Raw genomic sequence first — 55,394 nt, forward strand, 5'->3', positions numbered from 1 at the left:
TCGCCCGCCGGCTCAAGACCCTGAACGGTCTCACGCCCTACGAATACATCTGCAAAATCCGGACATCAGAGCCAGATCGATTCATCCTAAATCCGATCCACCAGATGCCGGGACTGAACACCTAGGCATGGGCGGGTTCAAGAAACAGATCGCTGGGTTCAATGTGGAACGGCTGGGCAATTCGGCGCGCGCGGTTGCCGTGGGACGTCATGCGTTCAATCTGGCGCGCGACCATGCCCAGACGCGCAAGCAATTCGGTCGGGCGCTGTGCGAATTCCAGGGCCTGCAATGGAAATTCGCAGAAATGTTGATGCGGCTGGAGGCGGCGCAGTTGTTGTTGATGCGCGCGGCGGTTTCGGCGCAAGACGGCATGCCTTCAGCACAAGATACCGCCATCGCCAAGCTTGCCTGCAACGAGGCGGGGTTCTTTGCGGCCAATGAGGCGTTGCAGATCATGGGCGGCCTGGGCTTTTCCGAAGAAAGCACCGCGCAATACTGCGTGCGCCGCACGCGTGGTTGGATGATCGCGGGCGGTTCGATCGAAATCCTCAAGAACCGCATTGCGGAAGGCATCTTTGATCGCCGCTTCTCGCAGCGATCCGAAAAGGCTATGGCAGCAGAATGATTGATCTCACGTCCAAGGATTTGCTCGCGGCACTGATTGCTCCGCGCAGCGTCGCTCTAATCGGCGCTTCGGCCAGTGAAGACAAGCTGACAGCCCGTCCGCTGACCTTCCTGCGACGTCACGGCTTTGCAGGGCAGATCTTCCCTGTCAACCCGGTGCGTCCGACGGTTATGGGGCTGCCGGCCTTCGCCACAGTGGGGGATATCCCTGCGCCAGTGGATCATGCTTATATCCTGCTTGAGGCCGGCCCGGCCGTCACCGCCTTGGAAGAATGCGCGCGGGCCGGTGTCAAGGTTGTGTCGATCCTTGCCGACGGTTTTGCCGAAGCGGGAGAGGCCGGACGCGCCCTGCAGGACAGGCTCGCCAAAATCGCGCGCGATGCGGGCATCTTGCTGATCGGGCCGAATTCGACCGGCGTGGTCGCCACCGCCTCGGGGTTTAGCTGCACCACCAACGCAGCCTTCCGCGCTGACAGGCTGGAGGTTGGCCGGCTTGCCGTGCTGTCTCAAAGCGGCAGCATGATCGGCACGATCCTGTCACGTGGCCAAGCCCGGGGGACGGCGTTTTCGACCCTGATTTCGGTTGGCAACGAGGCGGCGGCGGGCATCGGCGAACTAGGGCAATTGCTGCTGAATGATCCGGGCACCGACGGCTTCGTGCTGTTTCTGGAAACCATCCGCGATCGGGCAGCATTGACCGCGTTTTCCGAGGGGGCCGCCGCGCTGGGCAAGCCTGTCGTCGCCTATATGATCGGCAAGTCGCACGAGGGGCAGGCGCTGTCCGTCTCGCATACTGGTGCGCTGACCGGCTCGGCGCGGGCGGTTTCGACCTTTTTGCGCGATATCGGCATCCGCGAGGTCGAACAGTTTGAAACGCTGATCGACGCGCCGCGTGTGTTGTCACGTTTGCGGCCCGGCGCGGGGCGGCCTCGCGCTGTCACGGTTGTCTCCACCACTGGGGGCGGGGGGGCGATGGTGGTTGATCAGATCTCGGCCCGCGGCGTGCCGATTGCGGGCTGCAGTGCTGCCGCGCGGGCGGATCTGACGGCGCAAGGGATGGCGCTGGGTCATGGCAAGCTGGTTGATGTGACACTGGCAGGCACCAACTACGCCACGATGAAAAAGGTGGTCTCAACTCTTTTGGCCGATCTCGAAACCGGGGTGCTGCTAGTGGCAATCGGATCGTCGGCGCGCTTCAACCCGGATCTTGCCGTGCGGCCCATCGTTGATGCGCTGGCAGAGGCTGGTCCAGAGGCTGCACCGCTGTTGGCCTTTCCGCTGCCCGACGCTCCCGAAAGTCTGGCCCTGCTTGAAGCAGGTGGCATCCCGACCTTTCGCAACGTCGAAACCTGTGCGGAAACCGTGGCGTTGCTATTGGACCCGCCCCGCGCCCGTGCCTGCACGGCAGCTCCGCTGCCTGACGATATTGCGGCGTTGATCGCGGCTGCTGCACCCGGTGTGATGAACGAGGTGGACTCTGGCGCGGTGTTTGCGGCTCTGGGGGCTGCGCGACCGGCGCAGATTGTGTTGACCCCTGCGCAGGCGCTGCCCGATGATCTGCCATTTGACTTTCCCGTGGTGGCGAAAATCATCTCGGCTGATCTGCCGCACAAGACCGAGGCCGGAGCAATCCGGATCAACATTCCCGACCGCGCAGCGCTGCAAAAGGCCATTGCCCAGATGCAAGTCGCGGCCGAGGCGCATCATCCGGGCTATCGGCAGGATGGGGTGCTGGTGCAGCAGATGCGGCGCGGTTTGGGTGAGGCGCTGATCGGCATCACCCGCGACGCCCTTGTCGGCCCGGTGATCACGGTGGGAATGGGTGGCGTGATGACCGAGATTTACCGGGACACCGCTGTTCGCTGCGCCCCGGTTTCGCTGGAAACCGCCCGCGAGATGTTGACCGAAGTGAAGGGCTTTGCCCTGTTCCGCGGGTTTCGCGGCAAACCCCTTGGTGATCTGGAGGCCTTGGCCCAGACCGTTACCGCGCTGTCGCGTCTTGCGCTGTGCGATCTAGTCGAAGAGGCCGAGACTAACCCCATTCTGATCGAGGAAAACGGAGTTGTGCTGCTGGATGCGCTTATCCTGCGCGGCGCTGACCGGTGAGTCGAACCATGAAAAGGGTTCCAAGCCCGCGCGCTGGCATCAGGGCTTGGAATCGACGGCCCTTTCGGGGGGGGCGGTGATTTCGACGCCAGCAAACCGGGCAGCGCGCTTTTCCAGAAAGGCCAGCACGCCTTCGTCATAATCCGGGTTGCGCCCGCATTGGTCCTGCAACGCAGCCTCCAGAGCGATCTGCGTTGCAAAATCGTTCTGATCGGCGGCGCGAACCGCCTCTTTGATCAAGCCGAGTGCCAGACTTGGCCCTTTGGATAATTCCTCGGTCAACCGCCGCGCCTCGGCCATCAGGTCTGCCTCTGGCAGCGCTTGCCAGATCAAGCCCCAGTCGGCAGCCTGACCTGCCGTCAGTCGGCCGCCTGTCATTGCCAGTGCGCGGGTGCGCGGGGCCCCAAGCGCGCGGGTCAAAGCCCAGCTTGATCCGGCATCCGGCACGAGCCCAAGCCTGGAGAAGGCCAGCAGAAAAACCGCCTGCTCCGCTGCCAGCACAATGTCGCAAGCCAACGCGACGCCCACTCCGGCCCCGGCGGCCATGCCGTTCACGGCACAGACCACCGGCTTTGGCATCTCTCGCAGCAGCGTCACCAGCGGGTTGTACCGCTCACGCACCGACCTGCCCAGATCGGGGGGGGGGCACTGCGCCGACGCGGATCGCGTTCGGTCAAATCCTGACCGGCACAGAACGCCCGCCCGGACCCTGTCAGAAGAACGGCCCGGCACGATGGGTCGGATGCTGCGTGGTTCAGCGCCGCCATAAGCCCGGCGTGCATTTCGTCGCTGAAGGCATTCAAGCGGTCGGGCCGGTTGCACTGAATCTCGGACCAGCCGGAATGATGCGTTACCAGAACCGCCGGGGTCAGGTTTTCGGTCATGCGTCTTTTCCCTCGGAACTGGATTTGGCCGCCAGATACATCGGGCCACCCTTATGGCGCGGAAAGCCATATCCGGTGACCATGACCACGTCGATATCGGCAGCCGACTCGGAGATGCCCTCTTGCAACAGCGCAGCGCCTTCGGCCTGCATCCTGCCCAGAATACGCGCCATGATGTCCTCGGCGCTGAAGGAGCGGAGCTTGCGTCCGGCCCGGGCCTGCTCTGCCTGAATGATCGCCTCGACAGCCGGGTCGCTTTTGGCGGCCCCGCTGGCATAATCATACCAGCCTTGCCCCGTCTTGCGACCCAAACGCCCAGCCTCGCACAATTGGTCGGCGATCCGGGCATATCGTGCCGATGGATCACGCGACGGTGCCTGCGCCTTGCGCTGTGCCCAGGCAATATCAAGCCCGCTCAGATCTTGCACCGCGAAAATCCCCATTGCAAAGCCGTAGTCCTGCATGGCTGCGTCGATCTGTTGTGGCAAAGCGCCTTCCTCCAGCATGAACTCGCAGTCGCGGCGATAGGCGGCCATGATCCGGTTTCCAATGAAGCCGTCACACACACCGGCAACGACCGGCACCTTGCCCAAGAGCCTTGCCAAAGCCGCCCCTGTGGCCAGCGCGCGCGCGCCAGTTTCCCGCCCGCGCACCACTTCCAGCAGCTTCATTACATGGGCGGGCGAAAAGAAATGCAGCCCAAGGATGCGGGCCGGATCCCGCGTCGTTTCAGCAAGGGCATCCACATCGAGATAGGAGGTATTCGTTGCAAGCACGGCCTCGGCAGGCATCACAGCATCCAGACGCGAGAAAACCTGCCGCTTGACGGCCATGTCCTCGAACACCGCCTCGATCACAAGGGCGCAGTCTGCCAACGCCGCGTAATCGCTGCCAGTTGACAGCCGCGCGATCGCGGCCTTCGCTGCACCTTGCGCAAGCACGCCGCGCTTTACACTGTCGGCAATCGTCTGCGCGACCCGCGCTCGCCCTGCCTCGGCGACGGGGGCATCGCGCTCGACCAGCCGGACCTGCGAACCGGCCAGCACCAAAGCCGTCGCAATCCCGGCCCCCATCGTCCCGCCGCCAATGACGCCGACCTGCCGCAGATCGACCGGCGGCGTATCGTGCGACCGCAGGCTTTTTCCCGCCGCCCGCTCGGCAAAGAACACATAGCGTAGGGCTGCGGCCTGTTCGGACGTCGTGAGGCGCAAAAACCGCGCGCGCTCGGCGGACAGGGCTTCCGAGGCAGGTGCCTGGGCTGCCGTATGCAAGGACGACAGCGCCTCAAGCGGGGCTACTGCGCCACGGCTTTTCTGTTTCATTTGCTTTTCAACGGCTTCCCAGTCGATCTTGTCGCTGGAATGGCAGGGGCGCGTGATGGTCGGAACGGGCGGGCCTTTTTGGGCCAGTTCTTGCGCAAGTGCCGTGGCACAGCGGATCAAATCTGCCTGTGCAATGCGGTCAAGCAGCCCGATGTCCAGAGCATGAGTGGCGGCGATAGGCTTGCCGCCGGTGATCATCGAGACCGCATCCGCCATTGGAACGAGCCGGGGCAAACGCACCGTGCCACCGGCACCGGGTATGACCCCCAAGTTCACTTCGGGCAGCCCCAGCCTTGCGCCCCGGTCCGCTACCCGACCATGGCAGGCCATAGCCAGTTCGAGGCCGCCGCCCAAGGCAACACCGCTAATCGCAGCAACCCAGGGCATTGGTGCGTTTTCTATTGCTGACAGCACGTCAGGCAAAAACGGCTCAGACGGCGTTTGGCCAAGTTCACCGATGTCGGCGCCTGCCACGAAATTACGCCCCTTGCCGGACACAACGACGGCCGCAACCTCTTTGTCTGCAGCAAGAGAGGTGCAAGCCAAAAGTAGATTTTTCCGAACCGATCGCCCCAGCGAGTTAACCGGAGGATTGTCGATGGTGACATACGCCAGACCGTTTCGCCGGTCGATCGTGACAAGTGACATCGGGGTCCTTCCTGTTCGCCTGCGGCACGTCAAACGTTAAACAAACGGCGGTTTTCCGTCACCAGACAATAAGTTAGACGTCGGACAGGTGGCGTTTGGCTGCGCAGGGGCGTTGTTGCGTAAGTCACCCTTTAGGCAGGTGAGCTACCCCCCGAAAATCGGACAGTGACGGAAGCTACGATCTAACGTCTGCTGGTCTCCAAGAACGAGGAGATCAGGAAATGAGGAAACGCAGGAACCATGACGCGGGCTTCAAGGCGCGGGTGGCGCTGGAGGCCGTGAAGGGAGAGCGCACGGTGTTGGAACTGGCCGCCGAATATGGCGTGCATCCGACGATGACCCATCAGTGGAAGAAGGCGCTGCTTGAGGGGGCGTCTGACATCTTCGAGCGCGGCGGCAGAACGCAGGCTGCCGAGGTCGATGAGGAGACGGTGCGGTCCTTGCACGCGAAGATCGGGGAACTGGCCGTCGCCAATGATTTTTTGTTCAGAAAGCTCAAACCCGGACCGGGAAATGAGGCGCAGGATGATCGAACGCGACCATCCTGTGCTGTCGGTGGGCGCGCAGTGCCGCCTGCTGTCGATCTCGCGATCTTCGTTCTACTACGCGCCGAAGGGCGAGACCGTGATGAATTTCGACCTGATGCTGCTCGCGGACAAGTAGTTTCTGGACACCCCGTTCTACGGTGTGCGGCAGATGACCTGGCACTTGCAGAACGAAGGCCATGCCGTGAACCAGAAACGCATCCGGCGGCGGATGCGCCTTATGCGGTTGATGCCGATCTACCAGAAGCCCGACACCAGCAGGCCCGCGAAGGGGCACAAGACCTACCCCTATCTTCTGGGCGGGCTGAGGATCGACCGGCCCAACCAGGTCTGGTGCGCCGACATCACCTAAATCCCGATGCGTCGCTGTTGATTTCCACCCAGAACTGAGCCGGGTAGGCGCATAATTTCCACTGAGAACTGAGCCATGTGAACCTTCCCTCAAAGGGGTGAGCGGCGGGGGTAACGGAGTGATCCACATGGGACTTTTGAACATCATCCGACGGATGCATTTGCGTCAGAAGCTGTCGATCCGGGAGATCGCGCGGCGAACGGGGCTGTCGCGCAACACTGTGACCAAGCATCTGACGGAGGGCACGGTCGAGCCGAAGTTCGCCACGCCGGAACGGCCGAGCAAGCTGGACCCCTTTGCCGAGAAGCTGGCCGGCTGGCTGAGGACCGAGGCCGGGAAGTCACGCAAGCAGCGGCGGACGCTGAAGCAGATGCACGCCGATCTTGTCACGCTCGGCTTCACCGGCTCCTATGGCCGGGTGGCAGCCTTCGCGCGTCAATGGCGGGCGGATCGCCAGCGCGAGCAGCAGACGACGGGCCGCGGCAACTTCGTTCCGCTGTCTTTCCGCCCAGGTGAGGCCTTCCAGTTCGACTGGAGCGAGGACTTTGCCGTTCTGGGGGGGGGCGAGCGCACGAAGCTGCAGATGGCCCACATCAAGCTGTCGCACAGCCGGGCCTTCCTGCTGCGCGCCTATCTGCTGCAGACCCACGAGATGCTGTTTGATGCCCACTGGCACGGCTTCCGGGTCTTTGGCGGCGTCCCAGGCCGAGGCATCTACGACAACATGCGCACGGCGGTGGATCGTGTCGGCCGCGGCAAGGAACGGCAGGTCAACATCCGCTTCCTTGCCATGGCGAACCACTATGTCTTCGAGCCCGAGTTCTGCAATCCGGCCGCCGGCTGGGAGAAAGGTCAGGTCGAGAAGAACGTTCGCGACTCTCGCCACCAGATGCTGCACGACATGCCGAACTTCCCTGACCTTGCCGCGCTGAACGCCTGGCTGGAACAGCGCTGCCTGGAGCTGTGGCGCGAGACGGCCCATGGCACGCTGCCCGGAACGATCGCCGATGCCTGGGCCGAGGAACAGGTCGCGCTGATGCCGTTGCCGCCAGCCTTTGACTGCTTCATCGAGCTGAGCAAGCGCGTGTCGCCCACCTGCCTGATCACCTTCGAACGTAATCGCTACTCTGTGCCTGCCAGCTTTGCGAACCGCCCCGTCAGCCTGCACATCTACCCCGACCGACTGGTTGTGGCGGCCGAGGGCAATATCCTGTGTGAACATCTCCGCATCATTGAACGCAGCCATCAACTGCCTCCGCGGACAATCTATGACTGGCGGCATTATCTGGCAGTCGTCCAGCGCAAGCCCGGCGCTCTTCGGAACGGCGCGCCCTTCCTGGAATTGCCGCCTGCCTTCAGGCAGTTGCAGGAGCACATGCTGCGCAAGCCCGGCGGTGACCGCGAGATGGTCGACATCCTCGCCCTGGTGCTGCAGCACGATGAACAGGCCGTGCTCACCGCCGTGGAACTCGCATTGGCCGAGGGCGTCGCGACTAAAACCCACGTGCTGAACCTGCTGCACCGGCTGGTCGACGGCAAGGTGATCGGCGGGCCGCCACTGGACACCCCGCAGGCACTGGCCCTGCATCGCGAGCCCAAGGCCAATGTCGAACGCTATGACGGCCTGCGCAGCCAGACCGAAGGGGGCCGCCATGCGTCATGATCCCGCCAGCGGCGCCATCGTCATCATGCTGCGCAGCCTGAAGATGTATGGCATGGCGCAGGCCGTCACCGACCTGATCGAGCAAGGTGCCCCGGCTTTTGAAGCCGCCATCCCGATCCTGTCGCAACTCCTCAAGGCCGAATTGGCCGAGCGCGAGGTCCGGTCCATCGCCTATCACATGAAGGCGGCACGCTTCCCGGCCTACAAGGACCTCTCCGGTTTCGACTTTGCGGCCAGTGAGATCAACGAGGCCACCGTGCGGGCGCTGCATCGCTGCGAGTTCATGGACGGGGCACAGAATGTCGTGCTGATCGGAGGCCCCGGCACCGGAAAGACCCATGTCGCGACAGCCCTCGGCGTCCAGGCTGTCGAGCATCACCGGCGAAAGGTCCGCTTCTTGTCGACCATCGAGCTGGTCAACACGCTCGAGCAGGAAAAGGCCAAGGGCAAGGCCGGACAGATCGCCGAAAGCCTCACCCGTCTCGACCTGGTGATCCTCGACGAGCTCGGATACCTGCCGTTCAGCGCCTCAGGCGGTGCGCTGCTCTTCCACCTGCTGAGCAAGCCCTACGAGCGCACCAGCGTCGTCATCACCACCAACCTCAGCTTCAGTGAATGGGCCACGGTCTTCGGCGACGCCAAGATGACCACGGCCCTGCTCGACCGCCTGACCCACCGCTGCCACATCCTGGAGACCGGAAACGACAGCTTCCGCTTCAAGGCCAGTTCCGCCGCAGCAGCCAGGAAGAAGAAGGAGACGAGCCATGCCTTGACCCCAGCATGACACGAAATCCATAGTCAGAGGTGGCACACTTCTCGATGGAAAACCCGGCTCAGTTCTGGGTGGAAATCAACACACTTGGTGGATCTTGCGGTAACGTGCTTGTCTCTCTTGCAATGCTGCGGCGTAGCGTCGCACCCGTTTTGGCGCTCGGCGACGACAACACGGGCGATCGTATTGTCGATGAATTCATGCGTGCCGGAGGGATGGTCCGCTACATCACGCAGCGCGCTGACCTTCGGTCTCCAGTCTTGGCGCAGGAGTTGGACACGGCGTCGGGGCGACACGACTTCAGCTTCGTTTGTCCGGTGACCCTTGAGGATCTGCCACGCTATCAGCCGATCAGTGAGACAGAACTCGCTATTGCCCTTCCGCCATGGCGACCGCAGCAGCCTCGTGCCAGGCGGGCAACAGCCGCAGGTCGCCGCGCTGCGCGATGCCTGCCCAAAGCGGCAGCGCCCCGTCGCCGAGCAGGCCGAACCGGTCGCGGCAAGCTTCGGCCCGCAGCGCCCCTGCGATGAATTCATGGACCTTCACTGTCTCCCCCCCCTCCCGGGTCTTTTGCCACAGGTCGATGGCCGATGCGGGAGGCTATGCGTGGGGGCGGAGATGGTAAAATTATTTAGCTACGTTGACCAACTACACTGCCGACCCTAGATTGCGGGTGAGTCTCGCCCGCATCGGAGGCGGACCCGGAGACGAAAGTTTGAAGGGGGATGCTAACCCCCCTCGACACGGAGGAGGATGGAATGAAGCTGCGGACAGTGTTCGCCGCGATGGCGCTGACGGTTCTGCCGTTCGCCGCGCAGGCGCAGGATTACCCCAATCGCCCGATCACGATGATCGTGCCCTTCCCGGCGGGCGGTGCCACCGACATCGCGGCCCGCATGGTGGCCCAGAAGATGACGGACATCGGGGGCCAGCCGGTCATCGTGGAAAACCGCGAGGGTGCGGGGGGCATCGTCGGTGCGGTGCTGGTGCGCGATGCCGATCCGGATGGATACACCATCCTCTTCGCGGCCTCCGGCACCATGATCCTGGCGCCGGTGGTCAATCCCAATGTGGAGCTGGTCCCGACCGAGGACTTCCGCATGGTGGCCCTGGCGGCGCAGATCGTGCAGTATTTCGTCGGCCCCAAGGAAGGCCCCAAGACTCTTGGCGAACTGGTCGCGGCCGGCAAGGCCGATCCGGCGCTGCTGACCTTCGGCTCTGCCGGTATGGGCACGCTGTCGCATGTCGCCCCCGCCGCCTTCGCCACCTTTGCCGGAGTCGAGATCGAGCATATCCCCTACAAGGGCACCGCGCCCGCGCTTGGCGATGTGATGGGCAACCGTTTGTCGCTTCTGTCGGATTCCGCCAGCGTGATCCGCGGCCCCGTCACCGAAGGCATGGTCGTGCCGCTGGCCGTGCTGGCCAATGAGCGCACCACCGCCATGCCGGACGTGCCGACCATTGGCGAGGCCGGGTTCGCCGGGTTCATGGAGCTTTCGGACTGGACCTCGTGGATGGGGGTTCTGGCGCCGAAGGACACCCCGGATGAGGTGGTCGACAAACTGAACGAGATCGTGAACGCAGCACTGGTCGAGCCGGAGGTGCAGGCCTGGATGGACAATGTAACCTATTTGAACAAGTCCGGCATGACCCCGGCCGAGGCGGATGCCTACCTGGCGGAATCCGTCGATCAGTGGCGCAAGGTGTTGACCGACCTGGGTCTGGCCGCGCAGTGATCGCTTTCGGCAACCGGGGCGTCAGACGCTTCGGTTGCCGGCCAGTCTTCCGCCCTGCTGGGCAGGATCGCGGTGGGTGGGGACAGGTGCCCCGACCTAATCCAGGCCAGAGCCTCGGCGACCGCCCAGTCCACCAGCTGCCGCCGTCCCTCGACCGTATAGGCCGCGACATGCGGGGTTAGCAGGACACGCGGGGCGCCTGCCAGCGGGCTTTGCTCGGGGTGGGGTTCCGAGGCCACCGTGTCGATGGCGACCCCGGCCAGATGGCCCGCCCGCAGCGCAATGGCCAGCGCCTCTTCATCCAGCAGCGCCCCGCGCCCCGAGTTGATCAGCAGTGCGTCCGGCTTCATCCGGGCCAAGGCTTCGGCACCGATCAGATGGCGCGTCTCGGGCTCCAGCCGGCAATGCAAGCTGACGATGTCGGCGCATTCTAGAAGATCCTCCAGCCGGTCCAACCGCTCGATGCCCGCAGGCAGGGCGCGGTCCGACCAAGGATGCCAGACCAGCACCTCTGCCCCGAAGGCGCGGCACAGCTGTGCCACCTGCGCGCCGATGGAACCATGGCCGATGATTCCGATCCGGCGCGAGCGCAGGCTGTGGCCCCAGAGCTGCGCCCGTGCCCCCCAGTCGCCCCCAAGCGCCACGCTCTGGGCGCGGGAATAGGTGCGCAAAAGATACAACATCGCGCCCAGCGTCCATTCCGCGACCGAGGGATCACCGCTGACATCGGCCGCTGCCAGCGTCACCCCCGCCGCGCGCAGGGCGCTGGTGTCGACATTGTCATAACCCGCACCCACCCGGATCACCGCCTGCACCTGCGGGTGGCGCAGCAAAAAGCTTGCATCGATGCGTGTCACGGCTCCCGCCATGACCAAGTGCGCAGCACTGCCGGGAAGATGGTCGCCGATGACAGGCCGATGTTGCACCAGGATCTCGGCCACCTCGCTCATGGCCACGGCGTCACTGTCGGTGACAAGGATGGCAGGTTCATCGTTGGTCGCAGTGTTCTCAGACTGTCGCACTGTTAGAAGGCCACTTCGCAGGCGTCGGACAGGATGATTTCCTTCGAGACATGGCTACCCTGACGCGCGCCGCCGCCCCATGGCACCATCACCGTCGAATACAAGCCTGGACCACCGGCGACGAAGACCAGAATCCGCTCGGGCGCGCTTATGGCGTGGTGGAAGCGGTCGGGCTCGGTGACCTCCTGGCGTTTGGGGTGGTTCGGCCCGTAGCGCAGATCGAACAGCGCGCCCGCCGGATGCCCGGCCAGTTCCCACAGGCGCCTCTGGATGTCGGCGCGGGAATGGCCGCTGTCATGCAGCACCTTGGCATGGTCCGGGTTCAGGCAGACCACTACCGTGCCTTTGGCGCTGCGGCTGTTGTTGTTGCCCACATCGGCTATGGAATACGCCTGCGCGCGCAGGATGCGGTCGGCCGAGGTGGGATCGGCATCCGTGACCACGATGACAGAACGCGCCGACCCCACGCAGGCCAAGGTCGCCACGCTCGCCTCCGGATCGAGGCCCAGCGAGACATGCAGCGGATCGAAGGGCGAGGCTTCCTCATCTTCGGCCAGGCAGAAGGCGAGCATCGCCGGCTGGCCCAGCAGCGACATGTCGGAAATGCCCGGCCAGGCGCCGCCCAGATTGATCAGGCAAAGCCGCAGCGCCCGCCCGATGCACAGATTGGCGCGCTGGCCATGGCCCATGGCGCCGAAGCTGGACGTCACTCCGCAATCATTGTGCGCCGGGCCGTTCACCATGATCATCGGGGAGACGTGATGGGTTGTGACCCGAACCTCGGTCATGTCCAGCCGGGGGTCGCAGACCGCCTGGACAGCGGCGATCAGCACTGGCAGATGTTCGGGGCCGCATCCGGCCATGACCGCGTTGATCGCGACCTTCTCGATGGTGGCCTCGCCCATTGAGGGCGCGATGCGGCCCAGGACAATGTCGCGGTCGAAACCGGCGATGGCGGCGGCCATCAGCATGTCCCCGCCCCGTTCGGGGGTGGGCAGGATCACGGGCAGGCCATCGGTGCTATGCTGGCGAAAAAGATCGTCGCGCAGCTTGGCCTCGGCCCCCTGCAGCACGTTTGAGGCCAAGGCATCCATGGTCATCGTGTATCTCCCCGCCAAGCCTTGTCCAAGTCATCGGCGATCGATTCCGCAATCGCCGCGATGTTGTCGGCCCCGGTGCCCGCCACCGGATGCGGCAGATGCACGCGTGGCACGTCCGGCATGCCGACCGAGCGAGCCACCGATTGCCCCGCAGGTCAGAATTTTTCGGACACCAGCGCCGCGGAGGGCAGCCCCGCGCGGGCCAGACTCACTGCATCGCGCACCGCGCTGGAGGTGCAGCTTCCGCAATGGACCATCGCCGTGACCACCACATCGCAGCTGTCTACGATCTGCCGCACCACCTCGGGCGCGGCCAGGACCAGGGGTCCTTGCGCTCGAACAGCGTGATCTGCGCGCCGTTCGGCCGGGTCTCCAGCGCCTTGCCCACCGCGCGCAGAAGGTTGGTCGCATCGGGAAACCCGTTCGACAGCAGCGCGACCCGCAGCCCCGCCCGGCCGGTGTCGGCAGAGCGGGTATAGGCTTCCACCGGCACGCCGGGTTCGGCACGGGGGGCCAGGATGGTCAGCATCTCCGCCTCCCTCACGCGGGCCACAGCATGTCGGCCACCGCGCCGGACTGCGCGGATAGGCCGCCCAGTTCGGCCTGCAGCACCCGCATCCGGTAGCCCCAGTAATGCAGCGGATACTCCATCGTCAGGCCGATGGCACCGTGCAACTGCTGGGTTTCATAGATCAGGCGGCTGCCGATCTCCTGTGCCCAGGTCGCGGCATGGGCGGCATCCAGCGCATCCCGGCTCCAGGCGGCACGGCGGCACAGCACCCGCAGCCCCTCCAGCATCGTGGCACCTTCGGCCAGCCGGTGTTGCAGGGCCTGGAACGATCCGATGGCCCGGCCGAACTGGCGCCGGTCCTTCACATAGCCCACGGTCAGATCGAAGGCCGCCTGCGCCGCGCCCAGCATCTCGACCGCGATTGCCAGCCGGTGCCAGAGCAGCAGATCCTGCGGCGTCACCCCCGTCACCGTCACGGCGCGGGCGCGGGCGGCGGGGGCCAGCAGGGCGAAGGGATAGGCATATTCGCTGGTGATCGGGGTCACATCCTCTGGCTCCGCGACAACGGTCGCCACCGCCCCGTCCCGTTCCAGGATGACCCTTGCGCCCGGTTCGAGGAAGCGGATTGCGGCTTCGGGGTTGCGGGGGGCCAGCACCGTCACCGCAGCTTCCGGTGGCAGGCCCAGTCCCGGCGCGACCATGGCGTTGGCCGCCACCTCCAGCGCCACGGGGAGGCGGCAGGCGCCTTCCACCAGGATCAGCGCGCCCAGAGCGCCGATTTCCTCCTGCGCGGCGACCTCGAGATAGCCGTTTTCCACCAGATCCCGGCGCAGGGCCGTCCCGGGCAGCCAGGGCTGCGCTTCGCCTACCGGAATGGCGCGATGCGGCTCGAACATCCGGTCCAGGGCATCGGCAAGGGTGGTGTGGTCTTCGCTGAATTGCAGGTCCATCCCCGTCACTCCTTCGGCAGGCCAAGCATGTTGCGGGCGATCAGGTTCAGCTGAACCTCGGCGGTGCCCGAGGCCACCCCGGTCGAGCCGGTGCGGCGATAGGCGGCGGACATGGCGGGGCTGACGTTACGGATCAGCTCGTCCCCCAGGTAGTCGCCCAGGAAATCCGCCACCATCTTGTCGGCCATCACCATGGAATAGCGCGTGGTGCTGGTCGCGGCGGTGGGGGGCAGGCCCTTCACGCGTCCGTCGATGATCTGATAGGCCTGAAGCCGCGCCGCCTCGCAGGCGACACGGGCGCGGGCGGCGCGGGTGCGCACCGCGCTGTCGGAAAACCGCCCTTGGGCCTGCAACAGCGCCACCGCCTCTTCCAGCCCGCGGATGGTCAGCGTGTAACGCGGCGCGCCGACGCGTTCGTTGTGCATGACGGCCTGCACCACATCCCAGCCGGTGCCGACCTCGCCCAGAATATCCTCGGGCCCGGCCTCGACCTCATCGAAGAAGACCTCGTGGAAGGCACGAGCGCCCTGGAAGCCCTTGATGACATTGACCTGGATGCCGGGGCGGTCCATCGGCAGGATTAAGACGGTGATCGCCTTGCGCCCTTCGCCGGTTCGGGCCAGCACTATACAGTAATCGGCGAAGCTGGCGGCAGAAGTCCAGATCTTCTGCCCGTTGATCCGGTAGCGGCCATTCTCCAGCTTGGCCGAGGTGCGCAGCGAGGCCAGGTCAGACCCGGCGTTCGGTTCGGAAAAACCCTGGCAGTAGAACAGTTTGCCTTCCGCGATGCGGGGCAGGTGTTCGGCCTTCTGCGCCTCGGTCCCGAACTTGATCAGCGCCGGACCGGCCCAGTTCACGCTCATGTATTGATAGCTGCGCGGTTCGCCCGCCTCGAACATCTCTTCGTTCAGGATCCAGTGGTGCCAGGCATCGGCGCCTTGCCCGCCGTATTCCTTAGGCCAATGCGGCACCAGAAGGCCGGCCGCCGCCAGTTTGGGGCAGAAATCCCGCGCGAAGTCGGTGGTGTAGTAGCCGCCCGCATCGAAATTCCCCGAAGCGCCCGGCCAGTCCTGCGGCAGATGCGCGGCCAGAAAGTCCCGCACCTTTGTGCGGAACGCCTCATGCTCCGCTGTCCAGGCAAAATCCATACAGGTCTCTCCGTTCCTTGATGCGGCCCCGCTGGCCGTTCGGTTGGTTGCAGGGCGATCCGGCGGCCGCAATCATCCGGCTGCCCTGATCCCTTGCGTGATGCCCGCTTCGGCCGACCGTCCAGGCCGGTGTCATCGCTTGGCCCGCCATCGACATGAGCAGTCTGAATAACAAAAGGATATGAGGCGCCTCCCCGCGCTGCATACCTGATCCTCCGCTGCCAACTGTGGAAGTTATAGTTATCCATGTCAACGTAGATAATGATGTCACGGGGCGCGTCCGTGCCCCCGTCCACGCCTTCGCAACGGCGCTTACAAGAGCCACCCCTGTGAGCATTAAGATAACTAAGTTGACTATAATGTCGCGCCGTTGCAATCATGCGGCGGGAGCAAGGGGGGAGCATGATGCTGATTGGCGAGAAGATCCGTCAGTCTCTGGCGCAGGGACCGGCCGTCGAGGCGATGAAATTCGGGGACCGCTGGCTAAGCTGGGGCGATCTGGCCGGGATGGCGGCAGAGATCGACCGGATCCTGACCGCGGCAGGCCTTGGGCCGGGCGCGCGGATCGGCATCGCGGGGCGCAACCGGCCTTCGCATTTCACGGCGATGTTCGGACTTCTGGCCGCCGGTCGGGCGGTCATCTTGCTGAACCCCTTCATCGCGCCCGCCCGCCTGGCCGAGCAGGTCGCGGCGCTGCGCCTGCCCGCACTGATCGCCGATGCCGAAGATTGGGCCGCCGGAGCGCTGGACGGCGTGATGGCCCAGCTTTCGGGGCTGGGGATCGTGCTGGAGGAGGGCGCGGCGCAGCCGGTCACGGCCCGCGCCGGGGCCGAAACCTGGACCCATGGCCCGGCGACCGATGCCTTCGCCCCCGGTCTGGCCATGGAGATGTTCACCAGCGGCACCACCGGAGAGCCCAAGCGCATCGCCTACAGCGTCGAAGCGCTGACGCAGTGCATCGAGGGCAATGCGCTTTGGGCCGAACGGATGGGCGAGGCTCCGGCCTCGAACGCCATGGAAGCCGCGCTGATCATGTATGCGCCATTCGTGCATATCTCGGGCCTCTGCACCTCGTTGCAGATGGCAAGCGAGGGGCGGCGGCTGATTTGTCTAGAGAAATTCACCCCCGAGGGCTGGCTGGCCGCCGCGCGCGAGGCCCGGCTGTGGATGGGGCCGCTGCCCCCGGCCATGTTGCGGATGTTCATGGAGCTGAACGTCCCGCCCGAGGATCTGTCCTTTCTGCGCAGCGTCCGTTCGGGCGGCGCGGCGCTGGACGCCGAAACCCGCGACGGGTTCGTTGCCCGCTATGGCGCGCCGGTGCTGCCGGTCTATGGCGCCACCGAATATGGCGGCCCGATCGCGGGCTGGTGGCTGGAGGATTACCGCAGCCTCTGGGCCAAGAAGAACACCAGCACCGGCCGGATCGACCGCAAGATCGCGGATGCGCGGGTGGTGGATGCGACGACGGGCGAGGAACTGCCGCAGGGCGCGCAGGGCGTGCTGGAGGTGAAGGCCTATCGCATGGGGCCGGACTGGATGCGCACGACCGACATCGCCAGCATCGACGCCGACGATTTCCTTTATATCCATGGCCGGACCGATGACGCGATCAACCGGGGCGGGTTCAAGGTGGTGCCCACCGTGGTCGAGGCAGAGCTGCGCCGCCATCCGCTGGTGGGGGATGCGGTGGTGCTGGGACTGGACGATGCGCGTCTGGGGCAGGTGCCGGTCGCGGTGGTGGAGCCGGGCGCCGGACAGCCGCTGCCGACCGAGGCCGAGGTGATTGAACACGCCCGCGACCGTCTGGTGCGCTATCAGGTGCCCGCGCGCATCATCGTGCTGCCGCAGATCCCGCGCACGACCATCGGCAAGCCGAACCGGGTGGCGATCCGCGCCCTGTTCGCTCCGGTGTCGGCCGGCTGACCAGACAAGGGAGGAGACCCGCATGTATAAGGATTTTACCGCGCTGAACGCTGTTCTGGACGGGCGAGGGGTGCTGACCCTGACCATGGACAACCCGCCGATGAATGCGATGACTCGCGCGATGCATGCCGAACTGGCGCGCATCTTCGAGGAGGTGAACCATGACCCCGAGGTGAAGGTGATCGTCATCACCGGAGCAGGGGACAAGGCGTTTTCAGCCGGGGGCGACATCAAGGCCATGGCGGAACGCCGGGCCACGATGAACCACAACAGCTGGATGCTGGGCATCACCGAGGCGCGCCGGATCATCTATGGCATGCTGCGGCTGGAACGCCCGCTGATCGCGCGGGTCAACGGCCATGCGATGGGGCTGGGCGCCACGTTGGCGGTCTATGCCGACATCACGATCATGCTGGAAAACGCCAAGATCGCCGACACCCATGTGAAGGTCGGGTTGACGGCGGGCGATGGCGGCGCGCTTCTGTGGCCGCTGCTGATGGGCTTTGCCAAGGCGCGGCGCTATCTGCTGACCGGCGACACCATGACCGGGGCGCAGGCGGCGGAATACGGGCTGATCTCGACCGCCGTTCCCGACATCGCGGCGCTGGATGCCGAGGTCGATGCCATCGTGAACGGCATGGCCAGCGGCGCCACCCAGGCGATCAACGGCACCAAGCGGGCGATCAATCTGGTGCTGCGCAAGCTGGTGGAAGGCGTGATCGAGGAACACCTGGGCGGCGAGACGGTCACCTTCCTGAGCGAGGACCATCTGGAGGCCGCCGAGGCGTTCCGCGACAAGCGGACCCCGGAATTCAAGGGCCGCTGACCGCGCCCGCAGCCGGGCGGTGGATCAAGACCGCAGCCCGGCCGTCAGCGTGGCGCCGCCATCGACCACGATCGTCTGCCCGGTGATCTGCCGCCCCGCATCGGAGCACAGGAACAGGATGGTGGCTGCCACATCCTCGGGCGCGCCGATGCGGCGCAGGGCGGTGCGGGCGGCGGCCCGGGCCTGCGCCTCGGGCGTGCCGACCTTGGCGCGGATCATGTCGGTCAGGGTCACCCCCGGCGCCACGCTGTTCACCCGGATGCCTGACGGTCCCCATTCCTCGGCCAGTTGTCGCGCCAGATGGTTCACGCCCGCCTTCGCCACCGCATAGGGGCCGGAGCCGGGCGAGGCGGTCAGGCTGGCGATCGAGGACAGAAGCACCATCGCCCCGCCACCCTGCCTTGCGATCTCTGGCAGGGCCAACTGGCTGAGCTGCCAGGCGGCTTTCAGGTTCACCGCGAAGACCTTGTCCCAGCTTTCCTCGGACAGTTGCGCGAGGGGCGTGGTCGTCGGGTTGATCCCGGCGTTCGTCACCAGGATGTCGATCCGGCCGAAGGCCTCCAGAGTCCCACCGATCAACCGCGCGCGCCCCTCTGCCTCGGCCACATGGCAGGGCAGGGCGAGGGCGGTCAGGCCGGCGGTGGCGAACTCTGCCGCCACCGCATCGCAGGCCTCGGACTTGCGCGAAGAGATCACGGCGCTGGCCCCAAGCCGCGCCATCATCTCGGCCGTGGCCCGCCCGATGCCCCGGGTCGATCCGGTGATGACGGCAACCTTGCCGTCCAGACGGAACAGTGCGGCGGGGTCCATTCTCACCCGTTCCTCCTAGATCGCGCCGCCGTCGCGCAGCGCGTCGATCTCGGGCTGCGACAGCTCCAGCACCTTTTCCAGCACCATCTGCGTGTCGCGGCCCAGCGGGGGCGAGGCGCGATAGCCTGTCAGCGGGGTTTCCGAATAGCGGATCGGATTGGACAACAGGCGGATCTCGCCCAGCTGGTCATGCTGCACGGTCGTGGTCGCGCCACGCTCTTGCACATGGGGGTCCTCGAACACCTGCGCGATGCTGTAGATCGGCGCGCAGATGATCCTTGCGTCGGACAGGATGCGGATCCACTCGGCCGAGGTGCGGCTGCGGATGATCGGGTTCATGATCTCCAGAAGTGCCGCGATGTTCGTCACCCGCGCCCCCTGAGTCGAAAAGCGGGGATCCTCGTTCAGCTCGGGATGGCCGATGGCCTGGCAGAACACCGGAAACTCGTTGTCGGCATCGGCGGAAATCATCATCCATTCATCGGCGCACTCGAACTGCCGCGCCATGGCGGTGTTGGGCGGCACGTTGCCGTTGCGCCGTGGGGCTTTGCCGGTCAGGAAGTAGGCTTGGTTGCGGTGACCCAAGGCGGCGATCTGGCAATCCAGCAGGCCGATGTCGATGAACTGACCGGCCCCATCCTGAACCTCGCGATGGCGCAGCGCGCCCAGGATCGCCATGGTGGCATACATGCCCGCCGTCACATCGGCCACCGGATAGCCGGCCTTCATCGGTTCGCCATCGGCATCGCCGGTCATGCTCATCAGCCCGCTCATCGCCTGAAGCGAGCTGTCCTTGGCCGAACGTTTGGAATAGGGGCCGGTCTGGCCGTAGCCCGAGATCGAACAGAAGATCAGACCCGGATTGATCTGGCGCAGCGCCTCGTAATCCAGCCCGTAGCGCTTAAGCGTGCCGGTGCGCATGTTCTCGACCAGGATGTCGGCTTCGGCGGCCAGCTTCTTCATGACCTCCTGACCGGCAGGGGTCGAGATGTCCAGTTCCAGCGACAGCTTGTTGCGGTTCATCGCCAGCGACAGGGCGCTTTCACCGGTCTTGTTGCCATCCTTGTCCAGCGCGAAGGGCGGGTTGATATGTCGGGCGATGTCGCCCTGGCCCTTGTGCTCGATCTTGATGACCTCGGCCCCCATGTCGCCCAGCATCTGGCCGACGAAGGGACCGGCGATCAGGCGGCCCAGGTCCAGGACGCGGATACCGTCCAGCGGTCTTGTCATTGCAATCTCCTCCAGTTGCGGCGCCCGGCGCCTTCGTCCGATGAAAACGCCTCAGGCCGCCTTGGCCCGCAGCAGGGCCTCGCGCTGTGCCCAGAGGCCGCCGAACAACCATTCGTTCAGATGCGCCCGCTTGAGGAACAGATGTGCGCGGGATTCGGCGGTATAGCCGATGCCGCCGTGGATCTGGATGTTCTCGCGCGTGCTGGCCTGCGCGGCCTCGGTCGCGACCAGCGTGGCGGCGCGGATCAGGAAATCGGCCTCGGGCAGATCGGCGGCACCGGCCAGCGCGGCCAGCAGCAGTTGCGCCCGCGCGGTTTCAGCGGCCACCGCGAGATCGGCGCATTTGTGCTTGATTGCCTGGAAGGCGCCGATGGGCTGGCCGAACTGCTCGCGGATCTTGGCATAGTCCACGGCCATGGCGCAGACCGCCTCGGTCAGACCGACCTGCATCCCCGCGATCAGCAGCAGCGCCTGCCGTAGACGGGCCGGGCTGCCCTGGACGGCGGCCTGCGCGGTATCCAGCGTGGTCTGGTGCAGGCTGATGGTCCAGTCGAGCCCTTCGACCGGCTGAAGGCTGCCCGCAGCGGCGCGCGGATAAAGCGTGATGTGATCGCCTTGCACCAGAACGATCAAGGCCGCATCGCGCGCGTCCACCAAGTAGTGGCGCTTGCCCTTCATGCTGGCAAAGCAGGCCGTGGCGCTGCCGCCGATCAATGCCGCAGCTTCGTCGCCGCGTCCTGCATCGGCCAGCATCGCGGCGGCCAGCGTCGCCGCCGCCGCCGAAGGCGTCACGAGGAACCGGCCCATCTCGATCGCGCAAAGCGTTTCTTCGGCCGGGCCATAGCCCACGCCGCCCGCATCCTCGGGCAGCGCCAAGCCGTAGATGCCCATCCCGGCCAGTTCGCCGAGGACCTCGGCATTGGCGGTATCGGGGAAGCGTTCCGAGGCTTTCAGCCGTTCCAGCGGCGCGCGGTCCTGCAGCAGGCCCGCAAGCGCATCGACGACCTGCTGTTGGTCGGCATCGGGAAGAAGATGGATCATATCAGGCCCCCTTGGCGATGACAGGCTGCCGAGGCAGGCCCAGATGGCGTTCGCCGATGATGTTGCGCTGGATTTCGGAGGTGCCGCCCGCGATGGTCTGGCGCATCTGTTCCAGATACTGCCGCGACCAGCCGCGATGGCCCTCCATCTCCAGCCCGCCCGAACCCGTCAGGTCATAGGCCAGCCGGTGGACGCGCTGCATCAGCTCGGTGTGGAACAGCCGCGTGATCGAGCCTTCTGGCCCGGGCGCATCGCCCCGCCGCGCGCGCGAGATCGACAGCAGTGTGATCGCCTTCAGCGCCGACGTTTCGGCACGTGCCGCCGCAAGACGGCTGCGGATCGTGTCATCCTCGATCGCCATGCGGCGGCCATCGGGGCCGGGATTGTCGCGGGCATAGTCGATCAGGTTCTCGACGAACTGGGTCAGCTCGATCTGATGCGCCATCGAGGCGGTGCCGCGTTCGAACCCCAGGGTGGACATGGCCACGCGCCAGCCGTCATTGACCTTGCCCACCACGCTCGACAGCGGGATACGCACGTCGTTGTAGAACACTTCGCAGAAATGGTCGCCGCCCGCCATGTTGCGGATCGGGCGGATGTCCACCCCCGGCAGGTCCATCTGGCCGATGACCCAGGTGATGCCCTTGTGCTTGGGGGCGTCGGGATCGGTGCGGACCAGCAACTCCTGATAATGCGAGTAATGGCCGTTCGAGGTCCAGATCTTCGACCCGTTCACCACCAGATCGTCGCCATCGATCTCGGCCCTGGTGCGCAGGGCGGCAAGGTCGGAGCCCGCGCCCGGTTCGGAGAAGCCCTGGCACCAGACGTTCTCGGCGCTGAGGATTTTTTCCAGATGGAAGGCTTGCTGTTCCGGGGTGCCGCTGGCGATCAGCGTCGGCGCGGCGTGGTTCAGACCGACGTAAAGCGTGTTCGTGGCCTCGGGCGCCTCGGCGCGGGCATATTCCTCGAACCAGATCAGTTGCAGATCCAGCGGCAGGCCGCGTCCGCCGTATTCCTTGGGCCAGGACAGGCCCGCCCAACCGCCGTCGAACTGCCGCCGCTGCCAAGCGCGGTCATGGTCATTCGCCTCGCGCCCATGCGGGGGGCGGGGCTCCTTGGGCACGTTCTCTTCCAGCCAGGTGCGGGCTTTCTCGCGGAACAGGCGTTCCTCTTGGGTGGTGCGAAGTTCCATATGGTCCTCTCAGCTTGCGCGGCGACCCGCAGGGGTCTGACCGTGTATCGGGGCATATCCGGGCCAGCGCCGGGGATGCACGCGGGCCCGAAGGCCCACCCCCGGCACATCGGACTCCAGCGCGTAGCGCGCATGCCAGCCCCATTTGGGATCGTCGATGAAGCCGCGGCCCACGGCGACCAGATCGGCGCGGCCCTCGGCCAGGATGGCCTCCGCCTGCGGGCCGTCCAGGATCATGCCAACGGCCATGGTCGGGATGCCAGCCTCGTGCCGGACCCGTTCGGCGAAATGCACCATGTAGCCGGGGCCCAGCGGGGGAAGGGTCACGTCCGGCGTGTTGTTCCCGGCCGACAGGGTGACGTAATCCACGCCCTCGGCCTTCAGCGCGGCGGCATAGGCCACGGCATCGTCCAGCGTGACCCCGCGGGGCGACCAGTCCGCCCCGTTGATGCGGAAGCCCAGGGGCAGGCTGTCGGGCAGAGCCGCCCGCAGCGCCCGCGCCACCTCCAGCGGGAAGCGCAGCCGGTTCTCCCGGCTGCCGCCATAGGCGTCGGTCCGGGTGTTGGACCGCGGGGAGACGAAGGCATGCAGCAGATAGCCATGGGCGGCATGGATCTCGATCAGGTCCACCCCGGCGCGCACGGCGCGACAGGCGGCCTGCACGAAGGCATCCCGGATCCGGTCCAGACCGGCCTGATCCAGTTCGGCAGGCGCTGCCCAATGTTCATCATAGGCCATGGGGGAGGGCCCCACCGTGGGCCAGCCGCCCGCATCCAAGGTCAGGGGCGCGTCCGTCTCGCCCCGGGCCATGGTGCCCGCCCAGTCCAGCGCCGGCCGGGTCGAGGCCTTGCGACCGGCATGGCCCAGCTGGATGCCGATTTTGGCCTCTCTGTCGGGGCGGATCTCGGACAGGAGGCGGCGCAGGGCCGCCTCCTGCTCATCGGTATGCAGCGCCAGATCGTCGGCGCCGATCCGCCCCTCAGGCGCAAGCGCGGTGGCCTCGAGGATGACGAGACCGGCCCCGGATTGCGCCATCCCGCCGATCCAGGTCCGGTGCCAAGTTCCGGGCGCGCCGGAATTGGACCGATACTGGCACATCGGCGAGACGGCGATGCGGTTCGGCAGGGTCAGCCCGCGCAGGGTGAAGGGCGAGAAAAGCTGGGACATCAGTTGAAGGTCAGCCCCGCTTCCTCGACGATCCGGACCCAGTTCGCGGAATCGGATGCCAGCCGCGCCTTGTATTCGGCCGGGGTCATCGGGGCGAACTCGGTCCCCTGCGCCTCGATCGCCTCGATCAGGCTGGGAACCTTCATCGCCTCCAGCACGGCGGCGTTCAGACGGTCCACGTTTTCGGGAGGGGTGCCCTTGGGTGCCATGACTCCGGTATAGGAGGTCCAGGCAAAGTCCGGGTAGAATTCCGACACCGCGGGCACGTCGGGTGCGATCGCCGACCGCTCCGGCCCGCCGATTGCGATCAGACGCAGATTCCCGTCATCGACATGCTGTTTCACATTGCCGAGGAAGGTCTGGAGCATGTCCGCCTCGCCCGACAGCATCGCGAGAACCGCCGGTGCGGCGCCGGCATAGCGGATCCGCTCGGTCTGGATGTCGGCCACCTGGTCCAGCCAGGCCGCGCCCAACTCGTCCGCGGCACCCCCCACGGCAAAGTTCACTTCGCCGGGATTCGCCTTGGCATAGGCGATGAACTCTTCGAAGGTCGTGAAGGGCGCATCGGTCCGCGCGACGAACGGCGTGCCGCGTTCATCGAACATGGTGATGGGTTCGAAATCGTTGGCGGCATCCAGCGTGTAGTTGGGGTTCGTCACCGGCAGAACCGTGACCGAGACGCTGTTCATCACCAGCGTGTAGCCATCGGCCGGCGTCTTCGACATATACTCGTAGGCCACCTGACCGCCCGCACCGGTGCGGTTCTCGACGATCACCTGCTGGCCCAGGATGGGCTCCAGCGTGGTGGCCAGCGCGCGCGCCAGAATGTCGGTGGGCCCGCCCGCGGACAGCGGCACGACCAGCGTGATCGGCTTCGTCGGGTAGAGCTCCGCCAGGACCATCGACCCCGGAACCGTGGACAGGATCAGCGCAAGCCCCAGCCCAAGCGTGCTGCGGCGGTGGAATTGTCTCTTCGACGGTGTCATTCAATCCTCCCTGATGTTTGATGGCACGATATTGCGGGGGCTCACTCCCCGACGGCGATGTCCAGATCGGCGATGATCGTCTTGTAGCGGTCGATCTCGGCATTCATGGATTCGGTGAAGGCGGCGGGTCCGAAGAAGCGGACCTCGGTTCCGGTCACCTTCATGGTCTCGAGGAAGGTCGGGTCGGTCACCGCGATTTCGACGGCGGCGGCGAGCTTTTCGACCACTTCGGGCGGGGTGCCATGCGGCGCGAATAGGCCGCCGAAAGCGTGAGCCTCCAGCTCGGTGAAGCCGGTTTCGCCGACGGTGGGAAGATCGGGGAACAGCTCGGCACGCTTCTCACCGGTGGTTGCAAGCCCGACGATGTTGCCCGCGTTCATGTGCTCACGCGCCGACATGCGATCCGCGCCGCTGCCGAAGTCGATCTCGCCGGCCACCAGCGCTTGCATTGCCGGTCCCGCGCCGCGATAGCCGACATGCTCGACCTCGATGCCATTGGCCACGGCGAAGGCCTCCATTGACAGATGGTTGACGCTGCCTACGCCCGAGCTGGCATAGGTCGCGCCGGGGTTGGCCTTCAGCCATTCCATGAACTCCGCCATGCTGGTGACGGGAACGCGTTCCTTGTTGACGGCGATCAGCATGGTCGAGGATTGGAACTGCGCGATGGCGTCAACCTGCTCTCCGGTGCGGAAGCTCTTGTCCTGGAAGTTGATGCCCAGGAAGGTCGCCGAAGAGAGGAATCCGATGGTGTAGCCGTCCGCCTCGGCGGCGGCGAGCTGCTCCGCCCCTAGGGCGCCCCCCGCGCCGGGGCGGTTTTCCACGATGACGGCCTGCCCTAGTTCGCGCGACAGCACCTCCGCGACGGCGCGACCGAACACGTCGGTGGTGCCGCCCGGCGCATAGGGCACGATCAGGGTGATCGGGCGCACGGGGTATTCGGCCAAGGCCATTGCCGTCGATGCGGCGAACAGACCCGCCGCCACTACCAGTTTCTTGATCATTCTATCTCCTCCCAAAGATGCCGATCAGGCAGCAAGCATTTCGTCTTGAAGTCCTTCCTTGCCGCCCACCACCAGTTCCAGCAGGGTGGCGCGCTTGAGGTAAAGCTGCGCGGGGCATTCGGCGGTGAAGCCCATGCCCCCGAAGATCTGGATGGTGGCGGAGGCGTTGTCCCGCGCGGCGGTCGAAGCGGTCATCGCCGCCGCCGCGCAATCGGAGATGTCCGCCCCGTCCAGCGCGGCTTCGCCCAGCAAGGCACCAGCCGCCGCAGTCCTGACTGCCATGTCGGCGCAGAGATGTTTCACGGCCTGGAAGGCGCCGATGGGCTTGCCGAACTGCTGACGCGTCGCGGCATGATCCCGCGACAGGGTCAGCGTCGCCTCCGCGATCCCGTTCTGCATCGCCGCCACAAGGCGCAGCAGGCGCAAGCGCGATTGCGCGCTCGGCGGCAGGCTGGTCAGCGCCGTCGCCGGGTCAAGCCGGATGCGCGCGGCACCCAGCGTGTCGTCGAAGGCCCAGGCCGTGGCAAGCTCTTCCGGGCGGGTGCGGTGAAGCGACAGCCCGCCTTCGCCGGCCAGAAGCAGCAGGTCCCCGGTGCCGATCACGCCGGCCCAGCCATTGGCCAACGGAACCGCGAGCGCGGGCGAGACCTGACCCTTCAGAATGTCGCGGGCCAGATCCGGCAGCCCGCCCTCCTGCGCGACCGAAGCCGCCAGGGTCACGGCCAGAACGCCGGGCGACAGCAGATGCCGGCCAAATTCGCGGAAGATGCCGGTTTCCGTCCAGGCACCGGCCTCGGACCCGCCGATGGCCGCAGGCAGATCGACGCCGGGCCATTCCAGCGCCAGCAGCTCGGGCCAGAACCCTGTTTCCGCGGCCAGACCGCCATCGGGCCGCGACAGCCGGTCCAGCGGCAAGGCTTCCTGCAAGGCGCGGGCCACGGTGTCGACGATCTCGCGCGCGTCCTCGGTGATGAACTTGTCGAACATGGATCAGCCCCTCGGCAGGCCAAGGACCCGCTCTCCAATAAGGTTGCGCTGGATTTGCGAGGTGCCGCCCGCGATCGTGTGCCGGAACGAGTTGAGATAGCCCAGGCCCCAGTGCTCTGCCTCGGCGTCCGGCGCGACGAGGCCCGGCCCCATCAGCTCCTGCGCGAAACGGTAGATGCGCTGGTTCAGCTCTGCCGAGAACAGCCGGATGATCGAGCCTTCGGCCCCCGGCACCCCGTCGCGCGCCGTTTCGGCCATCATCGCATTGGACATGGCGTGCAGGGCCCGGACTTCGGCCCGCATCGTCGCCAGCCCGGCCCGCACGGCCTCGTTCTCGATCAGGCGGCGGCCGCGACGGTCGGTGCCTTCGCGCGCCAGGGCGATTAGCTGCTCGACCTCGCGCTCCAGCTCGATCTGGGCGATGACGAAGCCGGTGCCGCGCTCGAAGCCTAGCGTGGCCATGGCGACCTTCCAGCCATTGTTCAGCCCGCCCACGACATTCTTCAGTGGAATCCGCATGTTGTCGTAGAAGACCTGATTGAAGTGCATCTCGCCTGACATGGTGCGGATCGGCCGCACCTCGATCCCGGGGCTGCGCATGTCGCAGATCACCCAGCTGATGCCGTCATGGCGCTTCTCACCGCCGCCGGTGCGGACCAGCAGCTCCTGATAGTCGGCGACATGGGCATAGCTGGTCCAGATCTTCGAGCCGTTCACCACGATGTGGTCGCCGTCGATCTCGCCCTTGGTGCTAAGCCCCGCCAGATCCGAGCCTGCGCCGGGTTCGGAGAAGCCCTGGCACCACACATGCTCGCCCCTCAGGATGGGTTTCAGGTGGTGATCCCGCTGCTCATCCGTGCCTTTGGCGATCAGGGTCGGGCCTGCATGGGTCAGGCCGATGAAGCCTGCGCCGGGGCGGGGCGCGCCGATGCGGCCATATTCCTCATACCAGATGAACCGCTGGGTCAGCGACAGCGGACGGCCACCCATCTCGGCGGGCCAGCCGATCCCGGCCCAGCCACCGTCCCACTGCCTGCGCTGCCAGGCCATGTCATAGGCGCGCATCGCCTCCGCCTCCGCGGGGCGGCGGTCGCGCGGCACATTGGCGGCAAGCCAGTCGCGGACCTCTTCGCGGAACTGATGGTCTTCCTGTGTTTGACCTTGCATCTGTCGGGCTCTCTCTTCCATGCTGATGGCCCCCGCCGAGGCCTTCGGTTCAGGCCTTGTCGGGCCAGTAGTCCTGAAGGTGGGCGCGGATTTCGCGCCGGGGGGGCAGGTTCGCGGTCTCGTGGGCCAGCGCCTCGGCCAGCGACATGTCGGCGGCCTCGCTCAGGATCTTGCGGTCGGCACAGATGGCCATCGGGACATTGGCCGCAACCTCGCGCGCCATTCCCATCGCAGTGTCCATCAGCGCATCGCGTGGGACCACTCGGTTCACGAGCCCCATCTGGAACGCTTCGGCGGCGGGCACCTTGCGGCAGGTGAACATGATCTCACGCGCGAAGGACTGGCCGATGCGCCGGGGCAGGCGGGCAGTCAGCCCCCAGCCGGGCACGGCGCCCCATGTGGCATGGGTGTCGCGGATCACCGCATCCTCGGCGGCGACGATCATGTCGGCACCCATGATCAGTTCCAGCCCGCCGGTGTAGCAATGGCCGTGGATCGCGGCGATCACCGGCATGGGCAGGGTTTCCATCGCCTCGACCACCTGACGGCCGATGCTGACCTTCGGCCGGTCGCCGGGCTTCTTCACCTCTTCCAGATCGGCCCCGGCGCAGAAGGACCGGCCGGACCCGTGCAGCACCACGCAGCGAAGGTCCGATTCTGCCAGGCTGGTGAGATGCTCCAGCAGCTGGCGCAGCAGATCCGGGCTGAGCGCATTGAGTTTTTCAGGGCGGTTCAGCGTCAGCACCGAGATGCCGTCGCGGTCTTCCCGCAACACTAGTTCCATCAGAAACCCTCCCTCGCCTAATTGTATAAAAAAGTAAACTAAGTGGATCAACAGAAATGTTTCGGCTGCCTGTGTCCGCCGGGAGAGGGTCAGTTGCCGGCCGGCGCCTTGCGGAACCGTGTCCCGGCGGGTGGCGGGGTGCGGGGCGGGCCGGCGAAGCACTGGGCCAGCGCCATCCAGCGGGTGGCGTTGACGCCGTTCACCTGCAAGCCGGTGTCGAGGATATTGCGGGTCTGGGCCACGACCTGACAGAATTCGACAGCGCTTCCGGTGATGGTTTCGCCGCCTGCTTCCCCGAAGTCCCAATGCGCGCCCGAAGGCGCAACCAGACGCAGCGCGGGGCGCGGGGTGGGCACCGGCAGGCCATTGACGCGAAAGCTCCAGTCATAGGTGTTCACCCCCAGCACCATGATCGCGCGGATGCCGTCGGTCTCGTGCCGCGCGACGCCGAATTCGTCGAAGACCTCCTGCCCATGCGCCCAAGTTTCCATCAGCCGCGCCGAGGCGAGCGACCGGGCGCTCATCGTCTGGCCCGCCCAAGGCACACGGCGGGCGGGATCGGTTCCGCGCAGCGCGGTGGCAAGCTTAGATGTCCCCGCCTGCCACAGATCCAGCAGGTCCGGCCCGCTAAGCCCGCCGGAGCGACCCACTTCCAAGATGCGCTTGTCGCCGCCCTGGTCCAGATGGTTCCAGTAGGCCGCAAAGTAAGCCTTCGCCGCGGTTTCATCCGTCAGCGCCAGCAGCGCGGCCGCGTTTCCCGAATGCAGGGCCGCCTCGGCCAACAGGTCATCGGCTTCCTGGGTCATGACGATCGCTTCCCTGCGCCGGGCCTCCCATGGCCGGGAGGCCCGCGCCACGCCTATTGGGCGGCCAACTCGCTGATGATGGTGGACAGGCGGGCGTCGCTTTCCGCGAAGGCGGCTTCCAGCGTGGCGGTGTCGGCAAAGGTCGCCGTCGCGCCAAGCCGTGCAAGCCCGGCGATGAACTCGGGGTCGGCGACCGCCTCGCGCACCGTTTCGGCCAGGATGGCCTTGACGTCATCCGGGGTTCCGGCGGTCGTGGCAAGGCCGCCGAAGGTTGTGAAGGCCAGTTCGGGATAGCCGAGTTCGGACACCGGCCGGACATCGGGCGCCGATTCCGCCTGCCCTTCGGCGGTGGTGCCCAGAACCACGATATTGGGGTTGTCGCGCGGCAGGGTCGTCACCGCCTGCATGTCCGCGCCGGTGATCAGTCCGACCTCCCCGGCCAGCAGGGCCTGCGCGACGGGGGCCGCACCCTGATAGGCGATCGCCTCGGCCTCGATGCCCTGCTTCTTGAAGTAATGCGCGGCGATCATGCCGTTGATCGACCCTGCGCTCAGCGTGCCATAGGCGGTGCCCGGGTTGGCCTTCATATAGGCGATCAGCTCGTCCATGGTGCTGACCGGGATGACATCGGTGTTTACCACATAGGCGGCGTTCGACACCCAGAACTGCGCGACCGGCGCGATGGTCTCGCCGATCTTCAGCTCTTCGCCCATGTTCATGTAGGCGACGCTCATGGCCGGGGCGATGGTGCCGATGGTGTAGCCATCGGGGTTCGCGCCTTCGAGCGCGCTGACCGCGATCTTGAAATTGCCGCCGGGGCGATTCTCCACGATGACCGGCTGGCCCCATTTTCGTTCCATGAAGGCGGTCAGCGTGCGGGCGAAGATGTCGGTGGCCCCGCCGGGTGCATAGGGCACGATCATGGTGACCGGCTTGGTCGGAAAGTCCTGCGCCCGGGCAATGCCAGGCACCGCCATCAGAAGCGCCGTTGCCAGCCCCAGACCGGACACGAATCTGCGCGTGATTTCCATGGTTTCCCCCCTCGGTGTATGAATGCGCTGTCTGCTGTGGCCCTCCCGGCCCGCTGACAGCGATGGATTGGCCGTGTTGCGGACAGATCCGAGGACGGACCCGATCCATGCAGCGTGGTCACGGGAGAGGCTACGGCATCGAATAGACCAAGTCAACGTAGTTAAACGAATTGACTTACTTCGAGCCTCTGCGGAAGACGGGCCCCCAAGAGGGGGAACACATGGCTTTGTTCGGCAGGGAATGGGCGCGCACATCGCCTGATAGCATCACCGTCTGGCAGGCCGCCATGGCCGGAGGTGGGCTTCGGCCCGAGGTGCAGGCGGCGTGCTATCTCGACGGGGTCTGCCGTCAGGTCGTGACCGGAAAGATCCTGCGGGATGCGGCAGGGCTGGCCGGCGGGCTGGTGGCTCTGGGGCTGCAACCGAGCGAAGCGCTGGTCTCACAACTGCCTCACAACCCCGAATCGCTGGTCACGTTCCTGGCGGCAATGGCGGCCGGGCTGGTCTTCGTGCCGGTGCTGCCGACGCTGGGGGCTGCGGACATCGCCTTCGTGCTGGAACAGACCGGGGCTGCGGCCCTGCTGATGCCGACCGACTGGCGCGGCCAGGATCATGACACCCGCGCGGCCGAGGTGGCTCGTCTGGCTGGGCCGCGTCACATCATCCGCAGCGGCGCTGGCCCGGTCCCGCAAGGGCAGCTCGACTGGGAGGAGCTGCGCCGTGCACGCCCCGTGCCTCCGGGCGGCGTGGGACAGGATGCCACCATGCCCTGTGCGATCGTCTACACCTCGGGCAGCAGCGCGCGGCCCAAGGGCGTGGTCCACAACCACTCCAGCCTTCTGGTCGAGGCGGCATCAGCGGCCGGGATCGTCGATGCGGTGTGCGGCGCGCCGGTGCTGGTGGCGGCACCGGCGGGGCATATCGGGATGTTTGCCGCCTATATGCGGCTGGTGATGCATGGCTGGCCGGCGGTGTTCCTGGACCGCTGGTCGACCGAAGCCGGGGTGCGGGCGGTGGCAGCCCATGGCGTGGGCTGGTGCACCGGCGTGCCGCCCGTCCTGTCGCCGCTGGTGGATGTGGCCGAACGCGGCGAGATCGAAACGCTGCGCTATTTCACCACCGGGGCGCCAACGTGCCCATCGCCCTGATCGAGCGGGCGGACCGGCTGGGGATACACGCCACGCGCTGCTATGGATCCAGCGAGCATCCGACCGTCGCCTGGTGGCCGGCGGATGCGTCGGTCGCGCTGCGGGCGCGGACGGATGGACAACCGGTGGGTGGCAACGAGATGCGGGTCATCGACGACGATGGCATCCCGCTTGGATCGGGCATGGCGGGCGAACTGGTGACGCGGGGCGCGGAACGGTTCCTGGGCTGTCTGGACCCGGCGCTGAATGCCGGGATATTCACCCCGGATGGGTGGTTCCGCACCGGCGATTTGGCGGTGATCGACGACACCGGCGCTGTCACCATCGTCGGGCGCAAGAAGGACATCGTGATCCGCGGCGGCGAGAACATCTCGCCCAGCGAGGTCGAGCAGGTGCTGTTCGATCATCCCGCGATTGCCGAGGTTGCGGTTCTGGGCTTTCCCGACCCGGTAATGGGCGAGCGAGTGGCGGCCTTCCTGGTGCCCCGAGGGGCCGATTGCCCCGATGTGGCGGCGCTGGTGGATTGGTTTGCCGCACGTGGCGCGTCGCGGTTCAAGACACCGGAAAAGGTGATCCGGCTGGACAGCCTGCCGCGCGGGCCGGGGGCAAGGTGCTGAAGGATGTGCTGCGGCGCCACCCCGACCTGCCGCAGGGGTGATGCCCGGCCTGGACCGGGCACCACCTTCGGTCACTGGATGAAGCCCATCTCGGTCAGCGGCTGTTTCCAGGCGGCGACTTCGCCGTCGATGGTCTGCGGTCCATGATCGGGCGGCGTGCCGACGAAGATCATCTTGCCGCCAAGCGAGGCCACGCGCTCCTGCACGGCGGGGTCGTTCAGGGCGGCCGTCACCGCCTCGCTCACGCGTATCACCACCTCGTCGGGGGTGCCGGGCGGGGCGAACAGCGCGGTCCAGAAATCCCAGTTCAGCGACATGAACTCGGGTAGGCCCGCCTCGGCCATGGTCGGCATGTCGGGCAGGTCGCGCTGGCGTTCGGCGGTGGCCGAGGCCAGCGGAACCAGCGTTCCCTCGCGCACATGCGGCATCAGTAGGCTGGCCGGGCTGAAGCCGTAGTCCAGCACGCCCGCGACCACGTCGGACAGGGCAGGCGCCGATCCGCGATACTGGATGCCCTGCACCGCGGTCCCCCCTGACAGCCGGGCCAGCCAGGCACCCGCCAGATCCATCGGAGTTGCCGGACCGGCCGAGGCGTAATCGACCGCCTCGCCCGATTTCATCTTGTCGACCAGCTCTTGCAACGTGGTGACGCCGGATTTGGTCGAGGCGACGACCATCATGTCATAGCCCGGGCGAAGGCGATAAAGCGCATGTTCGACACCGTCGCGCCCTGCTCGGGGTCCAAAAGCGGCATCAGGACGTTCAGCGTGGCGCCGCCCAGCAGCAAGGTATAGCCGTCGGGCTCGGCATTGGCGACCGCCACCCCGCCGCTCGCGCCGCCAGCCCCGGTGCGGTTTTCCACGATGACCGGCACACCCAGCGACTTTTCCATCTCGGGTGCCATCACACGGGCGAAGCTGTCGAACAGACCGCCCGCCGCGAAGGGCACGATGATGGTGATGGGTCCTTCAGGGTATTGCGCGCGGGCCGGCAGCGTGGCGCCGGACAAGGCGAGCGCAGACAGGGCCAGCACGCCGAAAGTCCGGCGGGTCCAGGTGAGCATGACATCTTCCCATGATGCAGAGGCGGGCGCTTGTGGCCAGCTTCGCCATAAAATATAACTTAATATACTGTTATGAATAGGACCAAATCCATGCTGCACGATGGCGTAAGGGTCGAGGTTGACGGGGCGGTCTTGCGGGTGACGCTGGATCGGCCGGAAAAGCGCAACGCCATCAATCTGGCCATGCAGCAGGCGCTGCTGGACGCCACCCACCGCTTTGCCGAAGACGACGGGTTGCGCGTGATGCTGCTGGGCGCGACGGGGCCGTTCTTTTCGGCCGGCGCGGATATCTCAGGCGAGTTGCAGCCCGACTTCAAGGGCAGCACGCGCAAGGCGCGGCATGAATACGGGCATGGGGCCAAGCACTGGCACCGGCTGGGCGATCTGTTCGAGACGATCGGCAACCCCATCGTGGCGGCGCATGTCGGGCCCTGCCTGGGCGGGGCACTGGAACTGTCGCTGTGATGCGATTTTCGGCTGGCCAGCGAACAGACCTTCTATGCCCTGCCGGAAATCGAGTTCGGTGTCTTGCCCGGCTCGGACGGAATCAGCCGGCTGACGCGCTGCGTGGGGCCGCATTGGGCGCGGTGGATCGCCCTGGCCGGCAAGCGTGTCCCGGCGGCGCAGGCGCTGTCCATCGGGCTGGTGCATGAGGTGCATCCTGCCGAGCGCTTCACCGAAAAGGTGGACGCCTTCTGCGCCCGGCTGGCGGACCTGCCGCCCGAGGCACTGGCGCTGGCCAAGCTGTCGATCGAGTTGTGCCGCGACCTGGACCGCACCAATGGCCGCATCGTCGAGCGGATGAGCAATGCCGCGCTGTTCGTCGGGGCAGAACATGCCGAACGGCTGGCCGCCTATCGCGAAAGACTGGCGCGCAAGACCGGGGATTGAGCCGGGAGCGCGCTGCTACAGCGTCTCGGAGAAATCCACGACCAGATCGGGGGATTGCCAGCGCAGCATGATCTGATGCGACTTTTCCAGATGGCGACGCCAGAAGATCTCGGCCTCGGCAGCTTCGCCCGCCTCGATCAACTTCAAAAGCCGCTCACGTGCCTTGTGGCCGGAGCGCTTGCTCTCCGAGTTGTCGATCGCCTTGGCCGCCGCGTGGGACACGGTGGTATAATAAGATTCCACGATGTTGGAGATCATCTCCAGCAGCAGAAGCATCGTGCGAACGCCCGTCAGCTCCACCAGATTGCGATGGAACTGCGAGATGGACGCGGAATAGGCGGTGTTGTCGTCCAGTGAGGCCTTGACCTGTTCTAGCGTGATCCGAAGCGCCGAGAGATCGACCTTCTGCTCGGCAAGCCAGCGGACGGCCATGGGCTCGATGAAGGACAGGGTCGAGAAGACGTCGTCATATGTCACCTGCTGGGCCTGCAACAGGAACCCGAAATAGCGGGAGGCGACGCGCGAATCCGGAACGTGGACCATCGCCCCGCCCCGCGTTCCCCGGGAGATCGAGATCAGACCTTCGGATTCCAGGATGCGCAGGGCTTCGCGCAATGTCGGCCGCGAGATATGGAACATCTCCAGAAGCTCATTCTCCTGCGGAAGGTTTTCGCCTTCCTTCAGCTCACCCCGCAGAATGCGGGCGCGCAGGCGTTGCGCCACCAGTTCGCCAGCCTTGGGAACCTTGAAGGGGACTTCCACGCGCTATACTCCATTGTCTTTGGCTGTATCAAGTAAAGGTTCGGCAGGTCAAATGTCGATAAGAAAGTTAAATTTTTTACGCATTGTGGCGCTGTCCCGCATTCCTGCGCCAGGCCTCTGTTCCAGGGTCCGGCAAAACCGGCTTGCCGCATCCGCGCCGCCTTTATAGAAACGACCGATCAATGCGGAACACAGGGGCGGCCATTGGCGCGGAATGACGAAGGGATCGACAAGGATGCCACCGCCACCCTGGCGCCGAAACTCGTGGGCGCGGTGGTCAATGCCGTGGACATTCTGAACCACTTGGCGGCAGCAAAGGAGCCCATGGCCGTAACCAAGGTGGCGCGGGATCTGGGTCTCAACCGCTCTACCTGCTTCAACATCCTTCGCACGCTGGCAACGCTGAAAATGGTGGAATTCGACGCCGTAAGCCGAACCTATCGGCTTGGCCTGGGTGTCGTCGGGCTGGCGCGCGCGGCGTTCGAGGCCGACCGCTCCGCCGAAGCCGCCCGGGCGGCTATGGCGCGCGTGGCGTCGCGCTATTCTGTGACCGCCAGCATGTGGCGAAGGACTGGTCCCACAAGGATGACGCTGATCTCGGTCGTGGAGAACCAGTCCGCTATCGCGATCCGCATGAATCTTGGCCACCGGCTGCCGATCCTGGCCGGAGCGCTGGGTCGCCTGATGGCGGGATACTCGCAGATCGAGCCTGACGACTTGCGGCCCTTGTATGATGAGGTGACCTGGCAGAACCCGCCGGGCTTCACCAAGTTCCTTGATGAGTCGCGCATCGCGGCGGAACGCGGTTGGGCCGAGGACGAGGGCGCACTGATCCGCGGGGCGTTGACCATTGCGGTGCCGGTCTTCTCGACACCGGATCGGCGCATCGACGTGACGGTGAACGCCTCGATGTTCGAGTTGCAGCACACGCCCGAGACGCGGCGTGACATCGCGACCGAGTTGCAGGAAGTCGCGACGCTGGTCGGTTATCTGCCGCTGCGCTGACTTAGATTGGTTCGCTTCAGGACAGGCCACCACGTGGGGGGCGGCCTGCGCATTCCGCAGGCCGATGCGTTGACACCACTGTTGCACTGTGCCTGTATAGAGAACATGGTTCCTCATGGAAGACAGATCATATGGTTTTGAGATCCGAGCAACAGGGCGGTGTGCGCGAGATCGTTTTGGCGCAACCAGAGGTGCATAATGCCATCGGACCCGACGGCGCGCGCGCCATCCGTCTGGCGATCGAGGCGGCCTCGGCCGATCCCGAGGTTCTGGCGGTGGTGCTTTCAGCCGAAGGGAAAAGCTTCTGCGCCGGTGGAAACCTGAGGCAGATCGTGGAAATGGTGGCCGGCGGGGAGCACGCAGTGACCGATCGGATCTATGCCGAATTCCAGGGCATGATGCGCGCCATCGAAGCGCTGCGCCCACCGCTGATCTGCGCGGTGGACGGCCCGGCCATCGGACTGGGCTGCGACATCGCGCTGGCAGGGGATCTGACCTTCGTCGGCGAGAAAGGGTCCTTCGCACAGGGCTGGGCGGCGCTCGGGCTGGTTCCGGCGCCGGGCGGCACGCGGCTGATCATGCGCCGGGGCGGCACGCGGGCGCTTTGGCGGCTGATGTCGGAACGCCGGATCGGATCTGCCGAAGCGGAAAGGCTGGGCCTTGCGCAGGCGGTGGACCATGCCCGGACGGCGGCCATGCAGGCGGCAACCGCCATCGCCGCCTTGCCGCCAGAAGCGGTGGCCGCCACGCGCCGCCTATCGAGGATCGAGGGGTTCGACGAGCACCTGGCCACCGCGCTGGAGTATCAGACCGGCTTCCTGACCAGCCCGGCCTTCGCCGCGCGGGCCGATGCCATCCTGAACCGCAAGGCCGGCTAGGCCTACGGCAACAGATACTGGAGGAATGATGGATATTCGAGATGTCTCGGCGCTGGTCACCGGCGCAGGATCGGGTCTGGGCGAGGCGACCGCCCGTGCCTTGGCCACCGCTGGTGCCAAGGTAGCTCTGGTCGATTTCAATCTCGAGGCGGCAGAGGCCGTGGCGCGCGAGATCGGTGGGATCGCGGTGAAATGCGACGTGTCGGATGGCGCGGGCGCCGAAGCCGCCGTTGCAGAGGCTGCGGCGCAGCATGGGCCGGCGCGCATCTTGGTGAACTGTGCGGGCGTCGCTCCGGCCAAGAAAGTGCTGGGCCGCGATGGCGTGATGCCGCTGGAAGCCTTCCACCGCGCAGTCGAGGTGAACCTGATCGGCAGCTTCAACATGCTGCGGCTGGCCGCTGCGGGCATGGCCGGGCTGGATCCGCTGACGGATGGTGAACGGGGCGTTATCTTGAACACCGCCTCGATCGCCGGATATGAGGGGCAGATCGGCCAGACCGCCTATGCCGCGTCGAAGGCCGGTGTCATCGGCCTGACGCTGCCCGCCGCGCGGGAATTCGCGCCGCTTGGCATCCGTGTCTGCACCATCGCGCCCGGCATTTTCGAGACCGCGATGCTGAAGGGCCTGCCGCAGGCGGCGCAGGACGCACTGGGGGCTTCGGTCCCGTTCCCGTCCCGGCTGGGCAAGCCCGAGGAATACGCCCGGCTGGTGCTGGCGATCCTGGCCAATCCGATGCTGAACGGCGAGACGATCCGGCTGGACGGCGCCCTGAGGATGCCGCCCAAATAAACCGTATCAGGCAGCCAGCGCGCGGGCGATGACCATGCGCTGGATGTCCGATGTGCCTTCGTAGATCTGGCAGACCCGCACGTCGCGATAGATGCGTTCCACCGGGAAATCCTCGGTATAGCCATAACCGCCGAAGGTCTGGATCGCCGCCGAGCAGACCAGTTCGGCAGTTTCCGACGCGACCAGCTTGGCCATCGACGCCTCTTTCAAGGCCGGTCGCCCCGCGTCGCGGGTGGCGGCGGCATGCAGGACCAGCTGGCGCGCGGCTTCCAGCCGGGCGGCGGCATCGGCCAGACGGAAGCCGACGGCCTGGTGGGCCATGAGCTTGGCCCCCATGCTTTCCCGCTCACCCGCATAGGCCACTGCCGCCTCCAGCGCGGAGCGCGCCATCCCCACCGATTGCGCGGCGATGCCGATCCGGCCACCTTCCAGATTGGACAGCGCGATGCGGTAGCCCTCGCCCTCGGCCCCCAGTAGGTGATCGGCAGGCACCTCGCAATTCTCCAGCGCGATCTGCGCGGTGTCGGACAGGTGCTGCCCCAGCTTCTTCTCGATGCTCGCGACACGGTAGCCGGGCGTGTTCGTCGGCACGATGAAGGCGGAAATGCCCTTCTTGCCGGCGGCGGCATCGGTCACCGCGAAGACTATGGCCACATCGCCATGCTTGCCCGATGTGATGAACTGCTTCACCCCGTTCAGCACCCAGCCCCGATCGGTCCGCCGCGCGGTGGTCCGCAAAGCTGCGGCATCCGACCCTGCCTGCGGTTCCGTCAGGCAGAAGGCCCCAAGCCATTCGCCCCGCGCCATGGGGCGCAGGATGCGCTGTTTCTGCTCCTCGGAGCCGAAGCGCAGGATCGGCACGCAGCCCACGGAATTGTGGACCGACATGATGGTCGAGATCGCACCATTGCCCGCCGCCACCTCTTCCAGCGCCACGGCATAGGCGATGTGGTCGGTCTTGCTGCCGTCATACTCCTCGGGCACCAGCATGCCCATCAGGCCAAGGCCGCCCATGTCGGCGATCACGTCGCGCGGGAAATGGGCACTGCGGTCCCATTCGGCGCTGTTCGGCCACAGCTTTTCGGCCGCGAAACGCCGGGTCATCTCCTGCACCAGAGATTGGTTCTCGTTCAGAATCATGTGCTTGCCTCGCCTTACACCAGTTCCACGGCCATGGCCGTCGCCTCGCCCCCGCCGATGCACAGCGAGGCCACGCCCCGCCGCTGGCCTCGGATTTTCAGCGCATTCAGCAGCGTGACGATGATCCGGCTGCCCGAGCAGCCGATGGGATGGCCAAGCGCGCATGCGCCGCCGTTCACGTTCACCACATCGCGCGGCAGGCCCAGGTCGCGCATCGCCGCCATGGCGACCACGGCGAAGGCCTCGTTGATCTCGAACAGGTCCACATCCGCCGCGATCCAGCCCACGCGGTCCAGTAGCTTCTGGATGGCGAAGACCGGCGCGGTGGTAAACAGGGCAGGGGCCTGCGCATGGCCTGTATGACCCAGGATCCGCGCCATGGGGGCAATACCGCGCGCCATGGCTTCGGATTCGCGCATCATGACCAGCGCCGCCGCCCCGTCCGAGATCGAGGAGGAATTGGCCGCTGTAACCGTGCCGCCCTCGCGGAAAGCGGGCTTCAGCTTGGGGATCTTCTCGGGCCGCGCCTTGTCGGGCTGCTCATCCGTGTCGACCTCGCCCACGGCGACGATCTCAGGCGCGAAGGCACCGGATTTCGTGGCGGCGATGGCGCGCTCCAGCGATTGCAGCGCATAGGCGTCCTGCATCTCGCGGCTGAATTGGTATTCGGTGGCGGTGTCCTCGGCGAAGGTGCCCATCGAACGGCCCTTGTCATAGGCGTCTTCCAGCCCGTCCAGGAACATGTGGTCCATCACCCGGCCATGGCCGATGCGGTAGCCGCCGCGCGCTTTTTCCAGCAGGTAGGGCGCGTTGGACATGCTTTCCATGCCGCCCGCCACCACGACGCGCGCGCTTCCGGCGGCCAGCATGTCATGGGCGATCATGGCGGCGCGCATGCCGGAACCGCAGACCTTGCTGACCGTGGTGCAGGTCGTGTTCAGCGCCAGCCCCGCCCCAAGCGCCGCCTGACGCGCGGGGGCCTGCCCCAGCCCGGCGGGCAAGACGCAGCCCATCAGCACCTCCTGCACGCTGTCGGGCGCCAGCCCCGCGCGCTCCAGCGCAGCGTGGATGGCGATGGCACCCAGCTCGGGTGCGGCCTTGTCTTTCAGCGCGCCCTGGAAGCTCCCCATTGGGGTGCGGGCGCCCGAGACGATAACGATCGGGTCTGCGGGGGTCTGTATCATGGGGTCCTCCGGTCTGTTGACAGATGCTTACTGCCGAGTATAGAGCTTACGCAAGATATAATTCTGAATGGAGAACCGCAGTGGCAAATCGCGACATGACAGGCGACGGGCCTGCCTCGCTCTGGGCTTCGGCCGGTGACCGGGCGCGCGAACGCGAGATGAAGCGCGAGGCGGTGCTGACCACGGCGGTGCGGCTGTTCAACTTGAAGGGCTTCGTCACCACCTCGCTTGACGACGTGGCGCTGGCCCTGGGCGTGACGAAGCCGACGATCTACCACTATTTCCCGAACAAGGACGAAATCCTTTACGAATGTGTCCGGCGCGGGCTCGACTCGATCCGCCGGACCGCCGCCGAGGCCGCCAAGATCAGGGGTGACGGAGCGGTGCGGCTGCGCAAGATGCTGCTGTCTTATGCACTGGTGATGACGCGGGATTTCGGCATCTGTGTCGGCCGCACCAATGATGCCGAACTCTCGCCCGAGAATCGCGCCCGCTATCGCGCGGCGAAGCGCGAGATCGACCAGATGCTGCGCGGGGCGTTGCAGGCTGGCATTGACGATGGCTCGCTCCGGCCACAGGACGCACGGCTGGCTGTCTTTGCCGTCGCCGGGGCCTTGAACGCCATCGGACGCTGGTATGACCCCAAGGGCGCCATGAGCGCCGAAGCCGTGGCAAAGGGTATGGTCGATGCCCTGATGCGCGGGCTTGATGCCATCAGGAAGGAGGACTGAATGCCTGTTCCCGCCGCCCTCACCGGCCTTCGCGCGCCCATCGTCGCCGCGCCGATGTTCCTCACCTCCGGCCCGGACCTGGTGATCGAAACCTGCCGGTCGGGCCTTCTGGGCACCTTTCCCGCGTTGAACCAACGCACGACGCAGGGCTTCGCCGACTGGCTTGCCCGGATCGAAGGGGCGCTTTCGGGGCAACCCGGTGCCGCGCCCTATGGCGTCAACATGATCGTCCACAAGTCGAACCCGCGCCTGCAGGCCGACATGGAGGTGGCGGTCGCGCACAAGGTTCCGGTCATCATCACCTCGCTGGGGGCCGTGCCCGAGGTGGTGGAGGCGGTGCATTCCTACGGCGGGCTGGTCTTCCATGACGTGATCAACGCGCGCCACGCCCGCAAGGCGGCGGAAGCCGGGGTGGACGGCATCGTCTGCGTCTCGGCCGGGGCGGGGGGGCATGGCGGCACGCTGTCGCCCTTCGCCATCCTGCCCGAGATCCGCAGCTTCTTCTCCGGCACGCTGCTGCTGTCGGGCACGATCTCGACCGGGGCGCAGGTGGCGGCTGCGCGGATGATGGGCGCGGATCTGGCTTATATGGGCACCCGTTTCCTGGCCACGCGCGAGGCGATGGTGACCCAGGAGCAGAAGGACATGACAGTGGGTGCCGGGGCTTCGGACATCCTATACACCCCGGCGATCTCGGGCGTGGCGGCAAATTTCCTGCGCCCCTCGATCGCGGCGGCGGGGCTGGACCCCGACAACCTTGTCGCCCATGGCGCGCTGGACATGGAGAACGAGGCGAAGGCCTGGAAGACCGTCTGGTCCGCCGGGCAAGGCGTGGCGGCGATCGACGATTGCCCGCCCGCCGCCGAACTGGCGGACCGTCTGGTGCGCGAATACCGCGCCGCCATGTTCGGCGCCGCACAGGACATCTTCCTTGCAGCGGAGACCGCGCGATGAGCGACCCGATCCTTCTGGACATCGCCGGGGGCATCGCCCGGCTGCGCTTCAACCGGCCCGACCGGCTGAACGCGATCAATGTGCCCCTGTCCGAAGGCTTTGCCGCGGCGGTCGAGAGGGTTTTGGCCGATCCCACCGTGCGGGTGGTGCTGCTTACCGGCGAGGGGCGCGCCTTCATGGCGGGCGGGGATCTGGCCGGATTCAGCACGTCCGACGACAAAGGGGATGCCGCGCGGGCGGTCATCAACCCGATGCATGCCGGGCTGAAGGGGCTGGAGGCGGGCGCGCCGCTAGTGATCGCCGCCGCGCAGGGGGCGGTGGCAGGGGCGGGGATGTCGGTCTTCGCCGGGGCCGATATCGGCCTGGCCGCATCGGATGCCACCTTCAACATGGCTTACTCCCGCGTGGGCGTCGTGCCGGATTGCGGCGGCTCCTGGGCGCTGCCGCGTCTCGTGGGCCTGCGCCGGGCGCTGGCGCTGGCGCTGACCGCCCAGACCATCGACGCAGAAGAGGCGCAGCGCATCGGCCTGGCCAGCCGCGTCGTGCCCGCCGCCGATCTGGAGGCCGAGGCCGTTGCGCTGGCGCGGAAGCTGGCCGATGGGCCGCCGCAGGCACTGAGCGCCACCAAGCGCCTGATCCGGGGCGCCTTCGCCGCCGATTACGCCGCGCAGCTGGATGCCGAGGCCGCAGGCTTCCTCGCCTGTGCCGAGACGACCGATTTCACAGAGGCGCTTTCCGCTTTCTTCGAAAAGCGCCGCCCGAATTTCACCGGCCGCTGACGGCCGCAGGGAAGGATCATCATGACCGAAGCCGTGTATATTGCGGGCTATGTCCGCTCACCCTTCACCTTTGCCCGCAAGGGCGCGCTGGCAGGGGTGCGCCCGGATGACCTGGGCGCGCATGTGGTGCGCTCGCTTCTGGCGCGCACCGGCGTTCCGGCGGATGAGATCGAGGATGTCGTCTGGGGCTGCGCCTTCCCCGAGGCCGAGCAGGGCCTGAACATCGGCCGCGTCGTGGGGTTGCTGGGCGGGCTGCCCGTCACAAGCGCGGGCGCGACCGTGAACCGCTGGTGTGGATCTTCGGTGCAGGCCGTTCAGGTCGCGGTCGGCATGCTGATGATGGGCGCGGGCGAGGCGATCATCGCCGGCGGCACCGAATGCATGAGCCGGGTGCCGATGATGGGCTTCAACCTGATGCCGCATCCGTCCTGGTCGCGCGAGGAGGTGGATGATTTCGTCAATGTCGGCCTGACCGCCGAGCGCGTCGCCCGCGAGCACAACGTGACCCGCGCCGATCAGGATCTTTTCGCCCGGGCCAGCCACCAGAAGGCGCTGGCCGCGCAGGCGGACGGACGGCTTGCCGCCGAGATCGCGCCCTATCAGACCGCCGAGGGGCTTGTCTCCGACGATGGCTGCATCCGCGACACCCCTCTGGAGAAGATGGCCGAGCTGAAGACCGCCTTCCTGAAGGACGGCACCGTCACCGCCGCCTCCTCCTCGCCGATGACCGACGGCTCCACCGCGGTTCTGGTCTGCACCGAGACCTTCCTGAAACGCCACGGGCTGACCCCGCTGGCCACGGTCAAGGGCTTCGCCGTCTCGGGTTGCGAGCCGGGGGTGATGGGTCTTGGCCCGATCGAATCCTCGCGCAAGGCGATCAAACGGGCCGGGCTGAAGGTCGATGCCATCGACATCATCGAGATGAACGAGGCTTTCGCCGCTCAGGCCGAAGCCTGCCGCCGCGCGCTTGGGATCGACCCGGCCCGGCTGAACATCGACGGCGGCGCCATCGCGCTTGGCCATCCCCTGGGCGCCACCGGGACCCGGCTGGTGGGCAAGGCGGCTACGCTTCTGCAACGCGAGGGCAAGAAATACGCGCTCGCCACGCAATGCATCGGCGGCGGCATGGGTATCGCCATGGTTCTGGAGGCCGCATGAACGCCCCCGTGAACCTGTCCCCCGTTTCGCAGGCGCTTGGCGCGGCGGAGACGGGCGTGGCCCGGGCCGCCGTGGTCGGCGCGGGATCCATGGGCGCGGGCATCGCCGCGCAATTCGCCAATGCTGGCATCCCAGTCGATCTGCTGGACATCCCCGGCAAGGACGGCAACCGCAACGGCCCGGCGGAAACCGGCATCGCCCGGCAGCTGAAGGCCGGGGGCTTCATGGCCCCCGAGGCGGCGGCGCTGGTCCGTCCCGGCAATGTCGAGGACCATCTGGACCGTCTGGCGCAGGCCGACTGGATCGTCGAGGCGATCATCGAGGATCTGGGGCTGAAGCGCGATCTTTACCAACGGATCGACGCCGTGCGCCGTCCGGGCACCGCAGTGACCTCGAACACCTCGACGATCCCGCGCGCGGCTCTGGTTCAGGGGCTGGGCGAGGCCTTCGCCCAGGACTTCGCGATCAGCCATTTCTTCAATCCGCCGCGCGTCATGCGGCTTCTGGAGATCGTCGGCGGCCCGGAAAGCGCCCCCGACACCTTGGCGCGCATCCGCGCGGGCGGGCAGGCCCTGCTGGGCAAGACGCTGGTCGATTGCCGCGACACGCCCGGTTTCATCGCCAACCGAATCGGCTGTTTCTGGATGGCCGTGGGCATGCTGGAGGCGATGCGTCAGGAGCTGACGGTGGAAGAGGCCGATGCGGTGCATGCTGCGATGGGCATTCCGCGCACCGGCGTCTTCGGGCTGGCGGATCTGGTCGGGCTCGACCTGATCCCGCATGTCTGGGGCAGCCTGATGGCGGCCTTGCCGCCCGAGGATGACCTGCACCGCTTCGATCTGCCGGGCAATGCGCTGGTGCGGCGGCTGGTGGCGGAGGGACGGCACGGGCGCAAGACCGGCGCGGGCTTCTACCGCCGCGCCAAGGATGGCACGCGCGAGGCGCTGGACCTGACGACGGGCGAATACCGCCCCGAACGGCCAGTGGACGGCAAGACTTTGCCCGGCGTGGGGCGCGATCTTGCGGCGCTGGTGGCGGACGAGGGGCGGTTCGGTCGATATGCTGCCACGGTCCTGTCCACGTTGGTGGACTATGCGGCAACCAACGCGCCCGACATCGCGGGCGATGTGGCGGCGGTCGATACTGCGATCGAGCTGGGTTATTCCTGGCGCGAGGGGCCGTTCCGACTGGCGGATCGGGCGGGGACTGCCGCCTTGGCCGATGTCTTGAAGGCTGCGGCGCGCCCGGTGCCTGCGCTTCTGACGGCGGCGGGCAGCGGAGGGTTCCATGCTGAGGGCAGGGCCCTCTCCACCGACGGCGCCACCCGCTCCGCGCCACCTGCGCCGGGTCTGCTGACTGGCGCGGCGCCGATCCTGGGCAATCCCGCCGCACAGTTGCGCGATCTGGGCGACGGCGTGGCCTGTTTCCAGATGGCGACGAAGATGAATACCTTCGCGCCCGAGGTCTTCGATCTGCTGGAGGAGGTGATCCCCCGCGCCGGCAAGGATTTCGCGGCGCTGGTGATCGGCAATGACGACCCGCGCGCCTTTTCGGCCGGGGCGGATCTGGCCTTCATCCTGCGGATGGTCGACACCGGCGGGATCGAGGCCCTGGGCGCCTATATCGGCCGGGGGCAGCGGCTGTTCCTGGCGTTGAAGCGGATGCCGGTTCCGGTCGTTGCCGCCATGCACGGCTTCGCTCTTGGCGGCGGATGCGAGGTGGCGCTGCATGCCGATGCGATCGTCGCCCATGCCGAGCTGACCACGGGCCTGCCCGAAACCAACGTTGGCCTTGTGCCCGGCTGGGGCGGCTGCACGCAGATGCTGCTGCGCGCGGCGGCGGGAACCGGGATCAAGGGACCCGTCGGCGTGGCGCAACAGGCCTTCGACGTGATCCAGCCGGGGACGGTGTCCTCTTCGGCCCTGGGCGCGCGGGCGATGGGCATCCTGCGGCCCGGCGACGGCATCGTCATGCTGCGCGACGACCTGCTGCCTGCGGCGAAGCGCAAGGTTCTGGCGTTGATGCCGGGCTATGCGACCGCCGAACCACCGTTGATCGCGGCGGGCGGGGCCTCGGCCAAGGCCGGGTTGCTGGCTCCCCTTTCGGCCTCGCAGCGGGCGGATCGGATCTCGGCCACCGATCTTGCCATCGCCGATCTGCTGGCGACGGTGCTGACGGGCGGCGATGCCGGGCCGGGGGCGTTCCTGATCGAGGAAGAGATCATGGCGCTGGAGCTGGCGGCCCTGCTGAAACTGGCCGAGACGCCGCAGACTCGGGCGCGCATGGAACACATGCTGAGGACCGGCAAGCCGTTGCGGAACTGAGCTGCAAGTGGCGCGAAAGCGAAAGGGCGGCCCCTGCGGCCGCCCTTCTCCAGTGCGGTGTCAGGCCACCGTGCCCGCGCCGCGCAGCGCCGCGATGTCATCAGCACTTCGCCCCAGCACCTCGCGCAGGACATCATCGGTATGCTGGCCGATGGCGGGCGGGGCGGTGTAGCTGTCCAGATCCGTCTCGGAATAGCGGATCGGGTTGCGCAGGAAGGACAGGTTGCCGAATCCTTCATGCGGCAGGTCGATCCGCAGGCCGCGTTCGATCACCTGTGGATCCTCGAAAGTGTTCTGCAGATCGTAGATCGGCCCGGTCACGATGCCCGCCGCGTCCAGCCGCGTCATCCATTCCCGCGCGGTGCGGGTCTTCATGATCCTCTCCAGCTCGGGCAGCAGCTCGCCCCGGTTGGCGGCCCGGCCGCGCACGTCGACGAAGCGAGGATCATCGGCCAGATCGGGCCGCTCGAGCGCGATGCAGAACTTGCGATACAGCCGGTCCGTCCCGGCCGAGACGATCAGCGGCACATCGGCGCAGTCGAAGGGCTGCGAGGGGATCGTGTTGGGGGTGGCCGCCCCCATCCGCACCGGAGCCACGCCGGTCATGAAATACTGCATCACCCGATGCGACAGCGCCGCGATTGTCGCGTCGAGGCAGGAGATGTCGATATGCTGTCCCGCCCCGCCGTTGATGTCGCGGTGATACAGCGCCCCCAGGATCGACGACAGGACCGAGCTGGAGGCCAGGATGTCGCCGATGGAAAACCCGGTGCGGGTGGGCAGGCCGTCTGGCTCTCCGGTGATGCTCATCATCCCGCTCATCGCCTGGAACAGTGAATCGACGGCGGGCTTGTCCTTGTAGGGGCCGGTCTGGCCGAAGCCGGTGACCGAACAGTAGATCAGCCGGGGGTTCACCCTGCGCAGGCTTTCGTAATCCAGCCCGTAGCGGGCCAGATCGCCGGTCTTGAAATTCTCGACCAGCACATCCGAGACCACCGCCAGCTCGCGGATGATCGCCTGGCCTTCCGGTGTGGACAGGTTGACCGCCATGCTTTTTTTGTTGCGGTTGTTGGCCATGTAGAGCGGCGTTTCCGGCAATGTCCCGCCCGAGGCCGAAGGCGCGAAAGGCGGGCCATACTGGCGGCTGTCATCGCCCGGACCCGGCCGTTCGATCTTGATGACCTCTGCCCCCATGTCGCCCAGCGTCTGGGTGGCGAAGGGCGCCGCGACGATGCGGCTGAGGTCGAGGACGCGGATGTTCTTCAGGATCTGGGTCATGGGTCGGCGGGCCTTATGGAAAGTTTTTTCATTCGGCGGCGGAGTTGGTCCCCGCCAGCAGGAGCCCGTTCAGCGCCTGCGACAGGGCGGAGGGCTGATCCACCATGATGTGATGCCCGGCCCCGGCGATGCCCAGCACCTGCATCCGGGGCGACAGGGCGGCAGCCTGTTCAAGGTCGGCGTCGCGGATGATCACGCTGTCCAGCCCGTGGATGAACCCCAGGGGACCCGTCATGCCCGCGATGACCTGGGCCAGGGGCAGCGGCGCCCGCAGCCCCTCCATGTCGATCATGTCCACCCCCAGACCGTGGAATTTCCAGGTCCAGCCCTTGGGCGTGTGAATGATCGCCTCTTCGGCCAGATGGTCGCGGTAGGGCCCAGTCGAGGGCGGCTGTTCGGGCAGGAAGCGGAACCGGCTGAGGATCGTCTCGCGATCGGGATAGTGGCGGCGGGGGCGGGCGTCGATGGGGATCTGCGCCTCGATCTCGCCGGTCAACCGGGCCAGTCGGGTGTCGAGGATCACGAGGCCCGAGAACATTCGGCTCTGCGCCAGCACGGATTGGAAGGCGATATGACCGCCGAAGCTGTGCGCCATCAGCACCGGATCGGACAGACCGGCATCGGCCACCACCTCCAGCACCTCATGCACGTAAAGCCCGATGCTGTAGCGGTCGCGCCAGCCAGAGCTGCCCGCGCCGCTGGAGTCCAGCGCCACGACCCGGCCCGAGCTGGCCATAGCGGGCACGATCGGGGCCCACCAATGCAGGCTGGCATTGCGTCCGTGCAGCAGCACCACGTCGCGGCGCGGTGCCATGGGGTCCGGCGCGTCCCAGATGCGATAGGCGATGTCGCAACCGCACACCTTGACCTGTCGCGCGGTGCCCGGATGGGCGCGGGTTCGGTCGATCCAGCCTTGCAGTTCCGCGTCGCCTGGCCTGTCTCCGGTCATGCCGCTATTTCTCCAGCGAGGCGAGGAAGGCCAGCAGCTCACCTGCCAGCAGGTCGGGGGTCTCCAGCGCGGGGAAATGGCCGCCTTCGGGGGCCACGAACCAGCGGCGGATGTTCCAGGCGGGTTCGGTCGCGGCACGGGGCGGCGCACCGGCGCGGCCCAGCTTGCCGGTGGCGGGGTCCGCCCCGGCATCCGGCGCTTCCAGGAAGAAGCCGCAGGGCAGGGTGATCGGTGCATCCAGCCGCCGGGGCAACCGCGCGGTTTCCAGATAGTAGCGCATGGAGGGCGCGATGCAGCCGGTGAACCAGTAGATCGACAGTGTCGCCAGAACCGTCTCGCGCGGGATCGGCGTGGCGGGGTCGGACCAGGCCCGGAACTTCTCAGCCATCCAGGCGGCCTGTCCGGCCGGGCTGTCGATCAAGGCTGCGGCCAGCGTGTCGGGCTTGGTGCGCTGGATCTCGACATAGCCGGTCTCGCGGTCGCGCCAGGCCTTGACCCGCGCCAGATAGGCCGCATCCTCCGGCGAGCGGGTTTCCTGCCGTGCGCCGGGCAGCGGAACCGAACCGATATGTGCGCCGATCAGCCTGCCCTGCGGTTCGGCGGCCATCAGCGCGGTGATATGCGCGCCCACATCGCAGCCATGGGCGGCGTAGCGGTCATGACCAAGCGCCTGCATCAGCCCGTGCCACAACAGGGCCACACGCTGCGCCGACATGCCGGGAACCGTCGCCGCGGGCGAATAGCCGATGCCGGGCAGCGACGGCAGGATCACCGCATGGCCCGCCGCCGAAAGCCGCTCGGCCAGCGGCAGCATTTCCAGGAAGGTCGAGGGCCAGCCATGCGACAGCACGACGGGCAGCCCCTGGCCGGGGAAATGGACGAAATGGATCGGATGGCCCTGCACCTCGATCATCTGGTGGGGCAGGCGGTTCAGCCGTTCGACCTGCACCTGCCAGTCGAAGGCCCGCCAGTCGGCCAGCAGCGCATCCAGATACCCGGCCTCGATGCCGTAATCCCATCCCGCGCCATCCACCGGCCGCACCCTGCGGGCACGGTCCAGCCGCTGGTGCAGCTCGGCCAGGGCGTCGGGGTCGAAGGGGATCTGGTAGGGCTGCATGGTCACTGGGCATTCTCTTTGGCGATCTGGTGCAGATAGGCCATGTAGGCCACGGCGACCCGGCTGCCGCCGTTCACCGGAATGACGGTGCCGGACACCCAGGCTGCCTCGTCTGAGGCGAGGTAGACGCAGAGCCCCGCCACATCGCCGGGCACGCCCAGCCGTCCCATCGGGACGCTGTCGATCTGCTTTTGCGCGCGCGGGCCGCTCATCCGGTCGGCATTGGCTTCGGTCACGACCACGCCCGGGGCGATGGCGTTCACGCGGATGCCCAGATGCCCCCATTCCACCGCCATGGTGGCGGTTAGGCTTTCGATCCCGGCCTTGGCCGCCCCATATTGACCGGTCAGCGGGTTGGGCTGCGAGCCGGAGCGCGAGGACAGATTGATGATCGACCCGCCCTTGCCGTCGCCACCCATCGCCCGGGCGGCGGCCTGCGCGGCGAAGAAGGACCACTTCAGGTTCAGATCGACCACCCGGTCCCACTGGTCTTCGGAAAGGCCGATCAGGCGCCCCACATCGGCGGGCGCGGCCGAGCCGGCGTTGTTCACCCAGATGTCCAGCCGCCCGCCAAGTTCTGCGACCGCGCTGTCGATCAGCCCCGCCGCCGCACCCGGCTGCGTGATGTCGCAAGCCAGGGCGGCGGCCTTGCCACCCGCGTCGCGGATCGCGGCCACCGTCGCTTCCAGCGCCTCGGATCGGCGGCCCGCAACGGCCACGGCGGCCCCGGCCTGCGCCAGCGCCATGGCCATGCCGCGGCCCAGCCCGCCGCCCCCGCCCGTCACCACCGCCGTCTTGCCTGCCAATGAAAACATCGCTTCCCCTCTCAACTTAGCATACCCAGCCGCCGGACCGGCTCGTAAGCCGCGTCCAGATCGGCCAGCACCTCGGGCGGCAGTTTCAGCGTGGTCGCCGCGATGGCATCCTCGATATGGCCCAGCTTGGTCGCTCCCACGATGGGCGAGGTAACACCGGGCTGTGCCAGCAGCCAGGCCATCGAGATCTGGGCCATCGGCGCGTCCAGCCTGCTCGACGCCGCCTTGATCGCATCCACCACACGGTAGTCGCCCGGCGTGCCATAGGCGCGGCTGGAATAGGCGGTGGCTGCCGTGGCGCGCGCGGAATGCTTCGCGTCGGTTTCGCGCCAGTCCACGGTGGCGAAACCCCCGGCCAGTGGCGACCAAGGGGTCAGGCCCACGCCGCTCTCGATGCAGAAAGCGTTCATGTCATGCCGCTCTTCGCGCCAGATGACGTTGTAGAGGTTCTGCATCGAGATGAACTTGGTCCAGCCGTTGCGCTCGGCCACGGCCTGCATCTGGGCGAATTGCCAGCCATACATCGATGAGGCTCCTAGATAGCGGACCTTGCCCGATTGCACGAGCCCGTGCAGCGTGGCCATGGTCTCCTCGATCGGGGTGCCGCGATGGAAGCGGTGGATGATGTAGAGGTCGATGTAATCGGTTCCCAGACGCCGCAGGCTCTGGTCCACCGCATCCAGGATGTGCTTGCGCGACAGGCCGATGTCGTTCGGCCCCGGATTGGCCACGGTCGGGTTCAGCACCTTGGTCGCGATCACGGCGCGGTCGCGGGGCATGGTGGCGCGCACCAGCTTGCCGGTCAGCTCTTCGCTGACGCCCAGCGAATAGGTGTCGGCGGTGTCGAAGAAACTCACCCCCGCCTCGACCGCGCGCGAGACGATGGGCAGCGCCTCGTCATAGCCCAGCGACCATGTCACGCGGCCCTTGCCGGGGGTGCCGAAGCTCATGCAGCCCAGACAGATTGGGCTGACCTTTAGGCCGCTGCGGCCCAGACGGACGTATTTCATGCCATCGCCCCCTCGGATGGGGGCCAGCCCTCCTGCGTGAAGACCAGTGCTGTGCCCCGGATTCGGCGGTTGCGCATGTCGCCGATCCCGACGTTCGCCTCGCCCATCGTACGCACATCCAGCCCGCGGGCGCGGATGCGTCCCTCGATCCACAGACGGGTCAGTTCGCGGGTGGCCTCCTCGTTCCACCCGGGGCGGCGCCAGCGCGCCGGTCCCCAGATCACGCCCACCACATCGGCGCTGCGCAGCAGCGGCAGGTTCAGGGGCAGTGCAGGCACCTTTTCCGAGGCGGCGAAGCCCACCACAAGATGACGGCCTTCCGGCGCGATCGCGCGATAGGCCGCTTCGGCATAACCGCCGCCGACGGGATCGAAGATCAGGTCATAACCGCCGGGTTCGGCCTCACGCAGCGCCTCGGTTAAGCTGCGGGCGGTGGCGCGGTCGGACATGTCGCGCGGATAGACCAGCGTGCGCTGCGCTCCCGCCTCGGCCGCGATGGCGACGCGGGCGGCATCCGAGGCGCAGGCGGTGACTTCGGCGCCTAGGGCCCGGCCTAGTTCCACCGCGCAAAGGCCGACCCCGCTGGCCGCGCCCAGCACCAGCAGCTTCTCACCCGCCTTGATCCGCCCGCGCTGCACCAGCGCATGCCAGGCGGTGCCGAAGCGCAGGAAGAACACCGCGCCCTCCTCGAAGGACATGCCCTCGGGCAGGGGAGTCAGCCGCTCGACCCCGATGGCGATGCGTTCGGCGAAGCCGCCCGAATGGCTGGAGACGGAGACATGCGTCCCCGGCGCGGGGCCAGTGGTGCCGGGGCCAAGCGCCAGAACGACGCCCGAGGATTCGATGCCCGGGACATGCGGAAAGCTGGCCTTGCGCTGATACTGCCCGCCCATCGTCAGCACGTCGGGGAAGCTGAGAGAGGTCGCCCGCAGCTCGATCAGCGCCTGACCGGGGCCGGGCACGGGATCGGACATCTCGTGGCAGTTCAGAACCGGCATGGCCGATTGTTCGATGCAGACCATCGCTTTCATGGTGTCCGTCGCCTCCCCCATCTCCCGTGGTCCGGCCACTATATCGGCCAAAGTCGGGGCTGCAATACTCATCTGTATTGTGACACCTGTTTCCCTAAGAGAATTATTTGGGGTATTTCAAGTGAGAATCACCCGAAGGATGGGCAGTGTTGATCCTAGGCGCACAGATGCAGATGCCGGATGCCAGCAGGGCATCGGGCCGCGCCTTGGCTGGTGCAAGAAGCGGGCGGACACGCGGAACGGGCGCATGACCCCGCTGCCCGAGGACAGGGCGCGGATGCGCGCCACGTTCATGCGGCTGTTCCCGGGCCTGTCGCTGGTCATGGCCATCGCCGTCGCAGACAACACGCTGGTAGCCACGGCGCTTCCGACCATCGCCGCGGATCTGGGCAATCCCGAAAGGGTGTCATTGGTAGTGGTGGCCTATATGCTGGCGGCGATGCTGGCCGCTCCGGTCTACGGGCTGCTGGGTGATCTGTTCGGTCTGCGCTTGGTTCTGTTTGCGGCGCTTGGCCTATTCACCACCGGGTCACTGCTGTGCACCCTCGCGCCCTCGCTGCCGGTTCTGGTGGTGTTCCGTGTGTTGCAGGGCCTGGGCGGCGGCGGGCTGATGGTTCTGGCGCAGGCGCTGCTGTCGCAGGCGATCTCCCCGCGCGAGCGGGGCAGGTTTCAGGGCTATCTCGCCTCCATCGTCGTCTGTTCGCAGGGACTGGCCCCCGCGCTTGGCGCACCCCTGACGGCGGCCTTCGGCTGGCCGGCCGTCTTCCTGCTGAACCTTCCGCTCGCGGCGCTGTCCTTCGTCCTTCTGCTGCGGGTTCCCGCCCTGCCCGGGCGGGGCGGCGCCTTCCGGCTGGACATCGTGGGGATCACCCTGCTCGCGCTGACGCTGTCGGCCGCCATGTCGGCCCTGATGGCGCTTCAGGACATCGCCCGGTCCGACGGGCTGCGGCTTGCCGCCAGCGCCTGCGCCACGGCGGTGCTGATCGCGCTTCTTTTCCGGAACCAGAGCAGATCGTCGTATCCGCTGATCCCGATTGCCCTGCTCCGCAACCCGACGATCCTGCTCTCCGATCTTGTGGCTATGGCGCACGGCGCCTTTCTCGTGGCGACGATCGTGCTGATCCCGACGCTGTTCCGCGTGCGCTACGGACTGACCACCGCCGAACTTGGCCTTACGATCATGCCGATGAGTCTGGGGATGATCGTGGGCGCGTCGATCATCGGCAATCTGGTGACGCGCACCGGCCGCACGACGATCTGGGGAATGGTCGGCATGGCGATAGGGGCCGGACTGATGTTCACGGCCGCAGCGCTGCCTTGTCTGACGCAGGGCCAGATGGCCGCGATGCTGTTCGGTCTGGGGATCTGCAGCAGCACCGTGATGGGTCCGGTCCAGATCATGATCGCCACCGCGGCCGGGCGCGAGCATCTGGGGTCCGCTTCGGCATCGGTGCAGTTCGCACGGATTCTGGGCACCGCCCTGGGCACGGCGCTGACCAGCGCGCTTCTGTTCCTGACGCTGGCATGTTCCGGCGTGTCCGAAACCTTCGTTGCGCGTCTGACGAGCACGGCAGCGGGGCCGGTTCTGTGGGACCCGGCCATCGACATAGCCTTTTCGGCCGTTTTCGTTCTGCTCGGGCTCTTCGCCGCGTCCGGGGGGCTCCTGCTCTCGCGCATCTCGCTGACAAAGGTGTGACGGCAAAGGTTGACACTCGTGATAAATAACGTAGTTATATAAGTTAATGAGGAGGAGGCGCGCTCTGCGCGCATCGGGGGGTGACTGAAATGGTGCAACGAAACGGGGCGATATTCGAGCGGCTGCGCCTTCCGGCGATCTGTGCGCCCATGTTCCTGGTCTCGGGCCCTGATCTGGTGCTGGGGGCCTGCAAGGCCGGGATCATCGGGGCTGCCCCCGCAGGCACGGCCCGCAGCGCCGAGGAATTCGCAGACTGGCTGGAGCTGTTCGACAAGGAGCTGGCCGAATGGTCGGCGCAGACCGGCCGCCAGCCCGCGCCCTATGCCTGCAACCTTTCGGTCCGCAAGGGCGAGAAGTTCGGCACCTCGCGTTTTGCCCAGGATCTGGAGACCTGCCGCCGCCATCGCGTGAAGCTGGTCATCACCGCCAATGGCGACCCTTCGAAAATGGTGCCCGAGATCCACGCCTGGGGCGGGCTGGTGTTCCATGATGTCACCACCCTGCGCCACGCCGAGAAGGCGATTGCCGCCGGGGTGGACGGTCTGATCGTCATCTGCAACGGCGGCGGCGGGCATGGTGGCATCGTCAATCCTTTCGCGCTGATTCCGCAGATCCGCCGGATCTTCGATGGCTGGATCGTGCTGGCGGGCACCATCTCGGACGGCCGCTCGATCCGGGCGGCGCAGGTGCTGGGGGCGGATCTGTGCTATCTGGGCACCCGGTTCATCGCGACGCAGGAATCCATGGCACCGCAGGCCTACAAGGAGATGATCGTGGCGGCGCAGACCGGCGACATCCTGTATACGCCGACCTTCACGCGCGGCGTGCCGGCGAATTTCATGAAGCCTTCGATCCGTGCCAACGGATTCGATCCCGACAGCCTTCCCCCGCATACCGAGGCGCCCACCGACCGCCGCGCCTGGCGCGACATCTGGGCGGCGGGGCAGGGGGTCGGGCTGATCGACGACATTCCCTCCGTGGAAGATCTGGTGGACCGACTGGCCGCCGAATACCAAGACGCCTGCGCCGAGCCCACAGGCCGCAGCAGGGGGGCGCCCCCTGCGGACGCGAGCCGACTGCGTTAGTCTTCAACCACTTAGCATCAACGTTGGGAGGCGCAGATGCACTTCATACGCAAACCGAAAGACTTTATCTCCGGCGCCCTGTTCCTGGCCGCCGGGATCGCCGTCATCGCCATTTCCTCGGGCTATGACTTTGGCACGCCGCGACGGATGGGCCCCGGCTTCTTCCCCGTGGTGATGGGGGGGCTGCTGTGCCTTCTTGCCGTGCTGATCATGATCCGCGGCCTTGTCGGCTCGGTCGAGGAGATGGAGCCACTGAACGCCCAGGCCCTGCGCGGTGCCGTCATGGTGCTAGGGGGATCGCTGATCTACGGCATCCTGATCCGGCCCGCCGGCATGATCCCCGCAACCATCATCCTGGTGCTCATGGGGGCATTCGCGACCAAGGGCTACGGCCTGAAAGCGGCCATCGTGACCGCCGTCGTCCTGGCCGCGATCTCCGCCATCGTTTTCGTCGAGCTGCTGGGCCAGCCCATTCCGCTGCTTGGCAGCATGTTCGGATACTGAGGGACAATCCATGGAATTTCTGAGCAACCTCGGGATCGGCTTCGGCGAAGTGCTGACGCTGACGAACCTGTTCTACTGCTTCATGGGCGTGCTTCTGGGCACCCTGATCGGCGTGCTTCCGGGCCTTGGGCCGGCGGCGACCATCGCC

54 protein-coding genes and 5 pseudogenes (1 of these 59 running past the window's edge) are annotated in these 55,394 nt (G+C 66.6%); 26 read left to right on the top strand and 33 right to left on the bottom strand.

Translation table 11 applies throughout. The features are described from left to right. From GVY41_RS18175 to GVY41_RS18185, 3 genes and pseudogenes are all read left to right on the top strand, one after another. Positions 1-125 (top strand): annotated as a pseudogene (locus GVY41_RS18175) (IS481 family transposase); the annotation flags it as partial. A gap of 2 nt (positions 126-127) precedes the next feature. Further along, the gene (locus tag GVY41_RS18180) at positions 128-625 is read left to right on the top strand and encodes an acyl-CoA dehydrogenase family protein (protein ID WP_229726111.1); all 498 of its coding nucleotides are present in this window, start codon (positions 128-130) and stop codon (positions 623-625) included. After that, complete coding sequence (locus GVY41_RS18185) at positions 622-2,730, top strand: acetate--CoA ligase family protein (protein WP_161348437.1); 2,109 nt, start codon at positions 622-624, stop codon at positions 2,728-2,730. Before GVY41_RS18180 ends, GVY41_RS18185 begins: the two co-directional genes overlap by 4 nt. A gap of 39 nt (positions 2,731-2,769) precedes the next feature. Here GVY41_RS18185 and GVY41_RS20630 read toward each other — a convergent pair whose 3' ends face one another. From GVY41_RS20630 to GVY41_RS18195, 3 genes are read right to left on the bottom strand one after another with little or no spacing between them, the layout of a single operon-like run. Next, complete coding sequence (locus tag GVY41_RS20630; RefSeq protein WP_308421095.1) at positions 2,770-3,309, bottom strand: enoyl-CoA hydratase-related protein; 540 nt, start codon at positions 3,307-3,309, stop codon at positions 2,770-2,772. Positions 3,310-3,323: 14 nt separating this feature from the next. Further along, complete coding sequence (locus GVY41_RS20635) at positions 3,324-3,614, bottom strand: enoyl-CoA hydratase-related protein (RefSeq protein ID WP_308421094.1); 291 nt, start codon at positions 3,612-3,614, stop codon at positions 3,324-3,326. Further along, a complete protein-coding gene (locus GVY41_RS18195) occupies positions 3,611-5,584 on the bottom strand; it encodes a 3-hydroxyacyl-CoA dehydrogenase NAD-binding domain-containing protein (RefSeq protein ID WP_161348438.1) in 1,974 nt (657 codons plus the stop codon). Before GVY41_RS18195 ends, GVY41_RS20635 begins: the two co-directional genes overlap by 4 nt. A gap of 221 nt (positions 5,585-5,805) precedes the next feature. On the opposite strand from GVY41_RS18195, the pseudogene GVY41_RS18200 reads away from it, so the two are divergent. The 5 genes and pseudogenes from GVY41_RS18200 to istB all read left to right on the top strand — a co-directional run. Continuing rightward, positions 5,806-5,949: pseudogene (locus tag GVY41_RS18200) on the top strand (transposase); the annotation flags it as partial. A gap of 160 nt (positions 5,950-6,109) precedes the next feature. Then, complete coding sequence (locus GVY41_RS18205; protein WP_161348439.1) at positions 6,110-6,247, top strand: hypothetical protein; 138 nt, start codon at positions 6,110-6,112, stop codon at positions 6,245-6,247. A 24-nt stretch (positions 6,248-6,271) separates the two neighbouring features. Continuing rightward, on the top strand, positions 6,272-6,481 hold the full coding sequence (locus GVY41_RS18210) for a hypothetical protein (RefSeq protein ID WP_268234527.1): 210 nt from the start codon (positions 6,272-6,274) through the stop codon (positions 6,479-6,481). Between the two features lie 127 nt (positions 6,482-6,608). After that, positions 6,609-8,144 (top strand): IS21 family transposase, encoded by a 1,536-nt coding sequence (istA, locus tag GVY41_RS18215; RefSeq protein WP_161348441.1) that lies wholly within the window; start codon positions 6,609-6,611, stop codon positions 8,142-8,144. After that, positions 8,134-8,928 (top strand): IS21-like element helper ATPase IstB, encoded by a 795-nt coding sequence (gene istB, locus GVY41_RS18220; RefSeq protein WP_161348442.1) that lies wholly within the window; start codon positions 8,134-8,136, stop codon positions 8,926-8,928. Before istA ends, istB begins: the two co-directional genes overlap by 11 nt. A 357-nt stretch (positions 8,929-9,285) precedes the next feature. On the opposite strand, the gene GVY41_RS20555 is transcribed toward istB, so the two are convergent. After that, complete coding sequence (locus tag GVY41_RS20555) at positions 9,286-9,462, bottom strand: thiamine pyrophosphate-binding protein (RefSeq protein ID WP_161348443.1); 177 nt, start codon at positions 9,460-9,462, stop codon at positions 9,286-9,288. A gap of 212 nt (positions 9,463-9,674) precedes the next feature. On the opposite strand from GVY41_RS20555, the gene GVY41_RS18230 reads away from it, so the two are divergent. After that, positions 9,675-10,652 carry a Bug family tripartite tricarboxylate transporter substrate binding protein gene (locus tag GVY41_RS18230; RefSeq protein WP_161348444.1) on the top strand — a complete coding sequence of 326 codons (978 nt, stop codon included), beginning with the start codon at positions 9,675-9,677 and terminating at the stop codon, positions 10,650-10,652. On the opposite strand, the gene GVY41_RS18235 is transcribed toward GVY41_RS18230, so the two are convergent. The 6 genes and pseudogenes from GVY41_RS18235 to GVY41_RS18260 all read right to left on the bottom strand — a co-directional run bounded on the left by GVY41_RS18235 (position 10,607) and on the right by GVY41_RS18260 (position 15,383). Continuing rightward, positions 10,607-11,602, bottom strand: a complete 996-nt coding sequence (locus GVY41_RS18235; protein WP_308421096.1) for an NAD(P)-dependent oxidoreductase — start codon at positions 11,600-11,602, stop codon at positions 10,607-10,609. The two genes, GVY41_RS18230 and GVY41_RS18235, sit on opposite strands and share 46 nt — an antisense overlap. 74 nt (positions 11,603-11,676) lie before the next feature. Next, positions 11,677-12,774 (bottom strand): hypothetical protein, encoded by a 1,098-nt coding sequence (locus tag GVY41_RS18240; protein ID WP_161348446.1) that lies wholly within the window; start codon positions 12,772-12,774, stop codon positions 11,677-11,679. Further along, a pseudogene (locus tag GVY41_RS20715) lies at positions 12,771-13,031 on the bottom strand (UGSC family (seleno)protein). The gene GVY41_RS18240 and the pseudogene GVY41_RS20715 overlap by 4 nt, the downstream one beginning before the upstream one ends. Positions 13,032-13,057: 26 nt before the next feature. After that, entirely contained in the window at positions 13,058-13,303 is a 246-nt protein-coding gene (locus tag GVY41_RS18250) for a UGSC family (seleno)protein (RefSeq protein ID WP_161348447.1), read from the bottom strand. An 11-nt stretch (positions 13,304-13,314) separates the two neighbouring features. Next, positions 13,315-14,235, bottom strand: a complete 921-nt coding sequence (locus GVY41_RS18255; RefSeq protein ID WP_161348448.1) for an acyl-CoA dehydrogenase family protein — start codon at positions 14,233-14,235, stop codon at positions 13,315-13,317. Positions 14,236-14,240: 5 nt separating this feature from the next. Next, positions 14,241-15,383 carry an acyl-CoA dehydrogenase family protein gene (locus GVY41_RS18260; RefSeq protein ID WP_161348449.1) on the bottom strand — a complete coding sequence of 381 codons (1,143 nt, stop codon included), beginning with the start codon at positions 15,381-15,383 and terminating at the stop codon, positions 14,241-14,243. Between the two features lie 402 nt (positions 15,384-15,785). Here GVY41_RS18260 and GVY41_RS18265 point away from each other — a divergent pair, with 402 nt between their 5' ends. Continuing rightward, a complete protein-coding gene (locus GVY41_RS18265) occupies positions 15,786-17,306 on the top strand; it encodes a class I adenylate-forming enzyme family protein (protein ID WP_161348450.1) in 1,521 nt (506 codons plus the stop codon). Positions 17,307-17,328: 22 nt separating this feature from the next. Then, positions 17,329-18,132, top strand: a complete 804-nt coding sequence (locus GVY41_RS18270) for an enoyl-CoA hydratase/isomerase family protein (RefSeq protein WP_161348451.1) — start codon at positions 17,329-17,331, stop codon at positions 18,130-18,132. Between the two features lie 24 nt (positions 18,133-18,156). Here the strand turns inward: GVY41_RS18270 and GVY41_RS18275 are convergent, their stop codons facing one another. From GVY41_RS18275 to GVY41_RS18330, 12 genes are all read right to left on the bottom strand, one after another. After that, entirely contained in the window at positions 18,157-18,942 is a 786-nt protein-coding gene (locus GVY41_RS18275; protein ID WP_161348452.1) for an SDR family NAD(P)-dependent oxidoreductase, read from the bottom strand. 15 nt (positions 18,943-18,957) lie between these two features. Further along, a complete protein-coding gene (locus GVY41_RS18280) occupies positions 18,958-20,172 on the bottom strand; it encodes a CaiB/BaiF CoA transferase family protein (protein WP_161348453.1) in 1,215 nt (404 codons plus the stop codon). Between the two features lie 51 nt (positions 20,173-20,223). After that, a complete protein-coding gene (locus GVY41_RS18285) occupies positions 20,224-21,213 on the bottom strand; it encodes an acyl-CoA dehydrogenase family protein (protein WP_161348454.1) in 990 nt (329 codons plus the stop codon). 1 nt (position 21,214) lies between these two features. Next, positions 21,215-22,405: an acyl-CoA dehydrogenase family protein gene (locus GVY41_RS18290; RefSeq protein WP_161348455.1), complete on the bottom strand. Its 1,191-nt coding sequence runs from the start codon at positions 22,403-22,405 to the stop codon at positions 21,215-21,217. A 9-nt stretch (positions 22,406-22,414) separates the two neighbouring features. Beyond that, entirely contained in the window at positions 22,415-23,572 is a 1,158-nt protein-coding gene (locus tag GVY41_RS18295) for an NADH:flavin oxidoreductase/NADH oxidase (protein WP_161348456.1), read from the bottom strand. Continuing rightward, a complete protein-coding gene (locus GVY41_RS18300; protein ID WP_161348457.1) occupies positions 23,572-24,558 on the bottom strand; it encodes a Bug family tripartite tricarboxylate transporter substrate binding protein in 987 nt (328 codons plus the stop codon). The genes GVY41_RS18295 and GVY41_RS18300 overlap by 1 nt, the downstream gene beginning before the upstream one ends. 41 nt (positions 24,559-24,599) lie before the next feature. Next, positions 24,600-25,562: a Bug family tripartite tricarboxylate transporter substrate binding protein gene (locus GVY41_RS18305; RefSeq protein ID WP_161348458.1), complete on the bottom strand. Its 963-nt coding sequence runs from the start codon at positions 25,560-25,562 to the stop codon at positions 24,600-24,602. A gap of 24 nt (positions 25,563-25,586) precedes the next feature. Then, a complete protein-coding gene (locus tag GVY41_RS18310; protein WP_161348459.1) occupies positions 25,587-26,549 on the bottom strand; it encodes an acyl-CoA dehydrogenase family protein in 963 nt (320 codons plus the stop codon). A 3-nt stretch (positions 26,550-26,552) separates the two neighbouring features. Next, positions 26,553-27,716 carry an acyl-CoA dehydrogenase family protein gene (locus GVY41_RS18315; RefSeq protein ID WP_161348460.1) on the bottom strand — a complete coding sequence of 388 codons (1,164 nt, stop codon included), beginning with the start codon at positions 27,714-27,716 and terminating at the stop codon, positions 26,553-26,555. A gap of 49 nt (positions 27,717-27,765) precedes the next feature. Further along, a complete protein-coding gene (locus GVY41_RS18320) occupies positions 27,766-28,500 on the bottom strand; it encodes an enoyl-CoA hydratase/isomerase family protein (protein ID WP_161348461.1) in 735 nt (244 codons plus the stop codon). A gap of 89 nt (positions 28,501-28,589) precedes the next feature. Continuing rightward, entirely contained in the window at positions 28,590-29,306 is a 717-nt protein-coding gene (locus GVY41_RS18325; protein WP_161348462.1) for a maleylpyruvate isomerase family mycothiol-dependent enzyme, read from the bottom strand. A gap of 53 nt (positions 29,307-29,359) precedes the next feature. After that, a complete protein-coding gene (locus tag GVY41_RS18330) occupies positions 29,360-30,337 on the bottom strand; it encodes a Bug family tripartite tricarboxylate transporter substrate binding protein (protein WP_161348463.1) in 978 nt (325 codons plus the stop codon). A gap of 287 nt (positions 30,338-30,624) precedes the next feature. Between GVY41_RS18330 and GVY41_RS18335 the strand changes: the two are divergent. Next, positions 30,625-31,649, top strand: a pseudogene (locus GVY41_RS18335) (AMP-binding protein); the annotation flags it as partial. Between the two features lie 18 nt (positions 31,650-31,667). Then, a complete protein-coding gene (locus tag GVY41_RS20560) occupies positions 31,668-32,102 on the top strand; it encodes an AMP-binding enzyme (protein WP_331250902.1) in 435 nt (144 codons plus the stop codon). A gap of 71 nt (positions 32,103-32,173) precedes the next feature. On the opposite strand, the gene GVY41_RS18345 is transcribed toward GVY41_RS20560, so the two are convergent. Both GVY41_RS18345 and GVY41_RS20565 read right to left on the bottom strand, forming a co-directional pair. After that, positions 32,174-32,782, bottom strand: a complete 609-nt coding sequence (locus tag GVY41_RS18345) for a Bug family tripartite tricarboxylate transporter substrate binding protein (RefSeq protein ID WP_161348466.1) — start codon at positions 32,780-32,782, stop codon at positions 32,174-32,176. Next, on the bottom strand, positions 32,779-33,165 hold the full coding sequence (locus tag GVY41_RS20565; protein ID WP_161348467.1) for a Bug family tripartite tricarboxylate transporter substrate binding protein: 387 nt from the start codon (positions 33,163-33,165) through the stop codon (positions 32,779-32,781). Before GVY41_RS20565 ends, GVY41_RS18345 begins: the two co-directional genes overlap by 4 nt. Positions 33,166-33,255: 90 nt before the next feature. Here GVY41_RS20565 and GVY41_RS20415 point away from each other — a divergent pair. After that, positions 33,256-34,056: pseudogene (locus GVY41_RS20415) on the top strand (enoyl-CoA hydratase/isomerase family protein). A gap of 15 nt (positions 34,057-34,071) precedes the next feature. Here the strand turns inward: GVY41_RS20415 and GVY41_RS18365 are convergent. Next, positions 34,072-34,818, bottom strand: coding sequence for a FadR/GntR family transcriptional regulator (locus GVY41_RS18365; RefSeq protein ID WP_161348469.1), 747 nt, complete (start codon positions 34,816-34,818; stop codon positions 34,072-34,074). A gap of 204 nt (positions 34,819-35,022) precedes the next feature. On the opposite strand from GVY41_RS18365, the gene GVY41_RS18370 reads away from it, so the two are divergent. From GVY41_RS18370 to GVY41_RS18380, 3 genes are all read left to right on the top strand, one after another. Further along, positions 35,023-35,823 (top strand): IclR family transcriptional regulator, encoded by an 801-nt coding sequence (locus GVY41_RS18370; protein ID WP_161348470.1) that lies wholly within the window; start codon positions 35,023-35,025, stop codon positions 35,821-35,823. Positions 35,824-35,954: 131 nt separating this feature from the next. Next, positions 35,955-36,701 carry an enoyl-CoA hydratase/isomerase family protein gene (locus tag GVY41_RS18375; protein ID WP_161348471.1) on the top strand — a complete coding sequence of 249 codons (747 nt, stop codon included), beginning with the start codon at positions 35,955-35,957 and terminating at the stop codon, positions 36,699-36,701. Positions 36,702-36,729: 28 nt separating this feature from the next. After that, positions 36,730-37,491 carry an SDR family NAD(P)-dependent oxidoreductase gene (locus GVY41_RS18380; RefSeq protein ID WP_161348472.1) on the top strand — a complete coding sequence of 254 codons (762 nt, stop codon included), beginning with the start codon at positions 36,730-36,732 and terminating at the stop codon, positions 37,489-37,491. 6 nt (positions 37,492-37,497) lie between these two features. Here the strand turns inward: GVY41_RS18380 and GVY41_RS18385 are convergent, their stop codons facing one another. Beyond that, a complete protein-coding gene (locus GVY41_RS18385; RefSeq protein WP_161348473.1) occupies positions 37,498-38,631 on the bottom strand; it encodes an acyl-CoA dehydrogenase family protein in 1,134 nt (377 codons plus the stop codon). 14 nt (positions 38,632-38,645) lie between these two features. Further along, positions 38,646-39,815 carry an acetyl-CoA C-acyltransferase gene (locus GVY41_RS18390; RefSeq protein ID WP_161348474.1) on the bottom strand — a complete coding sequence of 390 codons (1,170 nt, stop codon included), beginning with the start codon at positions 39,813-39,815 and terminating at the stop codon, positions 38,646-38,648. A gap of 80 nt (positions 39,816-39,895) precedes the next feature. Between GVY41_RS18390 and GVY41_RS18395 the strand changes: the two genes are divergently transcribed. The 5 genes from GVY41_RS18395 to GVY41_RS18415 are packed head-to-tail and all read left to right on the top strand — an operon-like array spanning position 39,896 to position 45,761. Then, positions 39,896-40,546, top strand: coding sequence for a TetR/AcrR family transcriptional regulator (locus GVY41_RS18395; protein WP_202456133.1), 651 nt, complete (start codon positions 39,896-39,898; stop codon positions 40,544-40,546). Further along, positions 40,547-41,500, top strand: a complete 954-nt coding sequence (locus GVY41_RS18400) for an NAD(P)H-dependent flavin oxidoreductase (protein ID WP_161348475.1) — start codon at positions 40,547-40,549, stop codon at positions 41,498-41,500. It abuts the gene before it with no gap. Beyond that, entirely contained in the window at positions 41,497-42,279 is a 783-nt protein-coding gene (locus GVY41_RS18405) for an enoyl-CoA hydratase/isomerase family protein (protein WP_161348476.1), read from the top strand. Before GVY41_RS18400 ends, GVY41_RS18405 begins: the two co-directional genes overlap by 4 nt. A gap of 21 nt (positions 42,280-42,300) precedes the next feature. Further along, positions 42,301-43,437 (top strand): thiolase family protein, encoded by a 1,137-nt coding sequence (locus GVY41_RS18410; RefSeq protein WP_161348477.1) that lies wholly within the window; start codon positions 42,301-42,303, stop codon positions 43,435-43,437. Then, on the top strand, positions 43,434-45,761 hold the full coding sequence (locus tag GVY41_RS18415) for a 3-hydroxyacyl-CoA dehydrogenase/enoyl-CoA hydratase family protein (RefSeq protein WP_161348478.1): 2,328 nt from the start codon (positions 43,434-43,436) through the stop codon (positions 45,759-45,761). Before GVY41_RS18410 ends, GVY41_RS18415 begins: the two co-directional genes overlap by 4 nt. 60 nt (positions 45,762-45,821) lie before the next feature. Here the strand turns inward: GVY41_RS18415 and GVY41_RS18420 are convergent, their stop codons facing one another. The 6 genes from GVY41_RS18420 to GVY41_RS18445 are packed head-to-tail and all read right to left on the bottom strand — an operon-like array spanning position 45,822 to position 51,961. Next, the gene (locus tag GVY41_RS18420; RefSeq protein WP_161348479.1) at positions 45,822-47,039 is read right to left on the bottom strand and encodes a CaiB/BaiF CoA transferase family protein; all 1,218 of its coding nucleotides are present in this window, start codon (positions 47,037-47,039) and stop codon (positions 45,822-45,824) included. Between the two features lie 28 nt (positions 47,040-47,067). Continuing rightward, positions 47,068-47,988, bottom strand: coding sequence for an alpha/beta fold hydrolase (locus GVY41_RS18425; RefSeq protein WP_161348480.1), 921 nt, complete (start codon positions 47,986-47,988; stop codon positions 47,068-47,070). Positions 47,989-47,992: 4 nt separating this feature from the next. After that, positions 47,993-49,105, bottom strand: a complete 1,113-nt coding sequence (locus GVY41_RS18430; protein WP_229726113.1) for an epoxide hydrolase family protein — start codon at positions 49,103-49,105, stop codon at positions 47,993-47,995. 2 nt (positions 49,106-49,107) lie between these two features. Further along, positions 49,108-49,920, bottom strand: coding sequence for an SDR family NAD(P)-dependent oxidoreductase (locus GVY41_RS18435; protein ID WP_161348482.1), 813 nt, complete (start codon positions 49,918-49,920; stop codon positions 49,108-49,110). Positions 49,921-49,931: 11 nt separating this feature from the next. Further along, positions 49,932-50,930, bottom strand: coding sequence for an aldo/keto reductase (locus GVY41_RS18440; RefSeq protein WP_161348483.1), 999 nt, complete (start codon positions 50,928-50,930; stop codon positions 49,932-49,934). After that, the gene (locus GVY41_RS18445) at positions 50,927-51,961 is read right to left on the bottom strand and encodes an NADPH:quinone oxidoreductase family protein (protein ID WP_161348484.1); all 1,035 of its coding nucleotides are present in this window, start codon (positions 51,959-51,961) and stop codon (positions 50,927-50,929) included. The genes GVY41_RS18440 and GVY41_RS18445 overlap by 4 nt, the downstream gene beginning before the upstream one ends. A gap of 247 nt (positions 51,962-52,208) precedes the next feature. Here GVY41_RS18445 and GVY41_RS18450 point away from each other — a divergent pair, with 247 nt between their 5' ends. From GVY41_RS18450 to GVY41_RS18465, 4 genes are all read left to right on the top strand, one after another. Continuing rightward, positions 52,209-53,657 carry an MFS transporter gene (locus GVY41_RS18450; protein WP_161348485.1) on the top strand — a complete coding sequence of 483 codons (1,449 nt, stop codon included), beginning with the start codon at positions 52,209-52,211 and terminating at the stop codon, positions 53,655-53,657. Positions 53,658-53,746: 89 nt separating this feature from the next. After that, on the top strand, positions 53,747-54,742 hold the full coding sequence (locus GVY41_RS18455; RefSeq protein WP_161348486.1) for an NAD(P)H-dependent flavin oxidoreductase: 996 nt from the start codon (positions 53,747-53,749) through the stop codon (positions 54,740-54,742). 36 nt (positions 54,743-54,778) lie between these two features. Next, positions 54,779-55,246 (top strand): tripartite tricarboxylate transporter TctB family protein, encoded by a 468-nt coding sequence (locus tag GVY41_RS18460; RefSeq protein ID WP_161348487.1) that lies wholly within the window; start codon positions 54,779-54,781, stop codon positions 55,244-55,246. Positions 55,247-55,256: 10 nt separating this feature from the next. Continuing rightward, positions 55,257-55,394: the 5' portion of a tripartite tricarboxylate transporter permease gene (locus tag GVY41_RS18465; protein ID WP_161348488.1), read on the top strand. 1,365 nt of this gene lie beyond the right edge of the window; 138 of the gene's 1,503 nt are visible here — the first part of the coding sequence; it begins with the start codon at positions 55,257-55,259; its stop codon lies beyond the right edge, outside the window.

It is taken from the genome of Frigidibacter albus (genome assembly GCF_009908165.1).
GTDB classification, from domain to species: Bacteria; Pseudomonadota; Alphaproteobacteria; order Rhodobacterales; family Rhodobacteraceae; genus Frigidibacter; species Frigidibacter albus.

Bases quoted from the DNA above. Each gene is read 5' to 3' on its own strand.
- GVY41_RS18180 (WP_229726111.1), top strand. From the start codon at position 128: ATGGGCGGGTTCAAGAAACAGATCGCTGGGTTCAATGTGGAACGGCTG.
- GVY41_RS18185 (WP_161348437.1), top strand. From the start codon at position 622: ATGATTGATCTCACGTCCAAGGATTTGCTCGCGGCACTGATTGCTCCG.
- GVY41_RS20630 (WP_308421095.1), bottom strand. From the start codon at position 3,309: ATGCCAAAGCCGGTGGTCTGTGCCGTGAACGGCATGGCCGCCGGGGCC.
- GVY41_RS20635 (WP_308421094.1), bottom strand. From the start codon at position 3,614: ATGACCGAAAACCTGACCCCGGCGGTTCTGGTAACGCATCATTCCGGC.
- GVY41_RS18195 (WP_161348438.1), bottom strand. From the start codon at position 5,584: ATGTCACTTGTCACGATCGACCGGCGAAACGGTCTGGCGTATGTCACC.
- GVY41_RS18205 (WP_161348439.1), top strand. From the start codon at position 6,110: ATGATCGAACGCGACCATCCTGTGCTGTCGGTGGGCGCGCAGTGCCGC.
- istA (WP_161348441.1), top strand. From the start codon at position 6,609: ATGGGACTTTTGAACATCATCCGACGGATGCATTTGCGTCAGAAGCTG.
- istB (WP_161348442.1), top strand. From the start codon at position 8,134: ATGCGTCATGATCCCGCCAGCGGCGCCATCGTCATCATGCTGCGCAGC.
- GVY41_RS18230 (WP_161348444.1), top strand. From the start codon at position 9,675: ATGAAGCTGCGGACAGTGTTCGCCGCGATGGCGCTGACGGTTCTGCCG.
- GVY41_RS18235 (WP_308421096.1), bottom strand. From the start codon at position 11,602: ATGAGCGAGGTGGCCGAGATCCTGGTGCAACATCGGCCTGTCATCGGC.
- GVY41_RS18240 (WP_161348446.1), bottom strand. From the start codon at position 12,774: ATGACCATGGATGCCTTGGCCTCAAACGTGCTGCAGGGGGCCGAGGCC.
- GVY41_RS18250 (WP_161348447.1), bottom strand. From the start codon at position 13,303: ATGCTGACCATCCTGGCCCCCCGTGCCGAACCCGGCGTGCCGGTGGAA.
- GVY41_RS18255 (WP_161348448.1), bottom strand. From the start codon at position 14,235: ATGGACCTGCAATTCAGCGAAGACCACACCACCCTTGCCGATGCCCTG.
- GVY41_RS18260 (WP_161348449.1), bottom strand. From the start codon at position 15,383: ATGGATTTTGCCTGGACAGCGGAGCATGAGGCGTTCCGCACAAAGGTG.
- GVY41_RS18265 (WP_161348450.1), top strand. From the start codon at position 15,786: ATGATGCTGATTGGCGAGAAGATCCGTCAGTCTCTGGCGCAGGGACCG.
- GVY41_RS18270 (WP_161348451.1), top strand. From the start codon at position 17,329: ATGTATAAGGATTTTACCGCGCTGAACGCTGTTCTGGACGGGCGAGGG.
- GVY41_RS18275 (WP_161348452.1), bottom strand. From the start codon at position 18,942: ATGGACCCCGCCGCACTGTTCCGTCTGGACGGCAAGGTTGCCGTCATC.
- GVY41_RS18280 (WP_161348453.1), bottom strand. From the start codon at position 20,172: ATGACAAGACCGCTGGACGGTATCCGCGTCCTGGACCTGGGCCGCCTG.
- GVY41_RS18285 (WP_161348454.1), bottom strand. From the start codon at position 21,213: ATGATCCATCTTCTTCCCGATGCCGACCAACAGCAGGTCGTCGATGCG.
- GVY41_RS18290 (WP_161348455.1), bottom strand. From the start codon at position 22,405: ATGGAACTTCGCACCACCCAAGAGGAACGCCTGTTCCGCGAGAAAGCC.
- GVY41_RS18295 (WP_161348456.1), bottom strand. From the start codon at position 23,572: ATGTCCCAGCTTTTCTCGCCCTTCACCCTGCGCGGGCTGACCCTGCCG.
- GVY41_RS18300 (WP_161348457.1), bottom strand. From the start codon at position 24,558: ATGACACCGTCGAAGAGACAATTCCACCGCCGCAGCACGCTTGGGCTG.
- GVY41_RS18305 (WP_161348458.1), bottom strand. From the start codon at position 25,562: ATGATCAAGAAACTGGTAGTGGCGGCGGGTCTGTTCGCCGCATCGACG.
- GVY41_RS18310 (WP_161348459.1), bottom strand. From the start codon at position 26,549: ATGTTCGACAAGTTCATCACCGAGGACGCGCGCGAGATCGTCGACACC.
- GVY41_RS18315 (WP_161348460.1), bottom strand. From the start codon at position 27,716: ATGCAAGGTCAAACACAGGAAGACCATCAGTTCCGCGAAGAGGTCCGC.
- GVY41_RS18320 (WP_161348461.1), bottom strand. From the start codon at position 28,500: ATGGAACTAGTGTTGCGGGAAGACCGCGACGGCATCTCGGTGCTGACG.
- GVY41_RS18325 (WP_161348462.1), bottom strand. From the start codon at position 29,306: ATGACCCAGGAAGCCGATGACCTGTTGGCCGAGGCGGCCCTGCATTCG.
- GVY41_RS18330 (WP_161348463.1), bottom strand. From the start codon at position 30,337: ATGGAAATCACGCGCAGATTCGTGTCCGGTCTGGGGCTGGCAACGGCG.
- GVY41_RS20560 (WP_331250902.1), top strand. From the start codon at position 31,668: ATGGCGGGCGAACTGGTGACGCGGGGCGCGGAACGGTTCCTGGGCTGT.
- GVY41_RS18345 (WP_161348466.1), bottom strand. From the start codon at position 32,782: ATGATGGTCGTCGCCTCGACCAAATCCGGCGTCACCACGTTGCAAGAG.
- GVY41_RS20565 (WP_161348467.1), bottom strand. From the start codon at position 33,165: ATGCTCACCTGGACCCGCCGGACTTTCGGCGTGCTGGCCCTGTCTGCG.
- GVY41_RS18375 (WP_161348471.1), top strand. From the start codon at position 35,955: ATGGTTTTGAGATCCGAGCAACAGGGCGGTGTGCGCGAGATCGTTTTG.
- GVY41_RS18380 (WP_161348472.1), top strand. From the start codon at position 36,730: ATGGATATTCGAGATGTCTCGGCGCTGGTCACCGGCGCAGGATCGGGT.
- GVY41_RS18385 (WP_161348473.1), bottom strand. From the start codon at position 38,631: ATGATTCTGAACGAGAACCAATCTCTGGTGCAGGAGATGACCCGGCGT.
- GVY41_RS18390 (WP_161348474.1), bottom strand. From the start codon at position 39,815: ATGATACAGACCCCCGCAGACCCGATCGTTATCGTCTCGGGCGCCCGC.
- GVY41_RS18400 (WP_161348475.1), top strand. From the start codon at position 40,547: ATGCCTGTTCCCGCCGCCCTCACCGGCCTTCGCGCGCCCATCGTCGCC.
- GVY41_RS18405 (WP_161348476.1), top strand. From the start codon at position 41,497: ATGAGCGACCCGATCCTTCTGGACATCGCCGGGGGCATCGCCCGGCTG.
- GVY41_RS18410 (WP_161348477.1), top strand. From the start codon at position 42,301: ATGACCGAAGCCGTGTATATTGCGGGCTATGTCCGCTCACCCTTCACC.
- GVY41_RS18415 (WP_161348478.1), top strand. From the start codon at position 43,434: ATGAACGCCCCCGTGAACCTGTCCCCCGTTTCGCAGGCGCTTGGCGCG.
- GVY41_RS18420 (WP_161348479.1), bottom strand. From the start codon at position 47,039: ATGACCCAGATCCTGAAGAACATCCGCGTCCTCGACCTCAGCCGCATC.
- GVY41_RS18425 (WP_161348480.1), bottom strand. From the start codon at position 47,988: ATGACCGGAGACAGGCCAGGCGACGCGGAACTGCAAGGCTGGATCGAC.
- GVY41_RS18430 (WP_229726113.1), bottom strand. From the start codon at position 49,105: ATGCAGCCCTACCAGATCCCCTTCGACCCCGACGCCCTGGCCGAGCTG.
- GVY41_RS18435 (WP_161348482.1), bottom strand. From the start codon at position 49,920: ATGTTTTCATTGGCAGGCAAGACGGCGGTGGTGACGGGCGGGGGCGGC.
- GVY41_RS18440 (WP_161348483.1), bottom strand. From the start codon at position 50,930: ATGAAATACGTCCGTCTGGGCCGCAGCGGCCTAAAGGTCAGCCCAATC.
- GVY41_RS18445 (WP_161348484.1), bottom strand. From the start codon at position 51,961: ATGAAAGCGATGGTCTGCATCGAACAATCGGCCATGCCGGTTCTGAAC.
- GVY41_RS18450 (WP_161348485.1), top strand. From the start codon at position 52,209: ATGACCCCGCTGCCCGAGGACAGGGCGCGGATGCGCGCCACGTTCATG.
- GVY41_RS18455 (WP_161348486.1), top strand. From the start codon at position 53,747: ATGGTGCAACGAAACGGGGCGATATTCGAGCGGCTGCGCCTTCCGGCG.
- GVY41_RS18460 (WP_161348487.1), top strand. From the start codon at position 54,779: ATGCACTTCATACGCAAACCGAAAGACTTTATCTCCGGCGCCCTGTTC.